The sequence below is a fragment of the Chitinophaga sp. YR573 genome (assembly GCF_900110995.1).
Taxonomy (GTDB): Bacteria; Bacteroidota; Bacteroidia; order Chitinophagales; family Chitinophagaceae; genus Chitinophaga.
Genome location: NZ_FOJF01000001.1, coordinates 1 through 57,671, shown reverse-complemented (window position 1 = coordinate 57,671; position 57,671 = coordinate 1). Strand labels below are relative to the sequence as shown.

34 protein-coding genes (2 of these 34 only partly in view) are annotated in these 57,671 nt (G+C 43.9%); 26 read left to right on the top strand and 8 right to left on the bottom strand.

Features of this window, described 5'->3' with window-relative positions:
- Positions 1-7, top strand: the 3' portion of a protein-coding gene (locus BMW86_RS00170) for an ABC transporter ATP-binding protein (protein ID WP_089777794.1). 896 nt of this gene lie to the left of the window's left edge; 7 of the gene's 903 nt are visible here — the last part of the coding sequence; the start codon falls outside the window, past its left edge; it ends in the stop codon at positions 5-7.
- Positions 1-743, top strand: the 3' portion of a protein-coding gene (locus BMW86_RS00165) for an ABC transporter ATP-binding protein (RefSeq protein WP_089777792.1). The gene continues 1 nt to the left of window position 1, outside the view; 743 of the gene's 744 nt are visible here — the last part of the coding sequence; only part of the start codon is in view: it crosses the left edge, with 2 bases visible at positions 1-2; it ends in the stop codon at positions 741-743. Before BMW86_RS00170 ends, BMW86_RS00165 begins: the two co-directional genes overlap by 8 nt.
- Before the next feature lie 10 nt (positions 744-753).
- Positions 754-1,809, top strand: coding sequence for an ABC transporter permease (locus BMW86_RS00160; protein ID WP_089777790.1), 1,056 nt, complete (start codon positions 754-756; stop codon positions 1,807-1,809).
- Positions 1,806-2,915: an ABC transporter permease gene (locus BMW86_RS00155; protein WP_089777788.1), complete on the top strand. Its 1,110-nt coding sequence runs from the start codon at positions 1,806-1,808 to the stop codon at positions 2,913-2,915. The genes BMW86_RS00160 and BMW86_RS00155 overlap by 4 nt, the downstream gene beginning before the upstream one ends.
- On the opposite strand, the gene BMW86_RS00150 is transcribed toward BMW86_RS00155, so the two are convergent.
- Positions 2,912-4,339, bottom strand: a complete 1,428-nt coding sequence (locus tag BMW86_RS00150; RefSeq protein ID WP_089777786.1) for an aminotransferase-like domain-containing protein — start codon at positions 4,337-4,339, stop codon at positions 2,912-2,914. The genes BMW86_RS00155 and BMW86_RS00150 overlap by 4 nt on opposite strands.
- 66 nt (positions 4,340-4,405) lie before the next feature.
- On the opposite strand from BMW86_RS00150, the gene BMW86_RS00145 reads away from it, so the two are divergent.
- The 7 genes from BMW86_RS00145 (at position 4,406) to BMW86_RS00115 (ending at position 10,188) form a co-directional block, all read left to right on the top strand.
- Entirely contained in the window at positions 4,406-4,894 is a 489-nt protein-coding gene (locus BMW86_RS00145; RefSeq protein WP_089777784.1) for a methylated-DNA--[protein]-cysteine S-methyltransferase, read from the top strand.
- A 181-nt stretch (positions 4,895-5,075) separates the two neighbouring features.
- Positions 5,076-5,966 (top strand): EamA family transporter, encoded by an 891-nt coding sequence (locus BMW86_RS00140; RefSeq protein ID WP_089777782.1) that lies wholly within the window; start codon positions 5,076-5,078, stop codon positions 5,964-5,966.
- Positions 5,963-6,886 (top strand): GNAT family N-acetyltransferase, encoded by a 924-nt coding sequence (locus tag BMW86_RS00135; protein WP_089777781.1) that lies wholly within the window; start codon positions 5,963-5,965, stop codon positions 6,884-6,886. The genes BMW86_RS00140 and BMW86_RS00135 overlap by 4 nt, the downstream gene beginning before the upstream one ends.
- A gap of 96 nt (positions 6,887-6,982) precedes the next feature.
- Positions 6,983-7,540 (top strand): NUDIX domain-containing protein, encoded by a 558-nt coding sequence (locus BMW86_RS00130; protein ID WP_089777779.1) that lies wholly within the window; start codon positions 6,983-6,985, stop codon positions 7,538-7,540.
- Positions 7,541-7,561: 21 nt separating this feature from the next.
- Positions 7,562-8,350 (top strand): 23S rRNA (guanosine(2251)-2'-O)-methyltransferase RlmB, encoded by a 789-nt coding sequence (gene rlmB / locus BMW86_RS00125; RefSeq protein ID WP_089777777.1) that lies wholly within the window; start codon positions 7,562-7,564, stop codon positions 8,348-8,350.
- A gap of 12 nt (positions 8,351-8,362) precedes the next feature.
- The gene (locus tag BMW86_RS00120; protein ID WP_089777775.1) at positions 8,363-9,208 is read left to right on the top strand and encodes a hydroxymethylglutaryl-CoA lyase; all 846 of its coding nucleotides are present in this window, start codon (positions 8,363-8,365) and stop codon (positions 9,206-9,208) included.
- On the top strand, positions 9,205-10,188 hold the full coding sequence (locus BMW86_RS00115) for a GSCFA domain-containing protein (RefSeq protein WP_255372814.1): 984 nt from the start codon (positions 9,205-9,207) through the stop codon (positions 10,186-10,188). The genes BMW86_RS00120 and BMW86_RS00115 overlap by 4 nt, the downstream gene beginning before the upstream one ends.
- Here BMW86_RS00115 and BMW86_RS00110 read toward each other — a convergent pair.
- Entirely contained in the window at positions 10,175-11,656 is a 1,482-nt protein-coding gene (locus BMW86_RS00110; protein WP_089777773.1) for an MFS transporter, read from the bottom strand. The genes BMW86_RS00115 and BMW86_RS00110 overlap by 14 nt on opposite strands.
- A 110-nt stretch (positions 11,657-11,766) precedes the next feature.
- Between BMW86_RS00110 and BMW86_RS00105 the strand changes: the two genes are divergently transcribed.
- A complete protein-coding gene (locus BMW86_RS00105; protein ID WP_177189112.1) occupies positions 11,767-13,995 on the top strand; it encodes a patatin-like phospholipase family protein in 2,229 nt (742 codons plus the stop codon).
- Here BMW86_RS00105 and BMW86_RS00100 read toward each other — a convergent pair.
- On the bottom strand, positions 13,992-14,588 hold the full coding sequence (locus BMW86_RS00100) for a MiaE family protein (protein WP_089777769.1): 597 nt from the start codon (positions 14,586-14,588) through the stop codon (positions 13,992-13,994). The genes BMW86_RS00105 and BMW86_RS00100 overlap by 4 nt on opposite strands.
- Positions 14,589-14,614: 26 nt before the next feature.
- On the opposite strand from BMW86_RS00100, the gene BMW86_RS00095 reads away from it, so the two are divergent.
- Together BMW86_RS00095 and BMW86_RS00090 are read left to right on the top strand one after the other, a co-directional pair.
- Entirely contained in the window at positions 14,615-15,712 is a 1,098-nt protein-coding gene (locus tag BMW86_RS00095) for an aminotransferase class I/II-fold pyridoxal phosphate-dependent enzyme (protein ID WP_089777767.1), read from the top strand.
- Positions 15,713-15,764: 52 nt separating this feature from the next.
- Positions 15,765-18,176: a penicillin acylase family protein gene (locus BMW86_RS00090; RefSeq protein ID WP_089777764.1), complete on the top strand. Its 2,412-nt coding sequence runs from the start codon at positions 15,765-15,767 to the stop codon at positions 18,174-18,176.
- A 110-nt stretch (positions 18,177-18,286) separates the two neighbouring features.
- Here BMW86_RS00090 and BMW86_RS00085 read toward each other — a convergent pair whose 3' ends face one another.
- The gene (locus BMW86_RS00085; protein ID WP_089777762.1) at positions 18,287-19,123 is read right to left on the bottom strand and encodes a hypothetical protein; all 837 of its coding nucleotides are present in this window, start codon (positions 19,121-19,123) and stop codon (positions 18,287-18,289) included.
- Between the two features lie 214 nt (positions 19,124-19,337).
- On the opposite strand from BMW86_RS00085, the gene BMW86_RS00080 reads away from it, so the two are divergent.
- From BMW86_RS00080 to BMW86_RS00055, 6 genes are all read left to right on the top strand, one after another.
- The gene (locus BMW86_RS00080) at positions 19,338-20,306 is read left to right on the top strand and encodes a sensor histidine kinase (protein ID WP_089777760.1); all 969 of its coding nucleotides are present in this window, start codon (positions 19,338-19,340) and stop codon (positions 20,304-20,306) included.
- Entirely contained in the window at positions 20,303-20,986 is a 684-nt protein-coding gene (locus BMW86_RS00075; protein ID WP_089777758.1) for a LytR/AlgR family response regulator transcription factor, read from the top strand. The genes BMW86_RS00080 and BMW86_RS00075 overlap by 4 nt, the downstream gene beginning before the upstream one ends.
- A gap of 82 nt (positions 20,987-21,068) precedes the next feature.
- Positions 21,069-23,207 (top strand): TonB-dependent receptor, encoded by a 2,139-nt coding sequence (locus BMW86_RS00070; RefSeq protein WP_089777756.1) that lies wholly within the window; start codon positions 21,069-21,071, stop codon positions 23,205-23,207.
- A gap of 18 nt (positions 23,208-23,225) precedes the next feature.
- Positions 23,226-23,861, top strand: a complete 636-nt coding sequence (locus BMW86_RS00065; protein WP_089777754.1) for a hypothetical protein — start codon at positions 23,226-23,228, stop codon at positions 23,859-23,861.
- 4 nt (positions 23,862-23,865) lie between these two features.
- Positions 23,866-24,102 (top strand): hypothetical protein, encoded by a 237-nt coding sequence (locus BMW86_RS00060; RefSeq protein WP_089777752.1) that lies wholly within the window; start codon positions 23,866-23,868, stop codon positions 24,100-24,102.
- Between the two features lie 207 nt (positions 24,103-24,309).
- Positions 24,310-25,107 carry a hypothetical protein gene (locus tag BMW86_RS00055; RefSeq protein ID WP_143056440.1) on the top strand — a complete coding sequence of 266 codons (798 nt, stop codon included), beginning with the start codon at positions 24,310-24,312 and terminating at the stop codon, positions 25,105-25,107.
- Between the two features lie 96 nt (positions 25,108-25,203).
- Here BMW86_RS00055 and BMW86_RS32660 read toward each other — a convergent pair whose 3' ends face one another.
- Both BMW86_RS32660 and BMW86_RS00045 read right to left on the bottom strand, forming a co-directional pair.
- Positions 25,204-25,590 (bottom strand): hypothetical protein, encoded by a 387-nt coding sequence (locus tag BMW86_RS32660; protein ID WP_177189111.1) that lies wholly within the window; start codon positions 25,588-25,590, stop codon positions 25,204-25,206.
- Between the two features lie 262 nt (positions 25,591-25,852).
- Entirely contained in the window at positions 25,853-26,095 is a 243-nt protein-coding gene (locus BMW86_RS00045; RefSeq protein WP_143056439.1) for a hypothetical protein, read from the bottom strand.
- 105 nt (positions 26,096-26,200) lie between these two features.
- On the opposite strand from BMW86_RS00045, the gene BMW86_RS00040 reads away from it, so the two are divergent.
- Positions 26,201-27,247 carry a zinc-dependent alcohol dehydrogenase family protein gene (locus BMW86_RS00040; protein WP_089777744.1) on the top strand — a complete coding sequence of 349 codons (1,047 nt, stop codon included), beginning with the start codon at positions 26,201-26,203 and terminating at the stop codon, positions 27,245-27,247.
- Positions 27,248-27,290: 43 nt separating this feature from the next.
- On the opposite strand, the gene BMW86_RS00035 is transcribed toward BMW86_RS00040, so the two are convergent.
- Entirely contained in the window at positions 27,291-27,728 is a 438-nt protein-coding gene (locus tag BMW86_RS00035) for a nucleoside deaminase (protein ID WP_089777742.1), read from the bottom strand.
- 47 nt (positions 27,729-27,775) lie between these two features.
- On the bottom strand, positions 27,776-28,192 hold the full coding sequence (locus BMW86_RS00030) for a VOC family protein (RefSeq protein WP_089777740.1): 417 nt from the start codon (positions 28,190-28,192) through the stop codon (positions 27,776-27,778).
- A gap of 220 nt (positions 28,193-28,412) precedes the next feature.
- On the opposite strand from BMW86_RS00030, the gene BMW86_RS00025 reads away from it, so the two are divergent.
- The 5 genes from BMW86_RS00025 to BMW86_RS00005 form a co-directional block, all read left to right on the top strand.
- Entirely contained in the window at positions 28,413-28,826 is a 414-nt protein-coding gene (locus BMW86_RS00025) for a BrxA/BrxB family bacilliredoxin (RefSeq protein ID WP_089777738.1), read from the top strand.
- 556 nt (positions 28,827-29,382) lie between these two features.
- Positions 29,383-29,883, top strand: a complete 501-nt coding sequence (locus BMW86_RS00020) for a transcription termination/antitermination protein NusG (RefSeq protein ID WP_089777737.1) — start codon at positions 29,383-29,385, stop codon at positions 29,881-29,883.
- Positions 29,884-30,072: 189 nt separating this feature from the next.
- A complete protein-coding gene (locus tag BMW86_RS00015; protein WP_089777735.1) occupies positions 30,073-51,744 on the top strand; it encodes a non-ribosomal peptide synthetase in 21,672 nt (7,223 codons plus the stop codon).
- 12 nt (positions 51,745-51,756) lie between these two features.
- Positions 51,757-52,785 (top strand): TauD/TfdA family dioxygenase, encoded by a 1,029-nt coding sequence (locus BMW86_RS00010; protein ID WP_089777732.1) that lies wholly within the window; start codon positions 51,757-51,759, stop codon positions 52,783-52,785.
- A 27-nt stretch (positions 52,786-52,812) separates the two neighbouring features.
- Positions 52,813-57,671 (top strand): non-ribosomal peptide synthetase (locus tag BMW86_RS00005; protein WP_089777730.1); only part of this gene is annotated, 4,859 nt, incomplete at its 3' end.

Genomic DNA, 57,671 nt, shown 5'->3' with positions numbered 1-57,671 from the left:
TGAATGAAAAAGCAATTACCTGTAAAGGATTGACAAAACGATTCGGTGATTTTATCGCTGTAGACAATATCTCCTTTGAGGTGAACACTGGAGAGATATTCGGTTTCCTGGGTGCCAATGGCGCCGGTAAAACCACCGCCATGCGTATGCTCTGCGGATTATCTTTCCCGAGTTCAGGAGAAGCTACCGTAGCCGGTTACGATGTATTTACCAAACAGGAATCCATCAAGAAAAACATAGGATATATGAGCCAGAAATTCTCTCTCTACGAGAACCTGACCGTAAAAGAAAATATCCGTTTCTATGGTGGGATCTACGGATTAACAAATGCAGAGTTAAAAGAAAAAGGAGAGGGGCTGATCAATAAACTGGGTCTGCATAGTGAATCAAAGAAACTGGTAGGAGAACTGCCATTAGGCTGGAAACAAAAGCTGGCTTTCTCCGTCGCTATCATCCATCAGCCTAAAATAGTCTTCCTGGATGAACCTACCGGAGGCGTAGATCCTGTTACCCGCAGACAGTTCTGGGATTTAATATACGATGCTGCAGACAGTGGTATCACCATCTTCGTCACCACACATTACATGGATGAAGCAGAATACTGCAACCGTATTTCCATCATGGTAGATGGACGTATAGATGCATTGGATACACCTGCCAACCTGAAACAGCAATACAAGGCGGAGACAATGGACGAAGTATTTTATGCATTGGCAAGAGGCGCTAAACGTTCAGCCGATTAAACTAACACCCATGAAACAATTCCTGGTATTTGTCAGAAAAGAGTTTTACCACGTATTTAGAGACAGAAGAACATTGCTGATCCTGTTCGGATTACCTATCATGCAGATTTTGTTATTCGGTTATGCATTGACTACAGAGGTAAAGAATGCAAAAATCATCGTGGTAGATCAGGCAAAGGATGCTGCATCAGAACAACTGATAGCAAAGATCAATGCCAGTTCATACTTCGATATAGAACCGGGAGAAGATATGGAAGCGGCTTTCAAAAAAGGGAATATCCGCTGTGCAGTCGTGTTCCCGGCAGATTTTGAAAACGAAAAACGCATCCAGATTATCGCAGATGCATCTGATCCCAATACTGCCAAGACATTAACCAACTACTTAACATCTATCATACAGCCGCCGTCAGCACAGCCTTACCAGATAATACCGGTTACAAGAATGTTGTACAACCCTGCGCTGAACGGCTCCATGAACTTCGTACCTGGTGTAATAGCCCTGGTACTGATGATCATCTGTACCACACTAACATCCGTGTCCATCGTCCGTGAAAAGGAAAATGGCACCATGGAAATACTACTGGTATCTCCCTTTAATCCTACTTATGTAGTACTGGCAAAGGCGGTACCCTACCTCGTTTTATCATTAGTGGATTTCATCCTGATCATATTACTGAGTGTATTCGTTTTAGACGTACCCATCAGAGGTAGTCTGTTGTTATTATTTGCGGAAAGCACGTTGTTCATTATCAGTTGCCTTTCTTTGGGCCTTTTAATCTCTTCTGTGACACAATCTCAGCAAACAGCTATGCTGATATCGATGATGGGAATGATGCTGCCTACGATCCTCTTTACGGGCTTTATCTTCCCCCTGGAAAATATGCCCCTGCCTTTGCGGATCATCTCTTATTTCATTCCATCCCGCTGGTATTATTTCATTGTAAAAGCGGTGATGTTAAAAGGTCTGGGATTCTGGGCTGTCTGGAAACAAACACTGGTATTGGCAGGTATGACTGTCACACTGCTTACTATCAGTATTAAACGTTTTAAAATCCGTTTGGCATGAGAACATTAAGATTTCTGTTGGAGAAGGAGTTTAAACAGATCTTCCGGGATAAAGGTTTACTGCCTGTCATCTTTATCATGCCGGTGATCCAGTTGCTGATAATGCCACTGGCCGCTAATTTTGATGTAAAGAACATCAACCTGGCAGTCATAGATCATGATCATTCCAGTTATTCTCAACAATTACTGTCTAAAATAGGTTCTTCTGGATATTTTCATATCACAGGTAACGCTGCTTCTTTTCCCGAAGCGATGAAACAGATTGAAAGTGAAGAAGCAGATATCATCATAGAAATACCGGCAAATTTCGAAGAGCAGTTAATCAAGGAAGGAGCGGAACCCATTTACCTGGCAGCTGATGCTATCAATGGTACCAAAGCAGGATTAGGCAGCTCTTATCTCAATACCATCTTAGCAGATTTTAACAGTGAGATAAGAATGAAGTTACTCCCGCAGCAAGCAAATACCGGGATCGATATCCGTTCTTCGGATTGGTTCAACCCTTATCTGAATTACCGTATTTACATGGTACCGGGGATATTGGTGATACTGGTAACAATGGTATGTGGTTTTATTGCGGCATTAAATATTGTAAAAGAGAAAGAGGTAGGAACGATAGAGCAGATCAATGTAACACCTGTAAAAAAATGGGAGTTTATCATGGGAAAGATGATCCCTTTCTGGATTATCGGAATGATAGATTTTACGATAGGACTGCTGATAGCACGATTGGTATATGGTATCATCCCCGTAGGGAACTTATTCTTATTGTACGGCTTCCTGTCTGTCTACCTGGTAGCTTTGCTGGGCTTTGGACTATTGATATCTACTTACAGTGATACACAGCTACAGGCGATGTTTGTGGCGTTTTTCTTCATCATCATTTTTATCCTGATGAGCGGATTATTTATTTCTGTAGATAATATGCCGGTATGGGGGAAAGTAATAGCCAGGTTATCACCTGTCACCTATTTTATAGATGTAATGAGGATGATCATTCTAAAAGGCAGTGGGTTCAGTGATATCAAAATCCCCTTGCTGATAGAAATAGCATTTGCAGTAATACTGAATGGATGGGCAATATTTAACTACCGGAAAACAGCTTAACTCATCTTTTTAATTAATCGTCCGATCGTTTTAATACCATCTTCCACTGGTTTACTCCAGGGATTACCATAACTGATACGCAGGCAGTTGCCATATCTTTCCTGTAAAGAAAAGATGCGGCCGGGAGCAAAAGATATTTTATGTTTTAATGCCTGGTCATATAGTTCAAACGTATTGATCTTTTTGTTTAACTCTATCCAGAGTACAAAACCGCCCTGCGGACGGGTGATACAGATATCTTCCGGGAAGTAATCCGTTACTGCCTGTAAATGCCGTAAATATTGTGTATGCAGGGATTTACGTGTATTCCTCAGATGATGCTCGTAGCGGTCATTCTCTAAAAAATGAGCGATAGCAGCACCTGGCAAAGAAGCACAGGAAATAGAGCGGGTACGTTTCAATTGCAGTACTTTGTCTTTATAACGACCAGGGAGCGCCCACCCTACACGAAATCCCGGCGCCAGTGCTTTGGAGAAGGAATTACATAACAGTACCAGTCCGTTCTTATCAAACGTCTTACATACTGATGGTCTTTCTTTTCCAAAATACATATCTCCGTATATATCATCTTCTATCAGCGGAATATCATATTTCTCCAGTAGTCGTACCAGTTCCTGTTTATGTGAATCCGGCATACAGCCGCCTAATGGATTATTGAAATTAGTTACGAATACACAGGCTTTGACCTTAAAGCGCGGAATGGCTTTATCCAGGTATTCCAGGTCCACACCCGTAGCAGGATGAGTAGGAACTTCCAGTACTTTTAAGCCCAGGCTTTCTGCCAGTTGCAGGGTACCGAAATAGGCCGGACTTTCAATCGCGATGGTATCTCCCGGTTGTGTAGTTGCGGAGAGGCAGAGGTGCAGTGCATCTATACATCCTGAAGTGGTGATCACATCCTCTTCGGTCACGGCGCCACCCCATAGGATAGACATACGTGCTATCTGCCTGCGCAGGTGTTCATTACCCTGCGTGGATTCGTATCCAAGGCCTGCCCCATCTGTATTCCGCAGGGCCTGTATCATGGCTTTGGATAACTTGGCGGTAGGTAACAGGGATGCCAGTGGCACTGCAGAAGAAAACTTCAGTATTTCATTATTGGAAGCCTGCACAAACATTTTGGAGATCATATCATGCACGGTCACTTCTTCCGGCTTTTTAACCGCCTCACATTTCTGGGGCATCTCCGGCAGGCGACGTGCGCAAAAGATCACGTAATAGCCTGATTTAGGCCTGGATTCTATCAGTCCTTTCCCTTCCAGGTGATAATATGCCTGGAAGGCAGTACTCATGCTCACACCCTGTTCTTCACTCATGGTGCGTACAGAGGGCAGTTTATCTCCCGTTTTTAATACTTCTTTGGAAATCAGTAGTTCCAGCTTGTCAGCTATCTGAAGATAAAGATGTTCTGCTGTTTTTAACATAAGTAAAAAATTATCTGATCTGGTCAAAAATACAGAAAATGCATCTGTTTTTTGTAATTTAGTTGAATGATGGAAACATATACCCATATCATTCCTTCTCCCGTTGGCCCTTTAACCCTGCGTGGTACTGCCACTGCTATTAATGTATTGTCTTTTAAAGAAGGTATTATCCCCGAACAGGGCCCTCTCCCTGATATTTTCCGCCTTTGTACAGAAGAGCTGGAAGCATATTTCGCTGGTAGTCTGCGAGTCTTCACTTTTCCCATGGAACAAACAGGTACTGCGTTTCAACAAACAGTGTGGCAACAACTGACAGCCATTCCCTATGCACATACTATTTCTTATCTCACACTTGCAAAACGGATCAATAATCCCGGTAGTATCCGGGCCGTTGGTACTACCAATGGTAAGAACAACCTGGCCATTGTGGTCCCCTGTCATCGGGTAATTGGCAGTGATGGCTCTTTAACAGGTTATGGTGGTGGTATATGGAGAAAGAGATGGTTGCTGGAACATGAGATGAAACATAAATACGGGAGTAATCTGTTGTTCTAACATCTAAATCTGATCTGGTCGAAAAACACAAAACTGAATCTGTTTTATCTGCGTTAATTGTCCCAATTTTGAGGTCTTAAATCTGACCGCTTGTGAATCCTTTGCTTCAACATGATCTCACACACTTACAGCAGATAAAAAACTTTAATACTTCCTTCGTTTACAATACAACAATGAGTATATGAAAAAAGCATATGTAGCGTTAATAATAGTGAGTTTTTTCTGGGGTACCACTTACCTGGCATCCAGAATAGGTGTTCGGCATACGCATGGTTTAATGCTGGCGGGTATTCGTCAGACAACAGCAGGCCTCTTATTAACAGCTTTCTTTTTATTGAAAGGATTTAAGCTGCCTGATAAAATTGTCTTGTCACGTTTATTCGTGATCGGTGTAATGATGTTATGTCTTAGTAATGGCCTCATTACCTGGGCCATGCAATATATACCCAGTGGTTTATGTGCAATTATTGTTGCAACAGTGCCTATCTGGATCACCATTTTCAGTTACTTCCTGGTGGAGAGAAGCCGTTTGTCGCTTCTGCTGCTGGTGGGTATGCTGATAGGTTTCCTGGGAGTAGGTGGGATCTTCTATGATTACCTGGCCAGTCTGATGAACCCGGAATTCCGTTTGGGCATCATCCTTACATTAATCGCCTGCGTAAGCTGGGCATTAGGTTCGGTACTCACCACCCGCTGGGCGCTGAAGGTGAACTTTCTGTATGGAGCAGGTTTCCAGATGTTATTCAGTGGTATCGTGATGGTCATCACGGCATTACTGATGGGGCATCCGTTCCCTTCATCCGGTGAAGGCATCGAACTATGGGGCAGCCTGCTGTACCTGATCTTTATAGGATCTATACTGGGATATTCCGCGTACGTATTTGTGCTGAATAACCTGCCTCCATCACTGGCTTCCGTATACGCCTATATCAATCCGATAGTAGCCGTATTGCTGGGATGGCTTATCCTGAAAGAGCATATCAACTGGATCACAGCGGTTTCCAGTCTGGTTACACTAATAGGGGTATATATTGTAAAACTGGCAGTAAGCCGTAACAAACAAGTAGCATGAAAATCTTAACATATTCTCCGGAGTATTTGCCGGATTTTGAAAGATTGAACAAACACTGGATAAGAAAATACTTTACGCTGGAGCCTGTGGACGTGGATGTGCTGGAACATGCAGACAAGTATATTATCGATACAGGAGGTACTATCATCTTTGCAGCCATTGGTTCCAATATAGCCGGTACCGTAGCCCTGAAAAAAATAGACGACGAATCGGTGGAAATGACCAAGATGGCAGTAGATGAAGACTATCAGGGCAAAGGAGTAGGAAGGGAGCTGGCTAAACATATTATAGAACTGGCATGGGAGATGGGATTCAAAAAAGTTATCCTGTACTCCAATACCAAACTGGTACCTGCCATTAGTTTATATACTAGTCTGGGCTTCCGGGAGATTCCCCTGGAAGCGGAAAGGTATCAGCGGAGTAATATAAAAATGGAGATCTCTAGAGAAGAAGAGAACGTACATTATGCCGCTGCGGATGAATTATTAAAAATTGTGGAAGAAATTTTTCCGCTACTGCAACAAGTGCCTGAATCCGCTGCAGCAGAGCGTCCGGAGAGAGGTAAGTGGAGCGCAAAAGAGATCATTGGGCATCTGATTGACTCAGGAATTAATAATAACACTCGTTTTATAAGATCACAACAAATATCTTTGCTGGAAATACCTGGATATGATCAGGATTTTTGGACTAGGGGACAAGCATGGCAGCATATGGGCTGGCAGGATTTAATAAAACTTTGGGCGGTGTTTAATAAGCACCTGTCGATAACTATACGAACTATACCAGCGACTAAGCTCCAGAATAAGTGTAAGATAAGTGATCGCGAACCGGTAACATTATTGTTCCTGGTGACCGACTATGTGGTACATTTTAAACATCATCTTCAACAATTGAAAGTAATTACAAAAGATACGATTTAGATTTAGGTATGATGAACAAAGGTATTTACCGCCGTACATCTGGTTGACACCGTCTCCGGTTAATTCCGGAGGCGGTTATTTTTTTATATTTGTAGCATGGACATCAGACACAACCCCTGGACTATCCTCTCCAGTGATAAGAAATACGATAATAACTGGATCAGTGTTACAGAACATCAGGTACTGAACCCGGCTGGTGGTCCTGGGATATACGGAGTCGTACATTTCAAGAATGCAGCGGTTGGGGTAGTGGCCCTGGACGAAGCCCACAATATTTACCTGGTAGGGCAGTACCGTTTTCCCCTGGAACAGTTTAGCTGGGAAATTCCTGAAGGTGGTGGTCCCCTGGGAGAAGATACCCTGGATACTGCTAAAAGGGAGTTGTTGGAAGAAACCGGTCTGGTTGCCCAAAGCTGGCAGCCCATTGTCCGTATCCACCTTTCCAACTCCGTTTCTGATGAAGCCGGCGTGGTGTACCTGGCCCGTCAGCTGGAACAGCGTGCGGCTGAGCCGGAAGAAACCGAGCAGTTATTCATCAAAAAAATCCCTTTTGATACCGCTTACCAGATGGTAAAGGACCATGAAATCACGGACTCACTCTCTATTGCAGCCATCCAGAAGGTAAAACTGATGCTGCTGGAAGGAGAGATTTGATTTAGCGTTATCTTTGCGCCAATGGAACAAAGAAGATTTAAGTCTGCCGGGGCCCGGCAGCATGCGCCAAGGCCGAAAGCATCATCAATGGTAATTGGCCGTCAGCCCGTAGTAGAGGCTATCAAATCGGGCAAGGCGATTGAGCGTATTTATATGTTACGTGGCGCCAGCGGAGATATTGTCCCGCTGATCCAGCAATTAGCTGCAGAGAATAATATCCCCATCAATAGTGTACCTGCGGAGAAACTCAACGGGTTAACTTCCTTTAATCACCAGGGCGTGATTGCCATCACCGGCCACATTAATTATCTCGATTTACAGGACGTGATCTCCCATGTAACCGACCAGGGACAAGTACCCCTGTTCCTTATCCTGGACAGTATCACGGATGTACGCAATATAGGGGCTATTGCCCGTAGTGCTGTTTGTTGCGGTGCACAGGCTATTATCATACCCGACAAAGGCATTGCTGCCCTCAACGAAGAAGCGATTAAATCATCGGCTGGGGCACTGGAGAAGATTTCCGTATGTCGGGTGAACAGCCTGCTGAAAGCCATAGATACCCTGCACCTGAATGGTATCAAGGTGATCGCCAGTGAAATGGAAGCGGAAATGAAGTTGTATGATTGTCCGTTCCAGGAGCCTGTAGCTATTATTATGGGTTCTGAGGATAAGGGTGTGTATCCTGCTTTGCTAAAAGCATCGGATCACCTGTTTCATATACCTATGAGCGGCAACTTTGAATCTTTCAACGTATCTGTAGCTGCCGGTATTATCCTGTACGAGGCTATGAAGCAGAGAGGTATTTAAATCATTTCATACATGAAACTCATCGAATGTCCACGCGATGCTATGCAGGGCTGGCATAGCCACATTAGCACGGAAGATAAAATCAGTTACCTCAACGCTTTGCTGAAGGTAGGTTTTGATACCCTCGACTGTGGCAGTTTTGTATCTCCTAAAGCCATCCCGCAGATGGCAGATACTGCTTTGGTGATTCCCCGTCTTAAACGGGCAGATTCCAGAAGTAAACTGCTGGCTATCGTGGCCAATCAGCGTGGGGCGGAAGAAGCCGTAGTATTCGATGAAATAGATTACCTGGGTTATCCTTTCTCTATCTCGGAAACATTCCAGTTAAGGAATACCAATAAAACGATCGCCGATTCCATGGAACTGGTAGACAGTCTCCAGGAATTGTGCATCAAGAACAGCAAACAGCTGGTGGTGTATATCTCTATGGGTTTCGGTAATCCTTACGGAGACCCTTATGATGAAGCCGTTGCTTTGCAATGGGTGGATGAACTGGTAAAGATGAACATCCATACCATTTCCCTGGCGGATACGGTAGGCGTAGCTACTCCTGATGTCATTACCCGCTTATTTGCCAGCCTGATACCTGCTTATCCTGCAGTAGAATTCGGGGCGCATTTCCATTCTGCTCCGTATAACTGGGAAGAGAAGGTAGCGGCGGCTTATGAACAGGGATGCCGTCGCTTTGATAGTGCTATCAAAGGTATCGGTGGTTGCCCTATGGCCAAGGACGAGCTGGTGGGGAACCTGGCTACTGAAAACCTGCTGGACTATTGCGTGAGGCAGCATGAAGCACTGAAACTGGATATATCTGCATTAACGGCAGCCCAGGAGATAGCAGAACGTATTTTTATATGATGAACAACTTTCGCCTTACTTTTCCGGTAGAACCGATTTCAACGCCGATACAATATCCTGATCAGTTACTCCTGATGGGGTCTTGTTTTGCAGAAGAAATAGGAGCGCGACTGCAACAGTTTCATTTCGATGCACAGGTAAACCCTCATGGGATCTTATATAACCCCATCAGCATCACCGAAGCCTTACAGCGTTACCTGGATGGTAAACAATATACTACGGAAGACTTATTCCTGCACAATGACCTATGGCATAGCTGGGACCATCACAGCCGTTTCTCCGCTTTATCTGCTGAAGAAACCCTGTTAAACATCAACACCGCTGCCTCTGCCGCTGCGGAAAGAATCGAAAAGGCCGACTGGCTATTCATCACTTTCGGCTCTGCCCACGCTTACACATTAAAAGACAATAACCGGATGGTAGGAAACTGCCATAAAGTGCCATCATCATCATTTAATAAAAAACTCCTTTCTCCGCAAGACGTTATCACCGCCCTGGATAACATGATGCACCGCCTGTTCTTTAGAAATAAGAACATAAAGATCATGTTTACTGTCAGCCCGGTGCGTTACGTCCGCGATGGGGTAGTGGAGAACAATTTAAGTAAGGCAGTATTGTTACAGGCCGTTCATCATCTTGTAAATAAATTTAACCGCTTATTTTACTTCCCGGCTTACGAACTGGTGTTAGATGATTTAAGGGATTACCGGTTTTATAAAGATGATTTAGTACATCCCAATGAGGCAGCTATCAATTATGTATGGGAGCATTTTACCAATAGCTGTTTATCGCCCGAAGGGCAAAAACTACTCCCCGCTATTGAAGATCTTCAGCGGGCCATGTTACACCGGCCTTTTAACCCGAAAAGCCCGCAGCATCAACAGTTTCTACAAACCTATGCTAAAAAAACAAGGGTACTGTTGGAACAGCACCCTTATCTCAGGCTGGAAAAAGAATCAGCTTATTTTAATCTTTATTGATCATATAGTCCTTTATATATACCACACCTATCACAAAGCATAGCAATGCGATCCCGATAGGATAAATCAGTCCGGCCAAGTGATTATTCGTTTCTGTAACGAGTATGGTAGAAATAGTAGGCAATAATCCCCCGAAAACTCCATTCCCAATATGATAAGGTAAGGACATGGAAGTATACCTGATGCGTGTAGGGAAAAGCTCTACTAAAAATGCTGCAATGGGGCCGTACACCATTGTTACGAAAAACACCTGTATAAATACCAGTAATATCAGCAGGATTACGTTCTTCGTACTTACTACCACTTCTTTTTTAGATTCCACTTTCCCATCTATCGTGGTAATCGTTTCTAATTCTTTAGTCCCGTCAGTGAACACCCTGGTTTTAATCGTGCGTTCAATATTCTGCATATCCTTATTCCGGCTGATATTGTTCTCTATAGCATATTGCCCGGTATTTTCTGTTTTTTTGCTAAGGTCTGCAATGTAATCCATGCCCGCATAAATAGGGTAGTAGGCCAGGGCGGCGATCAGCATCCCTGTCATCATAATCTTTTTACGTCCTATTTTATCAGATAACTTACCGAAATAAATAAAGAAAGGAGCGCCCAGTAATAATGCAATCGCAATGATTACATTAGATTGGATAAACTCTATCCGCATGGTTTTCTGTAAGAAAGATAGTGCGTAGAACTGACCGGTATACCAAATTACACCTTGACCCATGGCTGCTCCAAACAGTGCCAGTAGTACCAGTTTAAGATTTTCTTTCTTACCAAAACTCTCTTTAATAGGATTTTTGGATGTTTGTCCGGATTCCTTTAATTGCGTAAACAAAGGAGATTCCTTCAGACGGATACGTATATAATAAGACATGATCACCAGGAGGACAGATAACAGGAAAGGGATACGCCATCCCCAGCTGTTAAAACTTTCCGGTGTCATGCTGGTACGTGTAATGAGTATCACGGCCAGGGAGATGAACAATCCTAAGGTAGCCGTGGTTTGTATAAAGCTGGTATAATACCCGCGTTTATCATGTGGAGAATGTTCTGCCACATAAGTAGCAGCGCCACCGTATTCACCACCCAGGGCTAATCCCTGTAATAATCTTAGTACCAGTACAATAACAGGCGCTAAATAACCGATACTATGATAACCGGGAACCAGTCCGATGGCAAACGTAGACCCGCCCATGATCAGCAAAGTAAGCAGGAAGGTGTGTTTACGACCGGTAATATCTCCGAGACGTCCAAAAACAATTGCTCCGAAAGGACGCACAATAAATCCGACCGCAAAAGTAGCCAGGGTAGCAATGTATGCTAGTCCGGGGTTACTGGGGGGGAAGAATTTTTCAGAGATAATAAATGCAAGGCTCCCGAAGATATAAAAATCATACCATTCGATGAGTGTACCTGCCGAAGAGGCAAGGATTACCTGCCAGATGCTTTGTACTTTGTTGTCTTTCATATATGGAAATTGGAAAAGTGGCATAATATAGTAAAAAACATACAAATATTATAGTATTAGAACATTTTCATTCATTAACTTTAATGACAGGCATCACAACAAGGGACTTTATGCGCATAAGACGGGCTTTATTTTGTTTGTTATTGGGATTTATCTATCCTGTGCTGCTTCAGGCACAGGTACGGCCCAAAATCGGCTTAACATTAAGTGGAGGAGGAGCGAAAGGACTGGCACATATCGGTATCCTGGAGGCATTGGACAGTGCCGGACTGAAAATAGATTATGTTACCGGTACCAGTATGGGCAGTATCGTAGGAGCATTGTATGCCATGGGGTATTCCGGGGATAGTATTGCGCGGATGGCTAAAAAACTGGACTGGAACAATCTCTTCTCCAATCAACCTGTACTTACGGATATCTCTTATGAGGAAAAACCGGAGTACAATAAATACATTATCGAAATCCCTTTTGAATATGGAAAGCCTAAACTGGCTTCCGGTGTGATCTCAGGAGAACAGTTATGGCTGGAACTGGCGCGGCTTTGCTGGCCTATGAAAAATCAGAGAGACTTCTCTAAATTCAATATTCCTTTTAAATGTATAGCCACAGATGTGACTACCGGTGAAATCGTTACCCTGGATTCCGGGAATATTGTAACGGCTATCCGTGCCAGTATGGCTATCCCTTCCATCTTTACTGCGGTTAAAATAGGGAATAAGAAACTGGTAGATGGAGGAGTGGTGCGTAACTTCCCTGTGATTACCGCTAAAGAAATGGGAGCCGATATTGTGATAGGATCTAATGTGGCAGGGGGATTAAGAAAAGCAGAGCAGTTGATCACTCCATTAGATATCCTTTACCAGTTAGGCTTTTATAAAGATGCGGATGATTACCCTAAAGAAAGAGCACAATGTGATATTTATATTCACCACGACCTGGAAAACTATTCCGCCGCCAGTTTCAACAGTGTTGATTCTCTCATTGAAACAGGAAGGCGTAAAGGAGCGGAGATGTATCCCATTTTCAAACACCTGGCCGATTCTCTGAACGCATTATATCCTACGCCTCCACCGGAGAAAAACAGGTTACCTTTTACACCTGATATCGAACTGACTACCATCCAGGTGGATGGGTTAGTGCATTCCGATGAGAATTTTTTCAGGGGGAGATTAGGGCTGCAACCAGGTGGTTGTTATACGGCGGAGCAGATTAAAGAATCGGTATTAAATGTATTTGGTACCCGTTTTTATAAGATGATTACATACGAGCTGCATCCTGAAACAGATAACAGGAACAGCATGCATATTTATGTGGAAGAGAATCAGCTTACGTATGTAAAGTTCGCCTTGCAGTATAATAGTTTTACCAATGCCAGTGCGATTGTCAATATCACCCAAAGGAATTTTATCGTACCTAACTCCCGTGCATACCTTACCGTAGCTATCAGTGAGAATCCCCGTCTGGAAGCAGCGTATTTCAAATATCTTGGGCCTAAGCGGAATTTCGGTCTGGGTTTGGGTCTTAATTATGAGGATAATGCGATGACTTTGTATGAAAATTTTAATGCTAAAGACCAATACCACAGCAGATATATAAATACGGACATTCACATGCAGTATACTTTCAGCAGTATTATGGCGATAGGTTTAGGGACCCGCTGGGAGTTCCTGAATGTCAATCCCAGGTATGCAGGAAATGAGGTAGTGCGTGGTAATGGTAATCAGCTTAACTCTTATTTTTATTTCGGGATGAACTCCCTGGACAGGAAAATATATCCGCGCAGTGGTATAGACCTGCATGCTGAAACCGGCTGGATTTATAATCAGCATCCGGGATACCGTATTTTCCATGATGGCGTTGAAGTGCCGCTAGATAATTCCGATCTGTCTTTTAATGATTATCAGCGGGCTTTGATACAGGTGAAGTATAACTTCCTGCTTAGTTATAAAAGCTCTTTACAGTTTACGGGTGGCAGTGGTATTAACTTCAATCATAACCAGGGGCCTATTAATGCCTTTATGATCGGCGGATTGAATAACGTGATGCGTAACCAGTTACCCTTTATAGGACTTTTAGAAGGAGAGGTAGTTACATCCAGTGCTGCTACGGTGCAACTGGCCTGGCAATATGAGCTGACGCGAAATATCTTTGCTATCCCTAAGGTAGGAGGAGCGTTATATGACTTCTCCGGTAGTGTTTCTGAGAAGTACAAACACCTTACCGGTTATGGGTTGACGATGGGGTATTCTACTTTTATGGGGCCGATTGAAGGTTCGGTAATGCATTCCGACCAGGATGGGCGGTTGAGGGTGTATGTGAATATCGGGTTTAATTTTTAGTGCATTCTGTCGCCGCGAACTTCCAGTCCGGTGATGATTTCTGCTTCTATTTTCAGCCATTCCGCCCAACGGGTCTTTACTCTTTCTTCTGGTAAATATTCATTTGCCAGATCTATAAACAGCCGGTAATGCCCTGCTTCCGATATCATGAATTTGCGGTAGAACTCACGGAGATAATCATCTTCCAGTCCTTCGCTCAATAACCTGAACCTTTCGCAGCTTCTTGCTTCTATCAGGGCAAAAATAAGCAGCCTGTCCAGTAGTACAGATGCCGGATCGCCCCCTTTATTCTGATGGAGCATTAAGGCATTCACATAAACGTCTTTTCTTTGTTTTCCTAAGGTATACCCGCGTTTTTTCATTTCGGCTAATACCTGCCGGAAATGCCCCCATTCTTCGGTAACGATAGGAGCCAGTTCCTCTACCAGCATACTTTTATCCGGATAGCGCTGAATAAGGGAAATGCAGGAAGTAGCTGCTTTCTGTTCACAAAAAGCATGATCTGTCAGTACTTCTTCCAGGGAAATCTCTGCCAGGTTCACCCAGCGTGGATCAGTAGGTAACTGGAGGCCTAATATGGATACCTTACTCATTTCGCAAAGTTACTTAGCTTTGTGTGATGAAGGAAGATTTTCTTTTAAAGCATTTATCATTGCGTAAGGAACAACATGCGTTTCGTGAGTTAAGGATACCTGCTCCCGGAATGACCGACTTTTGTTCTAATGATTACCTTGGACTGGCCCGCAGTGCTGCTATGCAGGAAGCGGTGCATACTTTACTACAGGCAAGGCCGTTTATGCATGGCAGTACGGGATCCCGTTTACTGGCGGGTAACTATGTGTGGATAGAAGAGGCGGAGAGTATGCTGGCTGCTTTCCATCAGTCTCCTGCTGCGTTGATATATAACTCCGGCTATGATGCCAATATCGGGTTGTTTTCCAGTGTTCCTCAGAAAGGGGATACTATTATTTATGATCAGTTGATCCATGCGTCTATCCGTGATGGTATCCGTTTATCCAAAGCCCAGGCTTTTTCCTTTGCCCACAATGATGTACACGATTTGCAAAAGAAATTAAAACATGCGGAGGGGAATATCTTTGTGGCGGTAGAGTCTGTGTATTCTATGGATGGGGATATAGCGCCTTTGGCTGATTTTTCTGCTCTTTGTGATAAATTTAATGCGCATTTGATTGTGGATGAAGCGCATGCTACAGGTGTGGTTGGCGAGAAAGGAGAGGGGCTGGTACAGCATCTTAACTTACAGTGTTTTGCGCGGGTTCATACTTTTGGGAAAGCAGTTGGTTGTCATGGAGCGGTGGTACTGGGTTCTGCTCATTTGCGTAATTATCTCATTAATTTCTCCCGGTCTTTTATTTATACAACTGCGTTACCACATACTGCTATAGCTGCTATCATGGCTAGTTATGATCTGTTTCCTTATATGAACAGTGCCCGTCAGCATTTATCTTCTTTGATCTCTCAATTCCAACATGCAGGCTTAAACGCTCTGCCTAGTGAAACGCCGATACAGGTGGTGCTTGCTCCTGGTAATGAAGTAATCCGGCAACTGGCTGCTAAATTACAGGATGCTAACCTGGATGTAAGGGCGATCATGCATCCTACTGTCCCCAGGGGTAAAGAGCGTCTTAGAATTGTGTTGCATAGTTATAATACAACAGAAGAAGTTGATCAGTTGATAGCTATATTACGTTCCTGAAATCTTGGGTTAACACATTATTATGTATATTAGCTGATCATCATTTTTAGCTATGAGACTCATTCCCTTCGCCATTACGGCGGCCATTACGATCGGATTTATTGTAACGCTGGACAACAAATGGGGTTCACTCCCTCCTTTAGGCAGACTCCTTAGCCCACAGGAAGGTTTCTGGCAAAATGCCACGCCTATCAGCAAAGACTATAATGAACAACTGGATCTCCCTGGCTTAAAAGGGAAAACGGAAGTCTGGCTGGATGACAGGATGGTGCCTCATATCTTCGCAGAAAACGACGCAGATGCCTACTACGTAGAAGGATATATGCATGCCCGTGACCGCCTCTGGCAAATGGAGCTGCAAATCTTCGCCGCCTCCGGCCGCCTCTCTGAAATCCTCGGCAGCAAAATGTTGAACTACGACCGGATGCAACGCAGAAAAGGAATGATCTACGCTGCAGAACTGGCTCTCAAGGAAATGGAAGCAGACCCCACCACCAAAACCGCTATCGAATCATATACGGCCGGTGTCAACGCTTATATCAACAGCCTGACCACCGCCGAACTACCCATAGAATACAAACTACTCAACTATAAACCAGAACCCTGGACACCGCTCAACTCCGGACTATTACTCAAACTAATGGCCCAGGACCTTGCCGGTGCTGCCAATGACCTGGAATACACAAACGCCCGTCGTCTCTTCAGCAAATCCGACTTCGACCTCATGTACCCCGATTTCGGTGACAGCATAGACCCGATCGTCCCTGCTGGCACCCATTTCGATCCTGCTACAGTGAAAGCAACCCCACCACCAGACAGTATCATCCGACTGGCAGGCAAGCTGCTCAACTTCAAAGAAGACAAGCCGGACCCTGACAACGGGAGTAATAACTGGGCTGTCGCCGGCTCCAAAACGCGCTCCGGCGCACCCATCCTCTGCAGCGATCCTCACTTAAACCTGAGTCTCCCTTCCCTCTGGTACGAAGTGCAGATCCATACACCGGAGATGAACGTATACGGTGCTTCTTTACCCGGTGCCCCTGGTGTAATCATCGGTTTCAACGACCACATCGCCTGGGGTGTCACCAACGGCGAAGAAGATGTGAAAGACTACTACCAGATGCAGTTCCGTAACGGCCACAAGCAATACCTCTTCAACGGTCAATACCACGACGCTACAGAACGCATCGAGAAAATATCCATCCGCGACAGCAAACCCTACTATGATACTGTCGCTTACACCGTCTGGGGGCCAGTCCTCTTTGATAACACCTTCCCGGATACTACCGCTGGCGGCCAGTACCTCGCCATGCACTGGAAGGCGCTCGACCCATCCAATGAGTTACGCACCTTCCTGCTGCTTGATAAGGCCCATAATTACGACGATTACCTCGCCGCATTGAAACACTACGCCTGCCCTGCACAAAACTTCGTATTCGCCACTAAACAGGGCGACATCGCGATCTGGCACAACGGGCAGTATCCCCTCCGCTGGAAAGACCAGGGCAAGTTCATCATGCCTGGCAGTGACAGCACCTTCGCCTGGCAGGGATACATCCCCATGGACCAGAACCCGCACATGCACAACCCGGAGCGTGCTTTCGTCAGTTCAGCCAATCAGCATCCTGCCGACAGCACTTATCCATACAACTATATCGGTGACTACGACTTGTTCCGTGGCAAGCGTATCAATGAAGTCCTCTCTGCTGCCAATCAAATCACTGTCCAGGACATGATGCAGCTTCAGAACGACAATATGAACCTTTTCGCCCGTGCAGCAGTGCCCCTGCTTAAAAAGCACCTCACCTCTGTTTCTCCTTCTGAAAAACCATATTTCAAACTCCTCTCTGACTGGAACCTTCAAAACTCGCCAGACAGCAAAGGAGCCACTATATTCTACATTTTCTGGGACCAGTTGATGAACCTCATCTGGAATGATGATCTCGGCACTAAAATGGCATTGCAGATGCCCTGGGAGAAAACCACTCTCCTCTGGTTGATCCGCGACTCGTCTATGCATTTCATCGACAACATCGAAACGCCAGAAAAAGAAACACTATCCTCCTTAGTTAATCAGGCCTTCAAAATCACAACTGACAGCGTTCAGATACTTGATTCTCAAAAAATACTGGAGTGGGGGCGTTACCGTGGCACAGACATCCGTCATCTCACACGTAGCCTTCCCGCTTTCAGTGCTATGCACCTGCCCACTGGCGGTGGCCGTCACATAGTCAACGCCACCAAACAAACGCATGGCCCTTCCTGGCGTATGGTAGTGCAACTCTCCGATAAAACGGAAGCCTATGGCATTTATCCCGGTGGCCAGAGCGGCAACCCCGGCAGCCCTTTCTACGACAACGCTGTACAGGACTGGGTGCAGGGTAAATACTACTTATTACACGTCTTCAACCCCACTGAACATGATGATCCTGCCATCAGGTTTAAAATGGTCTTTGGTAAGTAAAATAAGAAGGCCGTCTTCCAAAAAGAGACGGCCTTCTTATTTTATTAAAGGATTATGTACAAATAATAGATGCTAATTTGAAAAGAAGCACATCATTACAACAGGGAATATTACATTTTCTCTTGCTTTGCCAACAACTGTTTTACCCTTACTGTATTGTCCTTATTCCTTCCTCCGCCATCCATACCCCTGCGTCCTCCAAAACTGCCCAAATTCACACCAAAACCGCCACCTACGCCACCCATGCTACCGCCACCCATACCTACTCCTAGTCCAACGCCGCCCATTCTGGGGCCTCTGTTATTATTGCCCATGCCACCGGGAACATCCTCATTCACCGTAATACTATAAGCAACCTCCTTCGTATAATCAGGTGTTAATCCAAGTTTTGACAAAGGGATTACGAATTCCACATTCAATGTATCATTGCCAAAAGAGAGTGCGGCAATAATGCCTGTTCTATGCTGTGTTACATCTATAGTTCCATCTTCTACTCCAATAATTCCTTTTACGCCGGCATTCCCCATATGAGGACGCAGCTGGTCATAGACATCTTCAGGCATTTGACTGGACGGACGCCCATCCCCGCTATGCCTCCGTTGCGCAAAAAGGACTTTCCCATCTATCAGTGGATAGGTCACGGCAGTATTTATTTTCTTCTTACCTTTTATATTTACACCCAGACTTATACCCGTCCGCATGATGCTCACCTGTGTAGCTTCGTCCATTGTGCTGACAGCCACATACAGGTTAGTCAAGTCGTTAGATATCTCGTAAGCAAGATGGGTTCTGTCATCAAAATATCTCAGCGGTGTTTTCCATTCATTTAACATTCCATCTGCTGTTACCGGCACTACAGCCCAACTGTTAGAAGGAGTTTGTGCCAGTGTTCTACCTGTGAAAAACGTCAGTGAAATACTAAATAAAAGGCAGGATATTATTCTCATATAACTACAATTTTCTTAATTCTGAGTATTAGATCACCTGGAAAGAGCAAGGTTAAATCCGCATGTTGCGTAAGAAATGTTAATTTGGACGAATCGTACAAAGGCATCTTTGAGACAGTGTAATTTACCGATTATTTGGTATACACAAACTTCCATCTTGTCTACACTCTCAAACAAATAACCATTAAAATGGTACTTTCGTAATACCCGGCAGATGAAAGTACTAAAAAACAAATACGGCCTTATTCACGTATCAATATGGAGCATATTATTGCTGCTTCCATATATCGTCTCTAATGATTATAAAATCGGTCCCATACCCGGATTGTTCTTTACGATCTCAGGCTTGATTCATATGGGCATTTTTTACAGCAATGCCTTCTTTTTTTATCCCAGGTTGATCAATAGATGGTGGTTGTACATTCCTACAGCTATCCTGTTGCTGATAACTTCATTCTGGTTGAAATACCACATACTCGCGTACTGGTTCCCGGATGTATTAAAAGATGTTACTGCTTATAAATTCATCTTTGCTCCTTCGGTAGGAATATTCGTTATCAGTATCATCTACCGCAGGGTCGTGAATAAGATCCGGTATGAGAAAGCACAGGAGCAAAGACGAACAGAACAGCTTTCTACCGAACTCAAGTTCCTCCGCTCACAGATCAGCCCACATTTCCTGTTTAACGTCCTTACTAACCTGGTATCACTGGCCAGGAAGAAATCAGATCAGTTGGAGTCTTCGCTGATCATGCTCTCAGACCTGATGCGTTATATGTTATATGATACCCAGGGAAAGAAAGTGCCGCTAACAAAAGAGATCGAATACCTGCAAAGTTATATAGAGCTACAGAAGTTGCGTTTTGGTAGTGAAATAGTTATTAATACGGTAATAGAGTTGGAAGAAGAAGCCATCGAACCCATGTTACTGATCCCCTTTGTGGAAAACGCGTTCAAACATGGTGTAGCGCAGATAAACATTCAATTATCTGTAAAGAACGGGCAGCTTACCTTTAATGTAACAAACAGGTTCGATCGGGAAAATGAGAAAGATGAGAACTCCGGTATTGGATTAACGAATGTGAAGTCCCGTCTGGAGTTATTATATAAAGATAAGCATACGTTATTGATCAGAGAAGATGATAACTTATTTCATGTTACCTTAACTTTGATGTTGACATGATACGTTGTATTGCCATAGATGATGAACTGCTGGTGCGGGAACTACTGGAAGATAACATCCGGCAGATCCCTTTTCTGCAACTCATCAAAACATGTAAAAATGCAATGGAAGCTATAGAAGTGATGCAAAATGAACAAGTAGACCTCATCTTCCTGGATATCCAGATGCCCCGGTTAAATGGACTGCAATTTTTAAGATCATTACCACAACCTCCGATGGTGATACTGGTGACAGCCTATGAACGATATGCCATGGAAGGATTCGAACTACAGGTAGTGGACTATCTCCTGAAGCCTTTTAGCTTTGACCGGTTTCTGAAAGCCTGTAACCATGCACTTGAATTATTTAACTTACGGAATAAAGAACCGCAGGACTTCTTTGTATATGTAGAATATGCACAGGTAAAAATCGAAGTGGCAAACATCACATATATTGAAGGACTCAAAGACTATATCAAAATACACCTGTCATCCTCCAACAAGCCTGTAGTCACACGAATGACCATCAAAGCAATGGAAGAAAAACTACCGCCACCGGCTTTTATCCGCACTCATAAATCTTTCCTTGTTGCCGCCCGGAAAATTACTGCCGTTAAAAGAGACCTGATCATGATCGGCGATCAGGAAATACCTGTCAGCGAATTCTATAAAGAAAATGTGACACGGATGCTCAATATTTAGTCGTATCATTTCCCCGCCTTGTCTACTCTCCGAAAAACAAGCTTTCATCTGCATGTAGTTTTGCCTGTAAATACCACAGGTGATGAAAAAATATGCAGTACTGCTCTTGTTACTATCTCAGATAGCTGAAGCGCAGCAAACGATCAGTGGGCTGGTTAAAAATGATAAAGGGATAGCTGTTCCATCAGCATCTGTCTCCATCAATGGAACAGGAACTCAAACAGACAGTGCAGGATATTTCAACATCGCAATAACAGGCACAGGAAAAAAAATCCTGACCGTTTCCTGCATTGGATACAGACCTCTTAAAAAAGAGATCATGCTGGATAGTGTGCTCAACCTTATTCTCAGACATGATACGCATACCCTGAATGAGGTTAATGTCAGTGCCGGATCATTTGATGCCAGTGATAAGGCTAAGGGGGCCTCTTTAACGCCCATGGACGCCGTAACTGTAGCAGGTAATAATGCAGATCTTACACAGGCATTACGTGCGCTTCCAGGGGCACAGCAGATAGGGGAACAGGATGGTTTGTTTGTCCGGGGTGGTACCAGTGACGAAACCAAACAATTTGTGGATGGTACATTGCTTAAAAATCCCAATTACCCAGGTATACCAGGTCTTCGCCAATATGCACGGATTAATCCATTCTTATTTAAAGGGATCCTGTTCAGTTCAGGTGGATATTCTGCATTGTACGGACAGGCGATGAGCAGTGCCCTCATCCTGGAAAGTGTAGACCTGCCTGATAAATCTTCTGCCAGGTTCAATATTTTCCCGGCTAATATCGGAGCTGGATGGCAACAGCTTGCAAAGAATAACAGGAGTAGTTATGGGGTCAACCTGAACTATAGTAACCAGTCATTTTACAATTCAATCATACACCAGCAACCGGATTACTTTAGCGGACCAGCATACCTGCAGGGTGATGCAAACATGAGGATCAAAACCAGCAAAACTGGTATGCTGAAACTATATACAAACTGGTCATACAGTGATGTCGGTATGACTAATCCTGATATTGATAGCAATATATTACGGACAAGATACCAACTGAAAGGAAAAAATATCTATAGCAATCTTAGTTACCGGGATCTCCTGCCTCATGATTGGAAAATAGATGCAGGTATTGCATTCAGTTACAATCAGGATAAAACGGTCAGCCAGCTCCTGGATGCAACAGGAACGGTGATCACCATACCATATGTTCCCTTCAGTGATAAATCTTTCAATAATCTTATCAATACTTACTTTGCACAGGCCAGGATAGTATTCACTCATTCCTTTTTACATGTTGGTGCAGAACATTTTTACTCAAATGATAAGGGTTTATTAACAGATCAACTGACTGCTGTTTTTGCAGAAGGGGATATCTGCCTGACTGATAACCTGGCGGCCAAAGCAGGTGCCCGTCTGGAATATTCGTCCCTGTTAGATAAAATGGTCATAGCACCCAGAATTAGTCTCGCATACCGGTTACAGGATGGTGCTCAGTTCAATCTGGCATATGGTATTTTTTACCAGGAACCACTAAATGAATTTCTATATCAAAACAGGAATCTGAATTTCACAAACGCTACACATTATGTACTGAACTATACAAAAAGAAAGAACAACAGATTCTTTAGAGTGGAAGCCTATTACAAGCAGTACAACAAACTTGTAAAGACTTACCCTACCATCAATAATAATGGAGATGGATATGCAAAAGGAATTGAATTTTTCTGGCGGGATAAAAAATCAATCAAAGATCTTGATTACTGGATCACTTATACTTATCTGGATACTAAAAGGAACTTTCTTGATTATCCATATGCACTAAGGCCTTCTTTTACATCACCACACACAGCTACTATTGCCATTAAAAAAATGTTTTCGGCTATCAATACCGGTGTGAATGTCTCTTATGCAGTTGCTGCCGGCCGGCCGTATTATGACCCTCACTATACCAATGGGACTACCCGTCCTTATAATGTAATGAACCTGCACGTATATTACCTGACCCGCTTTTTCAAAAAGGGGAAATGGCAGGACTTCTCCGGATGTGCTTTTGGTATCAATAATTTGCTGGGTACACAACAGGTATTCGGTTATAACTATAGTTATGATGGTCTCAATAAGGTACCTATAACCTTACCCGCTACCAGAAGTTTTTATATAGGTGTATTCATGAGCCTGGGTATAGACCGCACAGATGATTTCCTGAATGAAAATCTTTAACAAAAAAAATCAATACAAATGAAGAAAACAATGATCTCCATGTTAGTGCTATTACTATTGCACTACAGCAATTTCGCCCAGACGCCCGGGCTACAGCAGGCAGTAAGCAGACTGGATAAAGCTGCAACAGTGAAAGATTATGAATCATTGGAAAAAGAGTTTTCTGCAATGGCTGTTGCGGGTAAAGACTGGCTGCCCTACTACTATGCAGCTTTCTGCAATGCAAAAATCGGGTTTCTTTACCAGGACGATGGTGAGAGAATAGAACCTTATAGTAAACAGGGCGAAGAACAGGCATTGAAAGCGAAGTCTTTACTGGACTCCATCACTCAAAAGAATGAATTGTCGGAATTGTATACCATCATGAGCATGGTCTACCGTACAAAGGTATTTATCAATCCAATGACCTACGGCCGGAAGTATGGGATGTTGTCCCAGCATTTCCTGGAACTGGCAAAAGGATTGAACCCACATAATCCACGTGTTTTATATGTAGAGGCATGGGTAAAATATAACACACCAAAAATGTGGGGAGGAGATAAAAACCTGGCTAAACAACTGGCGAATGAAAGCCTGGCACAATTACAACAGGCATCTGACGATATCCATCCTCATTGGGGGAGAAAAGAGAATATGACACTATTAAATCAATAAACATATGGGACTCGCATTTATTATCATCATACGGATACTGTTTGCTGTTTGTATGATATTTATTATCGGATATATTTTCGGAGGATTTTCCAGGAAACCTGTATTGGCCACCCTGAGTAAAATAGCTGCAATACTGGCCATCGTATTATTTATATCTGCCAATATCCTGCTGATGCGCTTCGCTTTCAGACATGAATGTCACAGATATCAACAACAGGAGATTAACGGGCCTGTTCATTAAACAAAGGTAAAGGGTCTCAATCGAGACCCTTTACAGATTTATGCTAATCCTGCAATCGATTTACGCACCTAGAAATACAAACTACTTTGTATTGTCAATCAACTTCAGGTATCGTAATTTCATAGTTATAAAGCCGGGGAAACGCGGATTCAATTATTATTTTTTGTAAGATCATAAAAATGCCCTCAATATTTCCAATCTCATCTCATGAAGAATCTTTTTCTGCTTTGTTTATTCATGTTTGATATTCTCGCTTCTTCTTGCTTTGGGCAGAAGGATACTACGAGTATTGCAGGGATATCCCTGGAAAACCCTACTGGTTTAGGAGGATATTTAGGTACTATCGGAATTGGTATAGCAGGACAACATAAAACGAGGGCAGGAAGGAAACCAGATGCCAATGCAGGAGTTTATATAGGACTAGGGGACCCCTTAAATTATGTAGGACTTGGCGCATCTCTCAGTATAAGTGGCCTTTCCAACACTCGTGGGACTAGAAATAATCTGGGGGAATCAGGGGTGAATGTAGAGATTAGTAAATTAATTTTTAATTCGGTATTCCTAAAAGCTGGTATCTGTAACATCACATATTTGGGTGAAACGTATCATGAAATTTCCGCCCAGAGAAGCTTCTATGGTGCAGGAACTGTTTTTTTGGGATTCAGCAGTAAGAAATTGGGTAAGCCATTCAGCTATATAGCCATAACGGCTGGAGCAGGCAATGGCTTATTCCGAAAGGATAAGGATTTTACTCCCACCAGCAGTGGACATTTTAATCCATTTCTGAGTATTGCAACTCCTGTTCTCCTTAAAACAAACATTATTGCGGAATGGACGGGATATGATATAAGTACCGGCATTTCATCGAACATTGCATATCTGATAGGGGTACCTCTTAATTTTAGCCTGGAAATTACAGACTATCAGTTAGGAAAACTAAGATGCGCAATGTCAATCGGATATTCTTTTAATGTTTTAAAAAAGCACAAATATGAAAAAAAATAAGTCTGGAAGGTTGATTTTCCTACTTCTTTTTATTGCATTGATTCAAAGCTGTAAAACCATTGATACTGGTAAAGGGAAAGGTATATACGTTTTTCGCTATTCTACACCTATCTCAAAATCTCTCTCAAATCGTTCTGTTGCGACTTCTTCCCATTCTACGCAATCAATTTCAAAAGCTCCTGTATCAAGATCTGTATCTACTGACGTTACTGTCCCAACACCCACACCGTCGCCAACCCCAACCCCTACACCTACACCTACACCTACCCCTACACCAAGCCCAATACCTACGGGACCTGAAGTCGTTACTAATCCCGCACCACTTCCTCCGGGGCCTGAAGTCGTTACTAATCCCGCACCACTTCCTCCGGGGCCTGATGTCGTTACTAATCCAGCACCAATTCCACCAGCAGCAGCACCACCACCACCACCTCCTCCACCTCCACCACCACCTCCTCCTCCTCCGCCGCCGCCGCCACTCACAAGGCATCGGTTTTCGTTTTAACCTACTATATAATGAGGGATATTTCAGGAGTCATTGTCATCTTTTCAATAAGGAAATGTCGACATGCATTTGGGTAAAACACATAATTGAATATCTCCAAAAATCGCTGTGTTGCGGTACTTTTGTAAACATGGCTCCGAGATTTTGTAATTAAAATTTCATCCCGGAACCATATTTTCTTTTTCAATAGAAGAACTCAAAAGTAATTTATAACGGATATCTGATGAAGAGATTTTTCATTTACACGATTCTCAGGGTCATCGAAAATCTCTTGTATTTATTTGTGAACACCATTTTCTTACTGCTGATCATTTTCCCATCTACTTCCAGGCTATGGATATAAGTACCGGCGATATCCAGCATTAAATTAGCGCTTACAAAGAGCAAATCCCGAAACTGAAACTGGTCCATGCCATATCCTCTTCTACTATTACGCAGGAAGCGATAGCCAACTTTCTGAAAAGTGGCCGGTATGAAAATCATCTTCGCAAGCTTGCTGCTACAAATAAACTGATAAGGATCATTGCTTTTACTCCCTTTCGTCATTTTTCTGATGCCGGACCAAACTTAACTTTGAATAAAAAAGATATGAAAGCATTAGTATATCATGGGCCCGGTAATAAGTCATTCGAAGAAAAGCCCAAACCGGAGATTAAAGCTCCTACAGATGCCATTGTAAAAATACTCAAGACAACGATTTGTGGAACGGACCTTCATATTCTCAAGGGTGATGTACCTGAAGTGACTGATGGCCGCATTCTTGGACACGAGGGGGTAGGTGTCATAGAAGCAACCGGGAGTAATGTAGCTAATTTCAAAATAGGGGACCATGTGCTGATATCCTGTATCACTTCCTGCGGAAAGTGTGAATATTGCCGTAAAGGGATGTATTCCCATTGTGAAAACGGTGGCTGGATACTGGGACACCTGATAGATGGCACACAGGCAGAATACGTCAGAATCCCCTATGCAGACACCAGCCTTTATCATATACCTGAAGGAGCAAATGAGGAAGCGCTCGTAATGCTAAGCGATATACTCCCTACCGGTTATGAATGCGGAGTGTTGAACGGACAGATAAAACCAGGGGATACCGTTGCCATTGTAGGAGCAGGACCAATAGGACTGGCCAGCCTCCTGACTGCACAATTCTATTCACCGGCTGCTATTATAATGATAGATCTGGATAACAACCGGCTGCAGGTAGCTAAAAGATTCGGGGCAACACATACGATTAACAGTACGGGACAAAATATCATTGAAGAAGTTATGGCCATTACAGGTAACAGGGGGGTAGATACCGCTATTGAAGCGGTGGGTATTCCCGCTACGTTCGAAGTATGTCAGGCAATTATTGCACCTGGCGGCCATATCGCCAATGTAGGCGTACATGGGAAATCTGTCAGCCTGCATTTGGAAAGCCTGTGGTCAAAGAACGTCACGATAACCACAAGATTGGTGGATACCGTTACAACACCACTGCTGCTAAAGACGGTTATGTCTAAAAAACTGGATCCCTTGCTATTGATTACACACAGATTCAGGTTAACAGAGATATTACAGGCATATGAGACTTTTGCACATGCGGAAAAAGAGAAGTCATTGAAAGTAATTTTATCCAATGACACCGCATGAGATACATTTTATTATAAAAAAATGATTCGATCGTTAAAACAGTTTATTTACCAATATCCTCATTCCAAAGATCCGGATGTTTCAGAATGAACTGTTGCATCATCTCAATACATTCCCTGTTATTTTCTACGATCACTTCCAGATTGTTTGCTTTAAGCAGACTTTCTGAGCCCATGAATGTTTGATTTTCACCGATCACGATCTTTGGGATACCATATAGCAATATGGCGCCAGAACACATAGGGCAGGGGGATAATGTTGTATATAATATACAGTCCTTGTAAGTAGCGGCTGTAAGCCTGCCTGCATTTTCGAGCGCGTCCATTTCCGCATGAAGGATAACACTATTTTTTTGTACCCTTCGATTATGCCCGCGCCCAATAATATTGTTCTTATGTACCAGTACAGATCCTATAGGAATACCACCTTCATCAAGACCCTTTAATGCCTCTTCTATGGCGGCCATCATAAAATTACTCATAACATTAAACTTTAGTTTAGAATAACAGGAAAATATAGTACAACCTTTTATTGTGACCCTAATGGTGGCAAGGCCGATTTCTTTTCAATTAACCAGTGATGCCCAAAGGGGTCTTTTACTGTACCCTGCCGGTAGCCATATTCATAATCCCTTACGGGATTTAGTACAGTACCACCAGCGGCTTCCGCTTTTGCAGCAACTGCATCCGGATCAGGAACCAATAACCCCATGACAACTGTAGTACCTTCCACTGTTTCAGGACTGAGATTGTTATCTCTGCCTACTTCTTCATGCATGCGGAATAATGCAGTTCCAATGGTCATTTCTGCAACATGTATACTACCGTCCGGATTACTCACATGCCATTGTTCAATGGCATCAAATGCATTTTTGTAAAAGTCAATAGCGCTGGCCAGGTCTTTGAGATATAACATGGGTGCTAAAATAATAGTATGATTTTCCATAACGTTGCCCCATTTTAATTTGAATAAGGATCACTATGTGAATGTAATATAATAGATTCAAAGAAGGATTCTAAACCGGCCGTCTGATAGCATTTTATATAAAGCTTGAGGTCAATCATAAATCGTAAAATCATTAACTTGTAGTTAACTGTTTTTCTGATACAAAAAGGCGATTTTTGATTTAATTCTAACCAATTTTCTTACCCTCAAAAAAAAAATCATGCCGTATTCACCTCTATTAATAAAACCCTTTAGGGAAGAATTGACAAGCTTAGGTGTTCAGGAACTACTGAAGCCCGAAGATGTCGATACTATAATGAAAATGTCAGGTACTACTTTAATAGTAATCAATAGTGTTTGTGGTTGTGCTGCCGGTATGGCTCGCCCGGGAGTCAGGATTGCGTTGGAGCAGGAAAAAAAACCTGATAGGATTGCCACTATATTTGCAGGGCAGGATTTAGAGGCAACAGCCCGATTTCGTTCACACATAGCAGATATTCCACCGTCATCTCCTTCCATTGCCCTTTTTAAAGATAATGAGTTGGTTTACTTTATCCCCAAGCACAGAATAGAAGGGCGTGATGCACGTGCGCTTGCAGCTGATTTAGTTTCCATATTTGAGGAATATTGTTAAATCCTGGCATATAGTAAAATTATTTATTATACAAATTGCCCCTTGTTCTTTTCCGTTGGATAAAGAACAAGGGTATTTTATATTGTTACACAGAGTGCCTTTGATCGCTATATTCAGTTGTTGCTGTCTTAAGTAAAGTCCTTACAGGGAATCGTACCCGAAGAAGTATGCTTCGTCTTCGAACTTATTTGAGGAGGCCGTGAATTTTTTTTTGAGAAATAGTTTAATGTTTTTATATTACAGAACGTTAACCGTAATTTGTTCGTCTTTTTTGAGAAAATTAATACAAAATTTACAGCCAGAGAATCTCGGGTTAACCTAATAAAACCTAATATGGGACGAAGTTCAACAAAAATTCAACTGCTACATGAGGGAGGCTAGTTGTAGCGATAGCTATACCATTGAATATCCCGGCCCTCGAAATGTTGCCACAATCATATTTAATCTACGCTGTTATTTTCTAACGTTAATTTGGGAAAGATAAATAATCTATGTCAACCCGGTTGACCCGCAAGGAGCACCTATTCATGAAATTTTACTATTAAATAACCCTTGAATGAACAGTTTTCCTCCCGGATGGTATGTCGTTTATACCAGGCCACGATATGAGCGGAAAGTGGCCACGACCCTTGACCTTAAGAGTATCACATCTTTTTTACCGATGAATTGTACACTACGTATTTGGGGCGGAAAAAAAAGATATGTTGAAGTTCCAATGTTCCCTTCTTATCTCTTTGTTTTCCTGGATGATGTAATGAAGTATTATGAAGTCATGAAAGTAGAAGGCTTCCTTTATTACGTGAAGTTTGGGAAACAAATAGCAAAGGTCAATGAAGCAGTAGTGAATAACATACGCCTTATTGAACGTCAGCGTACAACTTATGAGATAACCGACGAACAGTTCTCACCTGGTCGTCAGGTCACCATCACTCATGGGGCATTAAAGGACCTGGCCGCAGAAGTAATCGGAATAAAAGGGAAAGAAAAGATATTGATCAGAGTGAATTTATTGAAGAGAAATATCCTAGTAACACTACCACAGGAAATTGTTGCCTAAATGTTTGTAATGCCAATTGTCGCTCCTCGTAGATACTGCACTTTATCATTTTTACCACCGCCTTTTTTAGTACACAAAATATAGTTGCCTGAACAACACTGGTCGTTCATGGCATAGATTGCTGTGCATTCTGTAAAACGGAAGCATATAGCCAGTCGTATTTCCAATAATATTCAAGTTGAAAGTAAAATGATTGACAATATACAGCATGCATTAGCCGAAGACTTCTGGGCGCATAAGCTGAAAGAAAAAACCGTTGTTGCGGGAACCGGCTCCGACACTGTCTTTTATACCACCGGAATATCCTTCCGGGATGTGGATATAACGTATTTCAGCAAAATCACTGCTGGTAAATACTTATCAGAATATACCGTCGCCCTGGCGATATACGCACTGTTGTTGAAGCGATATTTTCCATATAACAATACGACAGTATTTTCTGTGGATCATTTCGAAAGAAACGGACATTACACCAGTAATTCAGTATTGTTCGATCTCCCCGTAGAAAGAGATCTCACATTGAAACAATTCCTGCAGAATGTTAAAACAGAAGTACAACAGGTTTATAACTACATCATTTACGATCCGGCCTCACTGGAGAAACGTCTGGACGGACGCAGGTTCGAAGATGTTACACCTTTTGGATTTCTCTATACTGCAGCCAGGGAGTACAATACAATGAAAAGTAACTTCCAGTTACATCTCGACAAAAATGAGGATGGTGTATTCACTGCAAGCATAACATTTGCAGCTGGATTTACAGAGAAACTGGTAGCAGAACATTTTCTTGAAAATTGGCGAAACTGCATATGCAACCTGGAAGCACATACGAACATCCCGGTAAATACGATCCCTCTGTTGTCACCGCAGGAACGTAACCAGATCATATATGACTTCAATGACACAAAACGCATTTTTCCGGTAGACCGTACGATCAAAGACATGTTTGAAGCACGCGTAGTGGCAGACCCTTATGCCGTTGCTCTGGTATACGAAAACAACACCATGAGCTACGACATGTTGAACAGGGAAGCCAACAGACTTGCAAACTATATACTCTCTCATCATACCATCCGGCCGGATGAGGTGATCGGTATATTGCTGCCAAAGTCGGACCGCGCATTGATCGCCATACTGGCTGTATTGAAGATGGGTGCAGCCTGGCTGCCAATTGACCCGCAATACCCTGAAGACAGGATACAATACATCATTCGTAACAGCTCACTGAATATACTGATTGGCGAATACCCGGAAACAAATGTAACGATCATCAATCCCGATAGGCAGACTATATCGGAGCAACCGGATACTAATCCCGGCATACAGGTTGCCCCGGACCAACTGGCTTACGTAATCTATACATCCGGTTCCACAGGACATCCGAAAGGAGTGATGGTAGCACATCACAGCAGTGTGAACATGTCTGTCGACCAGATCAGGATATTTAACATTACAAATCAGGATAAAGTAGTTTGGTTTGCTTCCATATCATTCGATGCCACAGTATCAGAGATCATGATGGCCTTATACAGTGGTGCAACACTACTGATCCCGGGTGATCAGGTGTTGAAAGATAGAAAAGCGTTTGCGGATTTTATCAGTACTAATAAAGCCACGGTGGTGACTTTACCCCCGAGTTACCTGGATCTGCTGGATAACACGGATCTCGCAGGTATCAGGTGCATCATATCCGCCGGTGAGGCAGCACACACAGCACGTGCCGTTCAATTGTCGGAAAGAATGGAATATTACAATGCCTATGGCCCCACTGAGTGTGCCGTTTGTGTATCCACCTACCGGGTGACTCCGGACGATGCTAACCGTATCGCCATCCCGATTGGCAAACCCATAGCCAACCTGGCGGTATATATACTGGATGATGACCTGCAACCTGTTCCTGTTGGAGTAGAAGGCCGGCTTTTTGTAAGCGGGATTGGTGTGGCCAAAGGATATCTTAACAACCCGGAACTGACTGCGCAGAAATTTGTACCGGATGTTTTCAGTATAGGAGATCCTATGTACGATACCGGCGATATTGCCAAATGGCTCCCGGATGGTAACATCGGATTCATCGGAAGAAAAGATGAACAGGTAAAGATCAGGGGGTACCGCATAGAACCGGGTGAAATAGAACAGGCCATGCTCGCATTGCCAATAGATATTTTGCAGACGGCAGTGGCAGTGAAGGAAATGAATAAAGAGAAAATACTCGTCGCTTATTATGTCAGCAGCGGAAATATCAACAAAGTACAGATACGGGAAGAACTCTCGAAAGTGCTGCCTGCCCATATGCTGCCTTCATTTTTTGTCCGGCTCAGCAAACTCCCTGTTACCCCGAACGGAAAAGTTGACAGAAAGGTGCTGCCCGATGTAGGACAGGAGGATGCGATCAGACGATTGTATGTATCACCACGCAACAGCCTGGAACAACAACTGGTCAGCATATGGCAGAACATACTGGGTGTCACGGACATCGGTATTACTGACGACTTTTTCGACCTGGGAGGAAATTCATTACTGATCAATCGTGTGGCCGCAACCTTAAGAAATGATCTGAACGCAGACGTTCCTGTAAAAGAATTGTTCGCCAGGACAACTATCGCCGACCTGGCGAAATTTATAAGCGAACGGGATAGTAGTATGGCTGTCTTCAGCATTACAAAAAAAGAAAGACCGGAACTGATCCCCGTATCATTCTCTCAGGAACGCCTATGGCTCATAGACCAGATAGAAGGTAGCTTACATTATCATTTGCCGGTCGTAGTACGGTTACAGGGTCCGTTCGAACCAGTATTACTGGAGCAGGCATTTTTAGCAGTAATCAACCGGCATGAAGTATTGCGTTCCGGCATCAGACAAAAAGAGGATAAAGTATATCAGTACATAACGCAGCCTGGATGGTTGAACTTACAGGTAACAGAAGAATATACGGGATCCGTACAGGATTTTATCACGGCCATATCACAACAGCCATTTGACCTCTCCTCAGGGGCATTGTTGCGTGCCTGCTTAATAAAACAGGCTCCCTCAGCATATTTGCTCGTGCTTGTAATGCATCACATTATTGCTGATGGTTGGTCAATGCCGATACTGGTAAAAGAACTGATGGAACTATATCAGGCGGCAAAAGAGGGACGCCCGCCTGCATTGCCTGAACTAAAAATTCAGTATGCCGATTATGCCATATGGCAACGTGAATATATCACCGGAGCGGTACTGGAATCTAAACTGAGGTATTGGGAAGAACGCCTGCAAGACCTCGTCCCATTAGAAGTTCCCACTGACTTCCCAAGACCTGCAATCAGAAGCACCCGTGGTAAAGAGTATACTTTTAAAACAGCTATCGGACTTACCCGTGAACTGAAGGATTTGTCCAGGCAGGAAGGGGTTACTTTGTTCATGTTGCTGCTGGGTGTATTCAAACTACTCTTATACAAATACACCGGACAACAGGATATCAGTGTAGGAACACCGGTAGCTAACAGAGGACAAAAAGAGATAGAGCCACTCATAGGTTTTTTTGTAAATACACTGGTATTAAGAAGTGATCTGGGTGGAGATCCCTCATTCACAGAACTACTCGCCCGGATAAAACAAACAGCATTGGATGCATATGCGCATCAGGATGTCCCTTTTGAAAAGGTGGTGGACAGGGTCGAAAAGGAAAGAAGATTGAATCAAACACCCCTGTTTCAGGTACTCTTTGCACTCCAGAACAACGAGAATATTACTGCAACGCAGATCGGTGAAGTCGACTTTGCCGTAGAACATTATGAACAACAGTTTGCCCGGTTCGACCTCAGTGTCAACATTACAGAACAGGCAAGTGGGCTACAGATACATATACAGTACTGTAGTGATCTCTTCCTGCCACAAACCATCATATCCCTGGCATCTCATTTTGAAAAACTACTGGCAGCAGTAGTGGTAACTCCGGAAAAGAAAATAAGCCAGTTATCTATGTTGTCAGCTGAGGAAGAACGATGGCTGTTAAACACAGGTAATCGTAGTACAGTTAATTATCCCCGCGATAAACACTTTACAGCGATTTTTGACGAACAGGTACAACGTACACCAGACGCCATTGCAATTATCTTTGAAGGAAAGAGCATTACTTTCTATGAATTACAACAGTGCTCGGATCAACTCGCGGGCTACCTGCATTCCGTGGGCGTCTCACAAGGAGACCTGGTATTGTTATGCCTCGATGGAGGTCTGGAACATACCATCACAGGTATACTCGGTATATTGAAAGCAGGTGCGGCATACGTACCTGTTGATCCTGATTATCCGAAGGAAAGGATCAGTTATCTGCTAAAAGATACAAAAGCACTCGTTGCCGTTACTAACAAAGCCTGTCAGGTGCTGAAGGGCTTCGATACACTCTGCCTCGTAGAGATTGATACAGACGATGATTGGAGCGCATTCCATAAACCTGTCTTATCACAGTCGCCTGAAGATCTGATGTATGTCATATATACCTCAGGCTCTACCGGCCAGCCGAAAGGTGTACTTATCTCATCCGGCAACATATTAGATTATGTATATGGTCTGTTTGCCCACACTGGTATAACAGCCTGCCGGTCATTTGGCCTGATGTCCACCATTGCTACCGATCTTGGAAATACAGTATTGTTCAGTGCTATGCTCTCCGGTGGAACACTGCATATGTTCACCAAAAATAACCTGACTTCTGCAGCCTATTTACACGGTTATTTCAGAGAAAACATTGTCGATTGTATCAAAATAGTACCGTCATTATGGAACTCACTGGGATATGAGGACAAACTACTGTTACCTGCCCGGATGATTATCTTCGGAGGAGAAGTATTAACAGGCCGGATGATGCAGGCAATACGTGCCGCCAGACCGGAATTGGAGGTCATTAACCACTATGGTCCAACGGAAACGACTATAGGCAAATTATTGTATCAGACAGAACCACAGCAGGAATATCATACCGTTCCTATCGGACAGCCATTCTCCAACAGCACTATATATATCGTCGACCGCGACGGTGCCTTGTGTCCGGTGGGTGTTAGTGGAGAGTTGCTGATAGGTGGAGAGGGAGTGGCGAAAGGATACCTCAACAGACCCGATCTTACCGCTGAAAAATTTATTGTCGATTATTTCGATCCACATAACAAGGGACGTTTATACCGTACAGGTGACCGTGTGAAAAAATTACCGGATGGCAACATCCGCTTCATTGGCAGGATAGACGACCAGGTAAAAATCCGCGGATATCGTGTAGAACCTGCTGAAATAACAGCCATACTCAACAGCTCAGGTAAAGTAAAACAGGGTATAGTAGTTGTAAAAGAGGAAAGACTGATCGCTTATATAGTGCCTGACGAAAGCTATGAAAAAGAAGTACTGCTTGACTTCCTGAGAGAGCGACTTCCAACTTACATGGTACCGGCAATAGTGATGGAAATAACAGCACTCCCGCTTACGTCTAATGGTAAAGTAGACAAGAAGGCATTGCCGGCCCCTGATTTTTCAGTGCGTACTTCCAATAGCTATGTTGCACCAGGGAATGAGACGGAACAGATACTGGCCGACATCTGGCAGGAACTCCTGCATATACCACATATAGGCATACACGATAATTTTTTTGAACTGGGAGGAGATTCAATTATTAGTATACAGGTTGTGAGCCGTGCCAACAGACACGGACTTACATTGCAACCACAACACATCTTCGAATGTCAGACCATCGCCGGACTATCATTGAAGCTGAAACAGCATTCTATACTCACTGCGGGTGAACAGGAAATCTTAAAGGGAAAAGCCGGACTGGCACCCATACAGCACCGGTTCCTGGACATTGACTACCCAGGCAGGTCACATTACAATCAGTCTCAGTTATTGACAATCCCCAAATATATATCGGCTTCCCATATAGCGACAGCAGTAAATACCCTGATCTTACATCATGACGCACTCCGCTTCTGCTACCGGTATGAAGAAGGGAACTGGAGCCAGGAATACGGGGAGCAAACAGAAATATTTTTTGAAGAGCAGTTGCAACAGACCACTCCGGACAAGCTGGAAGAATTGATCAGCAGCACTTGCCGGCACTATCAGCAAAGCCTTAATATCGAAAAAGGTATCCTGATAAAAACAGTCTTGTTGCATATGCCTGATCACGATGATCATAACCGCTTATTCATCGTTATCCACCATCTGGCAGTCGATGGCGTATCATGGCGTATCCTGCTGGAACAACTCAATAGCTTATTAAAGAATCTGGAGACATCACCTGGCAGGAAAACCAATTCTTACAGGGAATGGACCAGCGCACTCACCGTGTATGCGCAGAATCCGGTAGTAGTGGATCAACTGCCTTACTGGCAATCGGTAACAGCCGCATACAAGGCGTTGCCGGTAGATATAAAGGGTAGCGACAACCTCATAACAACAGCAGCGGAAAGACATACACATCGGGTAGAATTGAGCAGTATCCTGACCACCTCACTACTCCACGAGATACATCATGCATATGGTACAGAAATAAACGATGTGCTGTTGAGCGCACTGGCTCTCACATTACAGGAACAGATGGGGATGTCCCGTGTCGTGATCGGATTGGAAGGACATGGCAGGCAATCCATTCCTGGTATTACTGACATCACCGGTACCGTGGGTTGGTTTACCAATATCTATCCTGTGTTACTCGAAACACAGGAAAATATTACACCAACAGACCTCCTCAGCAGCATCAAAGAACAGCTCCGTAGCATTCCGCAGAAAGGTATCGGTTATGGATTGCTGAAATATCTTCATCAGGCGGATACATTGACCGGCACCCACTGGGATCTTGTTTTCAACTATCTGGGACAACTGGATAATGTCGTGTCCGGAGATGCATTGATAGGACCCGCAACTGGCAACACCGCGGATAATATCGGCGCGTCATTTCCGTTCACCGGAAAACTGGATGTAAATAGTATCGTCAGCAATGGAAGGCTACAGGTAGATTGGAACTATGCACCGGCACAGTATACGCCGGATACGATCAGCTCTCTCGCAAACGCGTTTATTGATACACTCACAACGTTGATCACTCATTGTAAGGCGTGTGAGCTAAGAACATATACACCGTCCGACTTTGGACTGGCGCCGGAAGTAGGCTATAAGGAATTATCCGCTTATCTGTCAGCCAGAACCAGGGATAAGATCACCGCAATATATCCGCTAAGTACCCTGCAACAGGGTATGTTGTTTCACCATCTGTACAGTGACAATGGCAAAGCATATAAAGAACAACTGAGACTTGACTTCCCGGAAGGATTGGATATAGTCGCTTTCAGACAAACATGGGATTATCTGCTGCAACAGCATACGATCCTGCGCAGCAGTATTGTTACAAATGTTTTCAGCATACCTGTACAGTGTGTGCATGAAATGGTGACGCTGCCGTTTGAAATAATCGACTACAGCGAATACGGTCCGGAAGAGCAGAACGCCCGTTTTGCCGGATTCCTGGAAACAGACATGCAACGCCCATTCAACATCAGTGAAGCGCCATTGATGCGGTTGACATTGGTGAAAATGGGTAACACCACTTACAAGATGGTATGGACACACCATCATATGATATCCGATGGATGGTCTAATGCAGTACTGGTAGCCGAATTTTTACAGGCATATAATGCATTTGCCAACGGGAAATTGCCGGCGGTTTCACCCGTAGATCATTATGCAGATTACCTGAGATACGTGAACAGCCTGGATAAACAGGAAGCTGCCGGATTCTGGAAATCCTATATGGACGGATTCACGGGTAATACATTTTTGCCTTTTACAGGTAATATCCCGGATCAGACACGTAATAAAACAGATGCCAATATCCAACACCGGCATCTAAGGATAAATGCTGATATGATAGGACATGCCCGCCTGTATTGTCAGCAGCAGCAGATCACCATGAACACATTGGTGCAAGGGGTTTGGGCATTGCTGTTGAACAGATACACCGGCAACATGGATGTAAACTTCGGCGTAGTTGTATCAGGCCGGCCAGCCGATTTACCCGGTGCCGAACATAAGGTGGGACTCTACATCAATAACCTGCCACTGCGCTGCCAGATAGATGAGGGAGCGAATATGAATGATTGGCTGAAACAGGTACAGAAAGAGCATAATAATGCACGGACTTACCAATATACTGGTCTAAGCGAAATAAAACGGTTGATCGGAAGCAGGGGAGACCTTTTTGATAGTATCCTGGTATTTGAGAATTACCCCGATCTGTTAGACGAATCCACAGCTCAACTGCTCAAAATAGACAATATCGCTGTAGCAGAACAGACAAACTATCTGCTGACGATCATTGCAGTTGACAGGGCAGAGGCCCTGCACTTCGATTTTAGTTATAACAGCGATCTGCTGGAACCCTGGTATGTGGACTTGATCAGCGCTCATTTTGAACGGACACTGACACAGATCGTTACGGTCCCCGGCATAAAATTGAAAGACATCGATATACTGTCCCTGGCAGAAAAGAATTTGCTGACATGGGAATTTAATAACACCGGCAGGAACTATCCGCGGCATAAAACCATTATAGATCTTTTTGAACAGCAGGTGATAAATACACCTGAAAAGATCGCAGTGCTATTTGAAGAGAATTCCCTGACTTATCACAGGTTGGATGAAAAGGCCAATGCACTTGCTCATTATTTGCAGAAACAAGGCATTAAAACAGGCGATCTCATAGCCGTATGTATGGAGAGGTCACTGGACATGATGATAACGCTGTTGGGTATCCAGAAAGCCGGTGGTGCATATGTGCCTGTCGACCCGGAATATCCGGTAGACAGGATACGGTACATCCTGGAAGATACGGCCGCAAAAATAATAATGACAGACAGGTACAGTCTGCAAAAGTTGGCATCTCTGGAGAACCAGCATTGTATTAAGATTGATGCAGGCGATCATATTATTGAACTTGAATCAACACAACAACCGTACAGGATTCTGACAGAGACAGATCCGGCGTATGTTATCTATACGTCCGGCTCAACCGGTAAACCCAAAGGCGTGATCAATGAACACGCAGGTGTTGTAAACAGACTACTGTGGGCGCAGGAGTATTTTCAGCTGAACGGGGAGGATGTGATCCTGCAAAAAACAACCTTTAGTTTCGATGTTTCTGTATGGGAACTCTTCTGGCCATTGATAGCAGGGGCCGGTATTGTATTTGCCCGTCCCGGAGGCCATCGCGATAACACTTATCTGAAGAACGTAATTGAAAAAAATCACGTCACCACCGTACACTTTGTACCTTCTATGCTGGGCGTGTTTCTCCCTGATGTCAGAAAAGGTGATTGTAGCTCCCTGAAACGTGTATTGTGTAGTGGAGAAGCCTTAAAACGGAATCATATCTCCATGTTCCATGAAAAGCTGCCGGATATACCCCTGTTTAATCTTTATGGTCCTACAGAGGCGGCTGTGGATGTCACCTGCTGGGAGGTACCGGCAAAAGCGGACAATGTATTGATAGGAAAACCAGTAGCCAATACAGCATTATACATATTAAACCCGCAAGGACAATTACAGCCGGTCGGTGTAACAGGTGAACTTTATATTGGAGGGATACAGGTTGCCCGTGGTTACCTCAACAGACCGGAACTAAGTGCAGAAAGATTCATTACTAACGCTGCAGGAACCAGACTGTATAAAACAGGAGACCTGGCTAAATGGCTGCCCGATGGTAACATAGAGTACCAGGGTAGAATTGATCAACAGGTAAAACTGAGGGGATATCGTATCGAACTGGATGAAATTATTGCCGTACTGAATGGTTACCCCGGTATCGCTACAGCCACCGTCGTTTTGAAAGAGGATGTGCAGGAAAACAAACGCCTGGTCGCATATATTGTACCTGTCGATACTTTTGACAGGCAGGCAGTAGTAGATTACCTTAAATCCCTGCTGCCCGAATACATGGTGCCGTCCGTGTTTATGACACTCCCGGCCTTACCGTTAACTTCTAATGGAAAAATTGATAACGCTGCATTGCCCGAACCGGATAATGATGGTCTGCACACAAAGGACTATGTAGCACCACGTAATGAAACAGAGTCCTTACTGGCTAATATCTGGCAGGAGTTACTCCATGTGGGGAAAGTAGGTATATATGACAACTTTTTTGAACTGGGAGGTGATTCTATTATAAGCATACAGGTCGTTAGCCGCGTTGCAAAAGAACAGCTTACACTTCGCCCGCAGGATATCTTTGAATACCAGACTATAGCAGGATTGGCACATCGGTTGTCGGACAACCGCCCGATAGCCAGTCAGGAAATACCTGAGGGAGAGGCTTTGTTGTTACCTATTCAGCAATGGTTCCTTGAAACACCTTACTCAGTACCTGCACACTTTAATCAATCTCATCTTTTAAAGATTGATAAACATATCATCGCTGAACATCTCAGTATCGCTGTGAAGGCAATAGTAGCTCATCACGATGCACTGCGTTTCCGATACCTCCTGCAAGCCGATGGAAGCTGGAAACAGGAATATGGTGCCGTCGCGGGAAAATTGCACATAGAGGACTTAAGATCTGAAGCAGCAACTACAATTACAGAGATATGTAACAAATATCAGAAAAGTATAGACCTCGCAGCTGGCGAATTAATCCGGCTGGTATTAATACAAATGCCCGGCCATTTCAATCATAACCGGTTGTTGATCGTTGTGCATCATCTGGCCGTAGATGGCGTATCATGGCGTATCCTCTTTGATCATTTGCAGACCTGCCTGTCTGCGTTACAGCAGGAAATTCCACTCCCGGTATGGACAAAAGGAAGCTCTTACAGCGACTGGGGAAAGGCATTGAAGGAACATGCTATGCGCAGTGATGTGGTATCCCGTCAATCCTATTGGAAAGCCGTGGGGGCTGCTTATACACCTTTACCTGCTGACAGTCCCGATCAACAGGGAACCTCTGCCTCTCGCATAACACATAATACAAGACTGGACAAAGATGAAACACGTTCACTGCTGCAGGAAGTTAACCAGGCTTACAATACAGAGATAAATGACGTGTTGCTGGCTGCATTAGCCCACACATTGTATTCCTTTACAGGCAGGTTACAGACAGTAGTGGCCGTAGAAGGACATGGGCGCGGAGACCTGAACGGAACAGATGTAAGTAACCTGGTAGGCTGGTGTACCAGCCTCTATCCGGTTGCGTTGAAAGCAACGGCGAATGACTCGCTGGCTGACCTGTTGTGCGAAACCAAAGAACAGTTGCGGCAGATTCCCGGTAAAAGACTGGAGTATGGACTTCTCCGCTATTTGCACCCGGATGCAGATATCAGAAAAGCAATGGCAGATGTCAGATGGGATATACTTTTTAATTACCTCGGACAGGTAGATAATATCCTGCATGATAATGCCTTGTTGTTGCCTGCTGATGAGAACACGGGAGAAAGCGTTGATGCTGCCTATCCACTACCCGCAAAACTAAGTATCAGTTGCCTCGTAAAGGATGGACAATTGCAGGTTAACTGGAGTTATGCCGCACAGCAGTTCCATAAAACAACCATTGAAAAAATTGCGGATGATTTTAATAGCTGTCTGTTAAACCTGATAGCACATACCAGACAACAGACAAACAAAATATATACACCGTTTGACTTCGGATTAGCGCCGGAAGTCGGCTTTCAGGAATTACAAACCTACCTGGCGGCGAACAGTTCCGTTACAGAGGTATACAGGCTTAGCCCGTTACAGCGGGCCATGCTCTTTCACTACCTGTATGAAGGCAGCGAATCTTACAAGGAACAGATACAGTTCGACTTGCCGGATGGAATAGATATTCCTGCATTCAAAACTGCATGGGATGTACTGTTTAAAAAACATACTGTTTTACGGAGCAGTTTTCTGGTGGATACGTTTAAAGTACCGGTACAATGTGTGCATGAAAATATCTCCTGGCCGTTTATATTACTCGATTTTAGTGCCTTGCCGGCAGAAGAACGGCAGTCCGGATTAACCGCCTTCCTGAATGAAGATTTCAAACAGGGCTTCAACCTGGAAGTGCCGCCATTGATGAGGATTACCTTGATAAAACTGAGTGATGTAGCGTATAAAATGGTGTGGACCTACTATCATATTATCCTCGATGGCTGGTCTAATGCTGTGCTGATGACAGAATTCCTGACAGCTTATGAAGCATGTCTGAAAGGACAGGCATTGTCAGAAGATCGTGAAGACAAATACAGTGATTATCTGCGTTACATGGCGCGCACAAATCAATATGAAGCTGAGCGGCATTGGAAAAACTATCTGCAGGGTGTTACCGGAAAAACATTATTGCCATTTGTGACAAATGTATCAGAACAAATGCGTAACAAGGGTGAGGGTGAAACAGCCCACCAATTCCTGCTGATACCAGGGACCCGCACTAACCTTATAAAACAATATTGCCAGCAGCAACAGATAACGGTTAATACATTTGTACAGGGCATATGGGCATTACTGTTAAGCCGTTATACCGGCCGGAACGACATCATGTATGGTGTTGTGGTATCCGGCAGGCCGGCAGAACTGGAACGCTCAGAACAACGTGTAGGCTTATATATCAATAATCTGCCTTTGCATACGGTATTGCCACATGATCAACCGGTTGCGGACTGGCTTAAAAAGATACAGAAGGAACAGACGGATATAAGACAGTTCCAGTACACCACTATCACCGAAATACAGGAATGGTTACAACAAAAGGGAGAGCTGTTTGATTCAGTAGTAGTTTTTGATAATTACCCGAAAGCTGTTTATGACGAAGGACAACACCCTCTGAAAGTGGGGAACATGCACATAGAAGAACGGCGGAATTATCTTTTAAGCTTGTCAGTGAGTATGACGGATGTGCTGGATATCGACTTTGCTTATAACAAAGTACTACTGCCTGCAGAACATGTTATCAGAATGAAAGGCCATTTCGATACTGTGATCACGCAATTGATAGCAAATGCCGGCATCCGCTTGAAAGATGTCAGCATGTTAACGTCGATAGAAGAACAACAACTACTGGAAGACTTTAATAATACAAAGACTTACTTTCCGGATGATAAGACTATCGTCGATATATTTGAAGCACAGGTAATAGCCACTCCTCATCATCCTGCACTTGTTTTTAAAGATGAAACGATCACTTACAAAGAACTGGATGAACGTGCCAACAGGCTGGCCTGGTTCCTGCGCGATACATATGGGCTTAAAGCAGATGATCTCGTAGGCATTATGATGGATCGGTCTCCCTGGGCGGTGATTGCTGTTCTGGGTATATTAAAAGCCGGAGCAGCCTATGTACCGGTAGATATTAATTACCCCGAAGATCGAAAATCCTTTATTATCCGTGATACGGGTATGAAAGCACTCCTCATGGAGTCGGTCAGTATGTTTGGCAACTTGTCATTCGATTTGCCAATGGTGTTTGTGGATATTCAGTATGATGATTTTAACATGCCGGAAGACTACCGCCGGGATTATACGATCAGCCCCGGTGATCTGGCATATGTGATCTATACTTCCGGCTCAACAGGCATACCAAAAGGAGTGATGATCGAACACACCAGTAATGTAAACATGTCCATAGACCAGATCCGGAAATTTGGTATTACAGAAAAGGATCGTGTTCTGCAGTTTGCTGCCATGTCGTTTGATGCTGCAGTATCTGAGCTTTTTATGGCCTTCTATTGCGGTGCCGCATTGGTGCTGGTGGAAGAAAGCGTGATAGCAGACAGCAACAGGTTTATAACATACATAAGGGACAGGAAGGTAACGGTAGCGACATTCCCGCCGGTATATCTCCGTACACTGGATCGTGGCAGCATGGATTTCATGCGGGTGATCATTACTGCTGGAGAATCCGCAGTAACAGCAGATGCATTGCATTATGCAGGTATAGGCGACTATTTTAATGCTTATGGACCAACAGAATGCGCTGTATGTGTATCTGTTTATAAGGTACATCCCGGTGATGCATCCGGCAGGCAGATACCTGTAGGCAGGCCGTTGTCAAATATGAGAGTGTACATAACTGATGATCATCTGAACCTCTTACCGTTGGGCGTGGAAGGAAACCTGTATGTAAGTGGTACCGGCCTGGCAAGGGGCTATCTGAACCGCCCGGACCTCACAGCAGAGAAGTTTGTTGCTGATCCCTTCAGTAGTAGTCCGGCAGAACGTTTGTATAAAACAGGAGACATTGCTTACTGGCTTCCCGATGGTAACCTGGTATTTGCAGGCAGGATAGATGATCAGGTGAAGATACGGGGGTATCGTATCGAACTGGATGAAGTAGCACTGGCGTTGAATGAATGTGATAGTGTAAATCAAGCCGCTGTAATTGCAAGGGAAGATGGCGCCGGAAATAAAAGGTTGATTGCCTATATAGTACCAAAGGATAGTTTTGATAAAGAGGAAATCATGGAGTGGATGAAGAACAAATTGCCTGACTATATGGTACCGGCATTGATCATTCCACTGACTGAATTTCCCCTTACTACCAGTGGAAAAATAGATCGAAAAAACCTCCCCGATCCCGATGTGTCAACACTTGCAAAGAATGAATTTGTGGCGCCACGTAATGAGATCGAACAACAACTGTCTGATATCTGGAAACAACTATTGCATGTAGGCAACATCGGTATACACGATAATTTCTTCGATCTGGGTGGTGACTCCATTATCAGTATACAGGTAGTGAGCAGGATAAACAGATTGGGATGGCACATCCACCCGCAGGATATCTTTGAATATCAAACCATTCAGGCGCTGGCGGCAAAAATCGAGAGAACACAGAATATCTCATCCGCTGAACAGGATATACTTTCTGGCGTAGCAAGACTACTTCCCATACAACAATGGTTCCTGGAGACGCCTTATGATGAAAAATCACATTATAATCAGTCTCAGTTGCTGAGCATTGACAAAAGTATCACGGCTGTGCAGATTGAGACAGCATTAAATGCATTGCTGGTACATCATGATGCATTGCGCTTTACTTATAATCTGGAAGACGGAAACTGGATACAAGAGTATGATAAAGGTGATGCCATCTTTGAAACGGTAGAACTTACCGAAGAAATTAACACCGTTTGTAATGCCGCACAACACTCGCTGAGGATTAGCGGGGGGCCGCTTATGAAAGTAATACTAATGCATACGTCAGATGCAGAAAAATATAACAGGCTCTTCCTGGTTATACATCATCTGGTAATAGACGGCGTGTCATGGCGCATCCTGCTGGAACACCTCCGGATACTTATAGAGGATGGAAATGCCACACCTGGAATTAAAACAAGCTCTTTCAGGCAATGGGCAGATACACTATACAACTATGCACAGGATATTGCCGTTACCAGCCAATTGCCTTTCTGGCAACAGGTAACAGCTTCGTATAGCCCCATTCAGATTGATAAACCGGAAAATGCTGACAAACAGGCGACGGCCGGTGAAAGGTCTGTACACACCGTAACATTAGACAGCACGTTGACCCGCTACCTGCTTACAGAAGCCAATAATGCATATAACACGGAAATTAATGACATGTTGTTAAGTGCATTGGTATTGACTTTACACCGGGTTTTTGGATTGGAAAAATGGGTGATAGGTATGGAGAACCACGGAAGGGAATACCTCTCACATAATATAGATCTTAGTAATACTGTGGGATGGTTTACAAACCTGTATCCCGTGCTGCTGACAATTGATACGGACAGCTCAATAGCAGACCTGCTCCGCACTGTAAAAGAACAACTCAGAACAATCCCGCAGAAAGGACTTGGATATGGCCTCCTGCGATATATGAACGCAAAAGATGAACTGGCCGGAGCTGCCTGGGATGTATTGTTTAACTATCTGGGGCAAACAGATAACATACTGGAGGATCACCCGTTTTTACATCCTGCAACAGAAAGACCAGGAGATAATATCGGTTCGTCATGGCCTTATAATACCCGGCTGGATATCAATTGTATGGTCGTAGGAGGTGAATTGACCCTGAACTGGAGCTACTCACAGCTACACTTCTTCCCAATCACCATAGAGAAGCTGGCATCTGATTTTGTCAGTAATCTTACCGGTATCATTACACATTGCTGTAATAATGGTGAAAGACAATTTACGCCCTCAGACTATGGACTGGCACCGGAAGTTGGATACCGGGAATTGTCCCGCTTCTTCGCGGTGAAGGGACGTCAGTCAATTACAGACATATACAGACTCAGCCCGTTGCAGAAAGGTATGCTGTTCCATCATCTGTACGATACAGATGGAAATGCATATGTTGAACAACTACAGGTAGAACTGCCGGGTGAATTGAATGTCCCGGCATTTAAAGCTGCCTGGGAAAACATGCTTGCACATCACACCATCCTGCGTAGCAGCTTTATAGCCGATGAACTGATGGTTCCCGTACAATGCGTACATGATAAAGTGGAACTGCCATTTGAAGTACTTGATTATACAGGATTGGCAGCAGATCAGAAACAAACAGCCCTGTATGATTTTCTGGAAGCAGATCGCCGGCGTGGCTTTGATTTTAAAGTACCGCCACTGATGCGTATAACGCTCATTCGTACCTCACCGGAGCATTATACGATGGTTTGGACGCATTATCATATTATCCTGGATGGCTGGTCAAATGCGGCACTCATAGCTACCTTCCTGAAAGTCTATGCAGCTTACGCCGTTGGTGCAGCTCCGTTACCCCGTGAGGAAGATAGATATGCTGACTATATCCGCTATATCGGAAAAATGAACATACATGAAGCCGAACAATTCTGGAAGTCATACATGTCAGGTTTTCATGAAAAAACTCTCTTGCCTTTTGTAGGTAACATCTCGGAAATAGATAGGAATAAAGGAGATGGGAAAGTAGATCACCTGTCATTGGATATAGCAGATGATCTGGCTAAGGAAATAAGACACTATTGCCAACAGGGACAAATCACGGTTAATACCCTGATACAAGGCGTGTGGGCAATCCTGTTAAGCCATTACACGGGACGGGAACAGGTATGTTTCGGTGCAGTGGTTTCCGGTAGGCCATCAGATATGGATAATGCAGAACAGAGAATAGGACTTTATATCAATAACCTGCCATTGCATATAGTGCTGGAAGCACAGCAAGAGATTACCGGTTGGCTGAGAAATATTCAGAAGGAACATACAGAGGCACGTAGATACCAGTACACAGCATTGAATGAAATACAAAGCTGGATAGGCATCAAAGGCGATCTTTTCGATAGTATTATCATCTTTGAAAATTATCCGAAAATCACCTTAACTGAAGAAGAAAAGCTGTTAAATACCGGTAAACTGGTACTAAAAGAACAGAATAACTACCTGTTCACAATAATGGTACAAGAGCAGGATGGTACACTTAAATTCGATTTCTCCTTCAATAGTACATTGCTCAACAGCTTTTATGCGGCAATGATCAGAGATCATTTTGAGCAGGTGTTGATGCAGCTTATCCATAAACCAACGGCAACCATCGCTGATATTTCATTGCTTACACCAAATGAAAGAGATCGCTTGCTGTACGGATTTAATGATACCCTCACAGATTACCCGGCAGATAGTACCGTTGTGTCACAGTTTGCGGCACAGGTACATCGCACACCATACAACACTGCCATTGTTTTTGAAGAAGAATCCCTGACTTATCAGGAACTGGATGAGAGAACTAACCAGCTGGCACATTTCCTGATCAGCAAAGGCATAGGGAAAGGAGACCTGGTGGCAATATGTATTGAAAGGTCTGCGGAAATTATGGTGGCATTACTTGGCATCCTCAAGACCGGCGCCGCGTACATTCCGATTGATCCTGTTTATCCGGTGGACCGCATCAGCTACATGCTGCTTGATGCAGATATCCGTTGTGTCCTCGTAAAAGAAAATACGAAAACAATAGTCCCGCCTGAATATAAAGATGGTATTGTTTGTCTTGACGATCAGGAAATAATGCGAAGTCTGGAAGAACAGGATAAAAGTATACCTGCTATCAGTTTGCCGCAGGAAACACTGGCATACGTCATCTATACTTCCGGATCGACCGGACGTCCAAAAGGAGTGATGATCACTCATGGAAATCTGATTAACTTTTTTGAAGGATTAGATCAGCGGTTCACAACCACTGACAGGCAGGAAACATGGCTGGCCGTTACCAGTATCAGTTTCGATATTTCCGGACTGGAACTGTTCTGGACAATCACCCGCGGAAATAAAGTGATCCTGTTGCCGGACCGCCCGGGACAGGTAAAAGAAGCAGCGGAAATGGACTTTAGCCTGTTTTATTTTGCCGCCCGGGAAGCCGTAACAACCGAAAATAAATTCCGCTTATTGCTGGAAGGGGCAAAATTTGCAGACAACAATGGATTATCCGCAGTTTGGATACCAGAACGGCATTTTCACAATTTTGGAGATCAGTTTCCAAATCCCTCTGTTGCGGCGGCGGCAGTAGCAGCCATTACCCGTAACATCAGGATCAGATCAGGAAGCGTGGTGTTACCATTGCACGACCCGATCAGGGTAGCAGAGGAATGGTCAATGGTAGACAATATATCGGAAGGTCGCGTAGAAATGTCAGTAGCTTCCGGATGGCATCCGAATGACTTTGTTTTTGCGCCGGCAGATCATCTGAACAGACATCAGCGCATGCGCGAAAAACTCAATGTCGTATGCGGGCTTTGGGAGGGAAATCCACATACACGCATTAATGGTGAAGGAAAGGAAATAGATATACAGCTCCACCCCAAGCCTGTACAGAAGACACTGCCCGTTTGGGTAACAGCTGCCGGTAGCGATGAAACCTTCCGGTATGCGGGTTCTATAGGCGCAAACGTACTTACCCACCTGCTTGGAAAAACAAAGGAAGAACTTAAAGAGAAAATAGCAGTATACAGGAAATCCCTGGAAGAACATGGATTTGATCCTGAAAAAGGTAAAGTGGCCCTCATGCTGCACACCTTCATAGGTAACGATCTTAAACAGGTGGAAGCAGTGGTGAAAGAACCATTCAAAAAATATCTCTCTCAATCACTCGACTTGCTGCGTCCGGTAGTGGATCAGGCCGGCCTTGACCTGGAAAAAGACCTGGATACAATTCTCGAAATAGGATTCCATCGCTATTTCAGTACGAGCGGACTGTTTGGTACCCCCGAAAGCTGTATGGCAGGGATTCGCGATCTGTCGGCAATTGGTGTGAACGAAATAGCTTGTCTTATAGATTTTGGAATTGATACCGATACTACACTTGCTCACCTCCCTCAGTTGAAGAAACTACAGGAACTTATTAAACAGACGACTGCTCAGCAGCAACTCATGACTGCACGCCTTGGAAAGGAATGGAGTCCGGCAGAATTAATACGCCGGCATCAGGTTACGCACATGCAATGTACTCCCTCATTTGCACAGGAATTATTGGTGACCGGCGAAGGACAACAGGCGTTACAACAATTGCAGACGTTGCTGATAGGAGGAGAGGTATTGCCGGCACCATTGGTGAAAGACCTCTTCCGCTATTATAAGAAACCGCTGTATAACATGTATGGACCTACGGAAACAACCATCTGGTCTGCTATCAAAACCGTCGTATCTCATGAAGACATAACAATAGGAACTCCTATCGCTAATACGAAGCTGTATGTGCTGAATCAAAGGAAGGAACTGATGCCCCTGGGTGTGGCAGGAGAACTCTATATCGGCGGAGATGGTGTAGCTAAAGGCTACCTGAATAGAAAGGAGTTATCTGCCGAAAGATTTATTGATAACCCTTTTATACCAGGCGAAAAGATCTATAGGACCGGAGACCTCGCTAAATGGAGACAGAATGGTGAAATGGAATGCCTGGGCCGCATAGATGACCAGGTGAAGATCAATGGTCATAGGATAGAAACAGGTGAAATCGAGACTGTGATGCATGAATGGCCCGGAATAGCACAATGTGTAGTGGCACCGAAAGAAGATCCGGATGGTAATAAACAATTGGTGGGTTACATCGTTACTGCAGGCGTAAGCATTAATAAAGAAGCGCTCAGGGATTATCTGAAAGCCAAACTACCAGCTTATATGGTACCTGCTTTTCTGATGATGCTGGAACAACTGCCATTAACTCCTAATGGAAAAGTAGATCGCCGGGCATTACCCGGAATTTCCGGAGAGTACAGCGTCGGACATCATGTAGCGCCACGAAATCCGGTAGAGGAACAACTCACGGAAATCTGGACCTCATTACTGAAAAAGGAGAAAATAAGTATATCAGATAGCTTCTTTGACCTGGGAGGAAATTCATTAAGAGGTATCCAGACCATCGCTGCTATCAGCAACGAAATGAAAATGTCGGTTTCTATTAAAGACCTGTTTGAAAATCCTACCATCGAAAAACTGGCCCTGCTGCTGGCAGAACGTGGAAGAACAGAAAAGGACCGCCTTGTACACGCACCTGTAACAACGTATTATCCGCTGACAGAGATACAGAAGGTCTTTTGGCTGGCTTCTCAGCATGCCGAAATTTCTAAAACATATAATACCACTATCGCATGGCAACTCACAGGTAGCCTCGATCCGGACAGACTACAAACTGCCTTTAAGACTTTGATCGTACGGCATGATATCCTTGGCGCCATAATAGGATATGATAAGCAGGGCGAACCGGTTTTCATTCCCGGTACAGCAGACGCCGGCTTCCGCTTCATAGACAGAAGTAATAACCCTGCCAGCCTCAGGGATGTTTTAGACCTCTATGAACAGGAGAGAGGAATCTCCTTTGATTTTGCAAAAGAAGCGTTGCTTAGATTTACACTCATCCGTAACAACGATACTGAATACTTTATCCTCTTTAATACACATCACGTTATCTCCGATCCGGTGTCTCTTCAGGTAGTGTTCAAAGAATTGATGGAATTATATGAAGACATCACAACCCTACCGGCCCCTCTATTTACATTTAAAGATTATGCATGGTCTTTGCTTCAGCAGGACAAGGAAGAAGATCGAAGGAATACCGCGTTATTCTGGAAGAACTATCTGTCAGGCAGGACTGCGCTGGTGAAATTGCCGGGATTGATACAGACGGCATCAGATAACCACAAAGCAAAAGTTGTAAGTCTGCGGATAGATGAACCACAGACATTGGAATCACTGCGTATGTACAATCGTCTGCATCAGAGTACCATGTTTGTAATGTTAATGTCGCTGGTGAAAACACTCTTATACCTGGAAACCGGGCAGGATGATATCAGCTTTGGCTGTCCGATTAACACGCGCGATCGCCAGGAACTGACAGATATGATCGGTCTTTTCCTGAATACCATCATCATAAGAACCGTAATTACACCAGATCCCGATTTCACAGATGTTTACAGAAACGTAAAAACATCTTCCGTTAATGCACTCGCTCATAGCAAATTCCCATTCCTGAAACTGGCTGCGCTGGAAAATGAAAACGGCAACGGAGAAAGAAGAGGGTTTAATGTAGGGTTTAATCTCAACCCTACACAGCTGATGGAAAATATTCATTCTGCCGGACTCGAATTCAAAGCACTTCAGGTTGAAGAACATGTAGTGAAGGCAGACTGGTGGTTTGATATAGCCGAACATGATTCTGCTGTCAGCATAAATATCTCTTACCGGAAAGACAACTTTGATGAGAAATATATGATCGGACTGGTAGAGAAATTGGGTTACCTGATTAAGTATGTCATAGCATCACCTCATGAGAAATTGAATGTAATAAAAGAACTGATAACAGCAGATATGGAAAAAGACAGGGAAGAGAAGATCAGAATGTTGAAAAGCCAAAACCTTAAAAAGCTGAAGAAGCAGCTGGATTAAATTTATAACACCATGGATAATATAAGCAAGCTGAAACAAATCAAGACAAGATCCCAAACAGATGTCAGCGGTCAGCCACTCATAATAAAAGAAACGCTGGAATCTACCTTGCCCCTGGTTATAAAACCCCGCTTAAAAGGAGTTGACCTTACAGAATGGGTACAAAAAAACTCTGCAGAGTTTAATGCCGATTTATGCAAACATGCAGGCGTATTGTTCAGAGGTTTTGATACTACTACATTGGAGACCTTTGGTAATTTCGTAAACGCTTTCGGATCTAAACCATTGTCCTATATGTTCAGATCATCACCTCGTCATGAACTGGACCCGGGTGTACGGAATGTTTATAATTCTACTATCTATCCGAAAGCAGAACGTATTAATCTTCATAATGAATCCTCCTACAGCCGTACCTGGGGAATGCGGATATTGTTCTGCTGCCTGCAGCCTGCCGCAGAGGGAGGAGAAACACCCATTGCAGATTCCCGTAAGGTGCTGAAATCGATCCCCGCTTCATTAGTACAGAAATTCAGAGAAAAAGGGGTCATGTATCGTAGACGGCTGATAAAGGATATCAGCATGTCATGGCAGGAAGTTTTTCAGACAACAGACGGCAAAGAAGTAAAAGATATCTGTAATAAAAATGTTATCCACTATGACTTTATAGGTGATGATCATCTGGAAATAGAATGGGTAAAAAAAGCAGTATATCAGCATCCTTCTTCAGGTGAAGATACCTGGTTTAATCATGTACTTTTTTTCAACAAATATGCCAGGTATGAAGAGTTAGGATTGAACCCCGGCGATAAGGTTTCCGAAGATCTCATACATACAGATACCCTCTTCGGCGATGGAACAGAAATCAGTATAGACGAATACCTGTCCATTAAAAATGCTTATCAGCAACATACAGTGGCTTTCACTTATGAGAAGGGCGATATCCTTTTTCTTGACAACATGCTGGCGGCACACGGAAGAAATTCATACAAAGGCGAACGCCTCATAGCAACCGCTATCATTGACCCCACCGGAGATGAATAAATCAATCAATTTTCTTAATAATATCGTATGACTGTTGCACAATTTCAGTTGTCTGGCCAGCAGTCGCTGGACTTGATCAGGTGCTGCGCGGATCAACCGGCAGAGATAACCACTGTATCTGTTATCAGTGGTGACTATACAATGGAAATATTGGAAACGGCATTCGCAGCCGTTACCGATCGCCATGATATATTACGGACCGGATTTGAGTATCGCGAAGGAGTAAAACTACCGTTGCAGACCGTATATCAGCTTCAGGGCCGGAATAATAACTGTTTCAGAACAGAAACGTTAAGCCTCGCATCACCATTATCAATAAAGATCCTGCAACTCCCGGATCTTAGTTTTCAGGTTATTATTAAAGCGTTACCGCTTATACTGGACGCTTATTCCATTAGTTTGCTATATAAGGAACTGAATACGATTCTGACTGGTCAAATATTTGAGATAAGTAAGGAAGATCTTTTACAGTTTAGTGACTACACAAACTGGGAAACACAGTTGATTGAAGAGGACAATAAAAATGCTGCGGAGTTCTGGAGTGGATCATGGGTAGCTGATGCCAATGTTAATAGCATATGGAGAGTCCCTGCGGCAGAAACGGGCTACTCAGATACTAAGCTCATACTGGAAGACTTACCCCTGGAACAATATGCTGCCAGCTATAACGTATCTGTGAAAGTACTGCTTACCGCAATTTTTGCTCAAAGCATTGCGCGTTACAATGCAGAAGAACCATTGCAGGTCGCTTGCCTGGAAAATGGACGCTGCTATGAAGAACTGAAATCTACCATGGGGCCGTTATCCAGGTATTATCCGGTACGATTTCCTGCGGGGTTCACCGGTAGTATCTCCGAATGGACGGAACTGTCGGGATCACAGCTTGCACAGGCCACCGACTGGAATGATTATTACTATGCACCAGCCAATCCCTTATTGGAACATCCTCAGATACGGTTTGTATTGGAGTATTGTGATGTAACGGGTGATCCGGATATGGAAATCGTATCATCGTTTAATGGCACGTTCTTATGCAGGATACTAAGAAAGAAAAATACCTGGCAGATCATCTTCGTCTATCCGTCAGGAATGGAATTGGCTACCTTCCTGCTCGATGACTTGCAAAACCGGTTGCAGAACCCGGAACTTTCCGGTTTACATGTTGGTACTAAAGATAGAATTGCCATCTCGGAGTATAACAATACAGCAATGGGATTTCCGGGCCCAGATACCGTACCACGAATGATATTGGACTGTTTTAAACAGTATGCCGGTCATATAGCAGTAAAAGGCAGCCAGCGATCCATTACTTATCAGACATTGGAGGAAAAAGTAAAAGGTATTGCCTTTATACTTTCTACAGTTTATGGTGTCGGAAATGGAGATATCATAGGTGTAATGCTGAACAACGATGATGATGTGGCGGCAGTATTATTGGGTATCCTCTTTTCAGGCGCAGCGTATGTTCCGCTGGATAGCAGCAATCCCTTGCAACGCCTGGAACATATCGTAAAGGATAGTGGCTGCAGGATTATTATCACAGATGATAGTATCCCGGCAGAGATGATGGGTTCAGAGATGGCTGATCTGTTTGTTACAGTAGAAGAATTAAATATCAGAGCGACTGGATACACATCCTTCCCGCCACTGAAAACGCCTGCCCCGGAAGATACTGCTTATCTGATATTTACCTCGGGAACAACCGGAAAACCCAAGGGCTGCCAGATATCACATGCTAACCTGAACAACTATATCAGTTGGGCAAATGATTATTATTTCCGCAACTGCAATGGCAATTTTCCACTGCTGACAAGTTTGGCTTTCGACCTGACAGTCACTGCAATATTTACTACACTGACAAGAGGCCAGACTTTATATTGCCTGGATAAACACCTCGATATCACAGAGAAACTGCGCTACTGTTTCGACCCATCTAATGAAATAGACTGTATAAAACTTACACCTACTCATATTTCCCTGCTGGCGGATGCAGGATTGCAAAATGCAAACATAGTGTGCGCCATCGTTGGTGGAGAAGAACTACATCCTTCACAGGTAGACATCTTAAGAAGGTTATCCCCTTCAATCAGAATATATAATGAATATGGACCAACAGAAGCCACAGTTGGTTGCATCGTAAAAGAAATATCACCTGGAGATGAACGCATAACTATCGGCCGGCCCATTGCAAATATGGGCGTAAGTGTGTTGGATGCGGCCGGAAACATATTGCCGGTTGGCGTTTATGGTGAACTGTATCTGAGCGGAAGTAGCGTTGCCCGGGGTTACTGGCAGCAGCCTGTGATAACGGCACAAAGATTTGTCACACTGACTAACCAGGCTGCAGAGCGATATTATAGAACAGGAGATATCGTCCGTTTGCTGCCTGGAGGAGATATGGAATTCGGTGGAAGAATAGATGATCAGATAAAGATAAGGGGTAACCGTATCGAAATGGGTGAGATAAAAACACACCTTTCACAATTCCCTGGCGTGGAAGAGGTCTTTGTAGTGGCCAGAAAGGATGCTAAGGAGGAAAAACATATCACAGCTTACTATATCGCCCCACAGAATATTACATCGCAGGACTGGAAGTCTTTCCTACAGAGCAGAGTACCTGCTTACATGATTCCTGACTTTTTTATAGCCATAACGAAAATCCCGGCTACGGTAAATGGGAAGTTAGATGTTGAGAGATTACCGGACCCATTTTCAATGAAACATAACTCCGGAAAAGTGTACGTTTCACCGGTTACTCCTGCAGAGATTTCTATTTCACAACTATGGCAGGAAATACTACAAGTGGAAAAAGTAGGACTGGATGACAACTTCTATGAAATGGGCGGCCATTCCTTGCTGGCGATGCGTGTTGTATCCGCAATACGACGGGAATGGAAGGCCGATATCATAATAAAAGATCTTCTCACTGGTCCGACAGTGCGGGAATTGGCAGCGCTTGTTGACAGACTGGAAAAGAACATGGTATTACCTCAGGTGGTGCTAGTCAATGAACGGCCGGAAAAGATACCACTGTCATATGCGCAGGAACGTTTGTGGTTTATTGACCAGCTGCGTGGCAGCACGCACTATCATATGCCTGCATTGTTCAGATTGAAAGGCCAGCTGGATGTATCCTTGCTGGAAACAGCTTTTCGTATGATAGTGGATCGTCACGAATCACTGAGAACAGTATTTAAAGTGGAAGATGGAGTGCCATATCAGGAGATCTTGTCTGCCGGTGGCTGGCGCCTGAATATAGTAGATAATATCCCTGATGACCTGCATACGGCAATAACCGCCGAAATAGACCGGCCATTTGACCTGTCCGCAGATCATATGCTACGTGCCCGGTTGTTCCGGTTGCAGGAAGATGAACACCTGCTGGTGCTGGTAAGGCATCATATTGCCTCAGATGGTTGGTCTGAATCCCTGATAGTACAGGAGTTCTGTGAAATATACCAGAATCGCGAAGTGGCATTACCTGTATTGCCGTTGCAGTATGCAGACTATGCCTTATGGCAGCGTAGTCACCTTACAGGGGAGCTGCTCGATCAGCAGCTGGGCTACTGGGAAGAGAAACTGAAAGGAGTGACCCCGCTACAGCTTCCTTCAGATCTGCCAAGACCTGTGGTACAAAGTATCCAGGGCGACCGGCTGAATTTTAAAGTAGGCAAAGAGCTGAGTAAGCGGCTGGAACAACTGGCGCAACAGGAGGATGTTACGCCATTTATGCTACTGCTGGCCGTATACAAGGTGTTGTTATACCGCTATGGCAATCAAACGGACATCTGTGTAGGAACAACAGTAGCGCATCGCCCTCAACAGGAACTGGAGCCACTAATCGGCTTTTTTGTAAACACCCTTGCGTTGCGTAGCGACCTTTCAGACAATCCTGATTTCAGGTCACTACTATCCCAGGTAAGGACAACAACACTGGAAGCATATGAACATATCGCGGTTCCATTTGAGAAAGTGGTGGATAGGGTAGAGAAGGAGCGGGATAAGAGCCGGAGTTCCCTGTTTCAGGTGTTGTTTGTATTGAATAATAATGATTCGGCTTTAGTGCAGGACCTGGGAGATATTACAGTAGCTCCGGAATCACTGGATCATAAAATAGCCAAATTCGATCTTACGTTTTTTGTAGAAGAAACAGCAGAAGGCTTTGGTATTTCTATAAATTATTGTACGGATCTTTTTCTTCCAGCGACGATTGAGCGGCTGAAAGATCATTATTTGCAGTTGCTGTCATCAGTAGCCGATGATCAAAGCCAGCCGGTAGGTCATTTACAAATGCTGTTACCGGAGGAAGAAGCAGCCCTGTTATCGGAAGGGGTAAATCATGGATTTGTTTCAGAAGAAACAGAGACGGTAACTTCTCTTTTTACTCGTCAGGTAGTTAGTTCTCCTGAGAGGGTGGCGTTGATCTCCGGTGAGACACAGCTTAGCTACCAGGAACTGGATAACAGTTCAACCTGGCTGGCACACTACCTGAAACAAACCTATGATCTGCGGGCTAATGATCTGGTAGGAGTGATGATGGAAAACAGTAGTTGGTCAGTAATCGCCATACTGGGTATCCTGAAAGCAGGAGCTGCTTATGTACCAATAGATCCTTCACTTCCTGCCGATCGTCAGGATTATATTATCAATGATACAGGTATCAAAGTATTGCTGATTACATCAGAAAGATTGTTTGATGTACTCTCGTTTAACGTTCCGGTATTCTCTGTGGATCTTCAACTGGAAGAACTGACAATACCACCTGTATTAACAGAAGTATCATCAACAGATCTGGCCTATGTAATCTATACATCGGGTACTACAGGTCATCCTAAAGGAGTGATGATCACACATGGTAATATCACCGATTATTATAAAGGGCTGTC

Excerpts from the sequence above, each read along its gene's own strand:
- BMW86_RS00065 (WP_089777754.1), top strand. The coding sequence starts at position 23,226 with ATGAAGAAAACAATGATCTCCATGTTAGTGCTATTACTATTGCACTAC.
- BMW86_RS00015 (WP_089777735.1), top strand. The coding sequence starts at position 30,073 with ATGATTGACAATATACAGCATGCATTAGCCGAAGACTTCTGGGCGCAT.
- BMW86_RS00075 (WP_089777758.1), top strand. The coding sequence starts at position 20,303 with ATGATACGTTGTATTGCCATAGATGATGAACTGCTGGTGCGGGAACTA.
- BMW86_RS00070 (WP_089777756.1), top strand. The coding sequence starts at position 21,069 with ATGAAAAAATATGCAGTACTGCTCTTGTTACTATCTCAGATAGCTGAA.
- BMW86_RS00055 (WP_143056440.1), top strand. The coding sequence starts at position 24,310 with ATGAAGAATCTTTTTCTGCTTTGTTTATTCATGTTTGATATTCTCGCT.
- BMW86_RS00010 (WP_089777732.1), top strand. The coding sequence starts at position 51,757 with ATGGATAATATAAGCAAGCTGAAACAAATCAAGACAAGATCCCAAACA.
- BMW86_RS00155 (WP_089777788.1), top strand. The coding sequence starts at position 1,806 with ATGAGAACATTAAGATTTCTGTTGGAGAAGGAGTTTAAACAGATCTTC.
- BMW86_RS00105 (WP_177189112.1), top strand. The coding sequence starts at position 11,767 with ATGCGCATAAGACGGGCTTTATTTTGTTTGTTATTGGGATTTATCTAT.
- BMW86_RS00040 (WP_089777744.1), top strand. The coding sequence starts at position 26,201 with ATGAAAGCATTAGTATATCATGGGCCCGGTAATAAGTCATTCGAAGAA.
- BMW86_RS00035 (WP_089777742.1), bottom strand. The coding sequence starts at position 27,728 with ATGAGTAATTTTATGATGGCCGCCATAGAAGAGGCATTAAAGGGTCTT.
- BMW86_RS00060 (WP_089777752.1), top strand. The coding sequence starts at position 23,866 with ATGGGACTCGCATTTATTATCATCATACGGATACTGTTTGCTGTTTGT.
- rlmB (WP_089777777.1), top strand. The coding sequence starts at position 7,562 with ATGGAACAAAGAAGATTTAAGTCTGCCGGGGCCCGGCAGCATGCGCCA.
- BMW86_RS00110 (WP_089777773.1), bottom strand. The coding sequence starts at position 11,656 with ATGAAAGACAACAAAGTACAAAGCATCTGGCAGGTAATCCTTGCCTCT.
- BMW86_RS00140 (WP_089777782.1), top strand. The coding sequence starts at position 5,076 with ATGAAAAAAGCATATGTAGCGTTAATAATAGTGAGTTTTTTCTGGGGT.
- BMW86_RS00085 (WP_089777762.1), bottom strand. The coding sequence starts at position 19,123 with ATGAGAATAATATCCTGCCTTTTATTTAGTATTTCACTGACGTTTTTC.
- BMW86_RS00020 (WP_089777737.1), top strand. The coding sequence starts at position 29,383 with ATGAACAGTTTTCCTCCCGGATGGTATGTCGTTTATACCAGGCCACGA.
- BMW86_RS00080 (WP_089777760.1), top strand. The coding sequence starts at position 19,338 with ATGAAAGTACTAAAAAACAAATACGGCCTTATTCACGTATCAATATGG.
- BMW86_RS00120 (WP_089777775.1), top strand. The coding sequence starts at position 8,363 with ATGAAACTCATCGAATGTCCACGCGATGCTATGCAGGGCTGGCATAGC.
- BMW86_RS00025 (WP_089777738.1), top strand. The coding sequence starts at position 28,413 with ATGCCGTATTCACCTCTATTAATAAAACCCTTTAGGGAAGAATTGACA.
- BMW86_RS00095 (WP_089777767.1), top strand. The coding sequence starts at position 14,615 with ATGAAGGAAGATTTTCTTTTAAAGCATTTATCATTGCGTAAGGAACAA.
- BMW86_RS00030 (WP_089777740.1), bottom strand. The coding sequence starts at position 28,192 with ATGGAAAATCATACTATTATTTTAGCACCCATGTTATATCTCAAAGAC.
- BMW86_RS00130 (WP_089777779.1), top strand. The coding sequence starts at position 6,983 with ATGGACATCAGACACAACCCCTGGACTATCCTCTCCAGTGATAAGAAA.
- BMW86_RS00090 (WP_089777764.1), top strand. The coding sequence starts at position 15,765 with ATGAGACTCATTCCCTTCGCCATTACGGCGGCCATTACGATCGGATTT.
- BMW86_RS00160 (WP_089777790.1), top strand. The coding sequence starts at position 754 with ATGAAACAATTCCTGGTATTTGTCAGAAAAGAGTTTTACCACGTATTT.
- BMW86_RS00045 (WP_143056439.1), bottom strand. The coding sequence starts at position 26,095 with ATGATTTTCATACCGGCCACTTTTCAGAAAGTTGGCTATCGCTTCCTG.
- BMW86_RS00145 (WP_089777784.1), top strand. The coding sequence starts at position 4,406 with ATGATGGAAACATATACCCATATCATTCCTTCTCCCGTTGGCCCTTTA.
- BMW86_RS00135 (WP_089777781.1), top strand. The coding sequence starts at position 5,963 with ATGAAAATCTTAACATATTCTCCGGAGTATTTGCCGGATTTTGAAAGA.
- BMW86_RS00150 (WP_089777786.1), bottom strand. The coding sequence starts at position 4,339 with ATGTTAAAAACAGCAGAACATCTTTATCTTCAGATAGCTGACAAGCTG.
- BMW86_RS00100 (WP_089777769.1), bottom strand. The coding sequence starts at position 14,588 with ATGAGTAAGGTATCCATATTAGGCCTCCAGTTACCTACTGATCCACGC.
- BMW86_RS00115 (WP_255372814.1), top strand. The coding sequence starts at position 9,205 with ATGATGAACAACTTTCGCCTTACTTTTCCGGTAGAACCGATTTCAACG.